This window comes from Persicirhabdus sediminis, from assembly GCF_016595495.1.
Classification (GTDB): Bacteria; Verrucomicrobiota; Verrucomicrobiia; order Verrucomicrobiales; family Akkermansiaceae; genus Persicirhabdus; species Persicirhabdus sediminis.
Map to the genome: position 1 here is coordinate 115,207 of NZ_JAENIM010000045.1, position 57,671 is coordinate 172,877.

Below are 57,671 nucleotides of genomic sequence, written 5' to 3' on the forward strand. Positions count from 1 at the left end.
CTACCTGCCCACGCTGCCAAACTTCCAGCGGTCACTGAGCCATGCCATCTGCTGAGATCTCAGGAAACCCGCCCGCGCCCAGTCCACCAGCATCGCTCAGAAATAGCAAAAATTGCCGTCAGCTGGGCCACAAACCCGTCAGCTGGTCCATTCCTCACAGCTCGCGGAAACTTTTTTCACCTTCGCAAAGAAAATCCATCATACCAGTTTATTCATTTATTTCAAATGACTGGTGTTTACCTAGACCGCCCATCAACCAAGCGATCGTATAATACATCCCACCACTTCTTTATTTATCCTCACGAAATACTCATTAGAATCTCACTCGAGGGCTTGATCATTGCGACCCCTGAACCAATTTCTACCAGCCTGCCCAGACTAGCAGGCATGGCCTTTATCATGCGCCGCAGGAAAGCGTAAGAACACCTTACCCCCTGTTTCATATTGGAAGGATGCGGTTGGCCATCTCGGTCAACCGCATTTTTCTTGCTAGAAAATATAGCCAGTTAGCGTTTGCCTAGCACATTGGCTAGCGCGCCAGCGACAATCAAAGCACCGCCAGCTAGCGTCCACCACGTTGGCAGCTCGCTAAATAACAGCCAGCCAAAGATCATTGAGAACAACACCTGCACGTACGAATACGCCGTCGCCCGACCTGCTTCCTCAGCGCGCAGCGCCTTAGTTAGAAATACCTGACCAAACTGGGTCGATAGACCAACTAGAAGTAACAGCGCCAGAGCTGGTCCATCTGGCATGACAAAACCGTCACCTAACATCATCACCGCCACCGGCAAAGTGATCAGCGGAAAATAAAAAATAATCACCGAGCTGTCTTCCGTCTGGCTCAGCTGGCGCACGATCACATAGGCCAGCGCGCTACCAAAAGCGCCCGCCAATGCCGCCGCCACACTCAGCGCGGGCAGGCTCATGCTAGCGCCAAATAGAAAGCTAGGACGCACCATGATTAACAAACCAGCTAGACTCAGCACAATACACAACAAGGTGGACCTGCGCACTTTTTCGTTAAGGAAAAGCAATGCTAACAAAGCGGTAAAAATCGGGTGCAGGTATTGTAAAATGGTGGCCTCAGCCAGCGGCAATGTGGTCACCGCATAATACACACACACCAATGCCAAAGAGCCAACCAGCCCGCGCGTGGCTAACAACTTTTTGTGATGCCCCCACGGCGAGATCTTTTTACGTCTGACGTCCGCGTAGCTGATGATCAACGAGACCAGGGCACGCGCGGCGACAATTTCCAAAATGGGAATACCCCGCAAGCCGACTAACTTCACGCAGGCAGTCATTGTAGCAAATCCCAGCGCCGAGAGTATCATGCAGCGCGCACCCGTTGGCACACTGGCCAACCAGCTAAAAATCGCTAGAGATGCCAGCTGTCTAGCAGGCGACTCAGACATAGGAAAAATGAATCATGAAGCTACGCTCGGCGCGGCTGGACGATGCCAGCTGGCGAGCCATTTCTACTAGCACTCGTCTTCGTCGAGCGCTTCTTCGATGTTATGCCGCCAGCGTTTTGACAGCCACGGGCGGATCAGCCCGTAGATCAGATAGAGTGAGAAAATCACCACTGGTGTGTACCAGCGAGTTTGCTCGTTAAACAAAAGCAAGATCACGCAGGCGCCAGCTACAATGCCCCACAGGCTCCCTTTGGAAGTCATACCAACTTTCTTAAAACTTGGGTATTCCACATTGCTGATCATCAGCGCCGACAGCCCTAACATTGCCGCACCGAGCACGTAATTCCACGCGCCCAGGTCTTGGTCGGTCTTGCTCAGGTGGATCAGCAAAAAGGTCACCGAAGCAATAAATCCAGCTGCCATCGGGATAGGGATGCCGCGGAAGTCCATCGACGCTCCTTCTTTTTTCGGCATCATGGCTAGACAGTTGAAGCGCGCTAGTCGCATCGCTCCGCAGAGCAGATAGATAAAGGCAATCGCCCAGCCCACTTTGGCTTCGAGATTAAACAATACCGCCTTGGAAACTAACATCGCCGGCGCCATGCCAAAGGAAACCACATCGGCAATCGAGTCAAATTCCTGGCCGAAGGGAGATTCTTTGCCACCCATGCGCGCCAGCCTACCATCTAGCAGGTCAAACAAACAGGATCCAAAGATCAGCAAAATCGCATCTTGATAGTAGCTGTAGGCTAGCGAGAAATCATAACTCCCGCTGGCATTGGCTACTTCCATGCCCTTGAAAATGGTTAGCACCGCAAAAAATCCGCAACACAAGTTGCCCGCCGTCATCAGGTTAGGCAGCAAATAGATTTTAGGTTCACCAGTATCGTGCTTCATCGCCTCTTTTAGATACATGCTTCAGCTGGAATAAACAGCGAAAAAGCTGCCACTGCGCACATGCCTACAATCCATCGAATGAAAATAATACCACCTTGCCTGGGTGCATCGCCCGCAAGTTCGCGCGGTATTGGCGAATCGCCTCAGTGCGGCGCATGTCAGCTAGGTTGCTTTTTATCTCATCAGCCAGCTCGTCGTAACTCGCCTGACGCGCTGGATTTACCGCCACCACCTCAGCAATGTGCCAGCCCAGCGAGCTCTCAATCAGCCTCGGCTGACCAGTTTCCAGCTGGAATACAGCTTGGGCAAAATCTTCCGGCAAGCGACCTTCGTGCATCCACCCCAGCTCACCGCCGCGCGATTTATTGGCGGCATCTTCACTCACCGCTGCGGCCGCATCGGCAAAGTCAATTTGGCCAGACTCGATATTGCCCAGCACCTGCTCGAGCCGCTGTTTCACCACCGCGCTGTCTTTGTTGAGCTTGGCGATGAATATGTGCCTCACCCGCCGGCTCTCTGGCTGCGCCAGCTCAGATTTATTTTGCTCAAACCACGCGATCGCCAGCTCGTCATCGATAGCTACTGCGTCACTGATTTTCTCAGCGAGGTAAATATCCTGCTGCAGCTGGGCGGCAATGCGGTAGCGCATCTCCTCGTCGTTCTCGATGCCCTGAGCTACCAGCGCCTGCTGGTATTCCTCGTCACTAGCAAAGCGCGCTTTGAAATACGCCAGCTGTTGGTCGATTTTCTCCTCAGCCACCGGGTATTCGCCTTGGTTAAAGCGCACTTTGATACGCATCAGCTCTTCATCAATCAGCTCCTCAAGCACCACCTTGCGCCACATTTCCAGCTGCTTGGCTGGTAAATCTGCACGCTTCTGGTCCATGCGCCACAGCCGTTCGTCCAGCCGCCGGTCCACCTGCCCCAGATAGATGGGTTTGCCATACACTCTAGCCACCATGCCCTGCGCGCGCATCGCCGCCACCAGCTCATCGCTGTCTGAGCGCATGTTGTCAATTTCCCCTTTCACCGGCCCCTTAAAAACAAAAAAGTCCAGTGCTAGGTAAATAATCAGCAGCCACCAGACTACCATGCGTACCACAAATGATTTCGACATTTTCATCTTAGCGTCGGCGTCCTTGAGGTTTCAGCCGCGGGTCATTCTCCGCAGAAGTTTCGTCGTCTTTATACCCTAAAATCCCGTGTCTGCGCAGGTTGTTCAGAAATACCTTAGTATCGGTTTTCACCTCCTGATCGTAAACCAGCGTGCCAATCAAACCGTCGTCGCTCTTCAGCTGCTCCATCGTTTCCTCAGCCGCTTGCGCCGTATTTTTGATGCTGCGGATCGCTTCTGGCAGCTCATTCAGCGCCGGCTCCACATTGGCAATCTGCTGGTTCGCGCTGGCAAACATCGCCTTCGCGCCATCCACCGCATCATTTACATTGGCAATCGCCTCACGCGCCTCGCGAAATGTCGGCTGCAGTTCTTGGCTCGATGCCTTCATCTCCTCGCTCGCCTGCTCCAAATTCACCATCGTCGTGCGAAAACTATCCAAATTTTCATCCGAAAGCACACCGCCATTCACCTTCTCCATCGACACATTCAGCTGGCCAGCCACATCGCGGATGTCATCCAGCGCACCATCAATCTTCATCAATGTCGTCTTAGCATTTTCCATCAAGGTACGGGCATCTCGCGCCACACTCTCAGCATCACTCTGAATCGCATCAAATCCACCTGCCCCCACGCCCATCAGCTTCTCACCCGGCGCAAAATACTCATCCACCTCACCAGCTGGCGGAGAAATCTGAATGTACTTATCCCCCAGCAAACCCGAGGAAACAATCGTGAATGCCGATCCTCGCGGCACCTTGATCTTGTCCACAATGCGCAACTCCATACTCACCGTGCCATGGCCAGTCAGCTCAGGCTTGCTCGCCACTCGCCCCACTTTGGCACCGCGCAGCTTCACCTCACTGCCCTTAATCAAGCCCGCCGTATCAGGAAATTCTATCACCAGCGGGTACTGGCCCTTAAACCGATCACCAAACCGACCGAACTGAACGATCAAGGCACCCAGCATCAACAGACCTATCAATACAAATAGGCCTGCGCGAGTTTCGGTTTTACTATCCTGACTAGGCATAAACACATACTCCACGCGCACCGCAGAGATTCAAGTAAAACAACAATTCAAGATAAAGACAGAGAGGGAAGATTTAAGTTTTCAGACCTTTGCATGGAAACCCCCGCTACAAATCCAGCCAGCTGCAAGTGAACCCACCAGCTGGAATCACGCAAGTCGTCTAGAGTGCGCGTGCTTTAGCACCGCTTTTGGCTTCACCACCCGCGACACCACCAACAGCCAATTCTTAACCAAGCCCCATAACCACCAGCAGAAATCACTCACCAGCTAGAATCACTCACCAGCTAGAATCACCCACCAGCTAGAATCAACCGCCAGCTAGAATCAACCGCCAGCTAGACAAACCAACACCAATGGATCGGTAATTTACTTTCGCCGCACGCCAAACGTCGGCTCGCTCCGATCGTGACGCACTGCTGTCACACGCACGTAATCGGGAAAATCTCTGAACAATACATGTATGGGGAAGTCCTGAAGCTTACTCCGCCTCAGCCCCGCGCCAATAAGATCAAAATGATGCCTCTCAGGATGGCTAGCCGCGGAATCAATCGCTGCCAGCAAATCATTCCAAAAGCGGTCTCCTAATTCTTGGGAAATACCTTCGTAATAGGTCAAAATTTCGCGCACCTCAGAAGGAACACGAGGGTGGTAAACAACCTTTCTCATAGCTAGTCACGCCCGACCTGACTCAAAAAATCTTCGTGCGATAACAACTCCACGGAAGCAGAATCCATTTCCTGCTCACGTTCGAGAATCTCGCGATCCGAAACACCAGCAAAAGGCACAGGCAGCTCGTGTATCAAAAACGCCAGCAAACCTTCCTTTTCTTCAAAAGTAAGTGCCGCTGCCTGCCTTTGCACATCTACGAGATTAGCCATAAGCTGATTATAATGCGGCTTCAGAGTAAGGCAAGATCGGAGAAATGGATCGTTTTCAGACCTGTGCCATGAAACTACTGCAACTCAAACCTCCCCAGCTAGAATCACCAACCAGCTAGAATCACCAACCAGCTAGAATCACCCACCAGCTAGAATCACCCGCCAGCTAGAACCACCAACCAGCTAGAACCACCAACCAGCTAGAATCACCCGCCAGCTAGAACCACCAACCAGCTAGAATCACCCACCAGCTAGAATCACCCGCCAGCTAGAACCACTCCAGCTAGAACCACGCAAGTCGTCTAGAGTGCGCGTGCTTTAGCACCGCTTTTGGCTTCACCACCCGCGACATCACCAACAGCCAATTCTTAACCAAGCCCCATAACCACCAGCAGAAATCACTCACTAGCTAGAACCACCCCAGCTAGAACCTCTCACTAGCTGGAATCACGCAAGTCGTCTAGAGTGCGCGTGCTTTAGCACCGCTTTTGGCTTCGCCACCCGCGACACCACCAACAGCCAATTCTTAACCAAGACCCATAGCCACCAGCAGAAATCACCCACCAGCTAGAACCTCTCACTAGCTGGAATTCACACCTCTCTCATCACCACTCACTATTCGATGCTCGCAGCTTGGCCATCGATCTCTGGCTCGCTCTCCACCTGTTCTTGGATGAAATACGGCCACAGGTCTTTTTTATCAGATCCGCGATTGGCGATGCCATCTAGGCTCTCCTCTTGGTCCATGGTGCCAGTGTAGACCATGGAATACAGCGCTATGCCCTTCATCGCAACGGCTAGATTTTCCACCTGCAGGTCATGCTCGTGCAGTTGCTTGTTAGCTGCCAGCCACGCCAGTTCAGCCAGCGAGTCTTTGGCTTCATCTGTGAATTTTCTCAGCTTTGGCGCGTGTACTACAAAACAAGCTGAGTCTTCTGATAGAGAACAATAGGTAATGAAGTTTCCTTTGCTAGAGCTGATCCCCTTTTTCTTTGCTTCAGTAAATAACAACTCACGCATCGATTTCATGTCAGAGCCAAATCCATTAGCTAGAGTCACCGCTTGCTCGGTATTGCCGTAGCCGACTTGGTCTTTGAATACCGCAATTGCTGACTCGGCTCGCTCTAATTCGGCCTGCCCCGGCTGCATCTCGCGCGGCTCAGAGTCGCCAAAGATAAGCCCGACCACAATGAGCCCAACAAAAGCAATAATGGCTGCAACAACTATAAATAGACATCCTTTTTTCATGACCACCAGAGATGGCAAACAGCTAGATCTGAGTAAATGTTATATCCTCCCCGCGGCCCATTTATTAGAAAAATCAGCCAGAATATCAAAAATCAAGTCACACATAAACTGGCGGCCTAACGATTCATCTGACATCCCAGCTGATGAGATGATAACTACCAGCCGGAGGCGACAGTAAATCATCACTGAGCTAGCTGAAAAAAAATCCCTGCACACGTCTTGCCGCCGGTGGGAGTCTGCGCTAAAACTACCACTCGCACATGATTGGACTCGCAGAAAATGGCCCTGGGGCCGCTGGCAGTAATGATCTCGCCATGGAAATGCAGGAGGCATTTTCCACCAGCGGGTTATTGTCAAAATCCCCCGACTTCGAATACCGCCAGCAGCAGCAGCAACTCGCCGTCAAGGTGGCTGAGTGCCTGGAGGGACGCCAAGTGCTCTGCGCGGAAGCAGGCACTGGGGTGGGCAAATCGCTCGCCTACCTGCTGCCTGCCATTCGTTTTGCCATAGAAAAGAACCGCAAGGCGATCATTTCTACCCATACCATCAACCTGCAAGAACAGCTCATCGGCAAAGACATCCCGATGGTGAAAAAGCTGCTCGGCATCGATTTCAAAGCCGCCATTCTCAAAGGCCGCGGCAACTACGTCTGCCCAGCTAGATTGCGCCGCGCGATGGAGCAGAAAGGTGATCTCTTCACTGATAGCGAGGTCAAAGAGCTCAAACAAATCTGGGATTGGGCCGAAGGCACACGCGACGGCACACTCAGTGATCTGGACTTCCAGCCGAGCCCAAAAGTTTGGAGTTTGGTCTGCAGTGACGGTGCCGTGTGTACCGTGCGCAAGTGTGGCCGACGCGGTAATTGTTTCTATCAGGAAGCTAGAAAAGTGGCTGAGGAAGCCAACATCGTGGTGCTCAACCATACGCTTTTCTTCTCGCTGCTAGACATCGCCGAGCTCGACGATAAAGACGATGGTTACATCTTTCCTAACGACTTTGTTATTTTTGACGAGGCTCATACCATGGAGCACGTCGCTGCCGTCCAGTTAGGGCTGCGGTTATCGCAGTCGAGCCTGAAATTTGACATCAACCGGCTGTACAACCCTCGCAGCAAAAAGGGCGTGCTGAAAACGCTGCGCCACGCTGGTGCCATCACCGCCGCCAAAGACCTGATAGAAGAGGTGGATGACTTTTTCTATGCCGTGGGCGAGCAAGTCGAGTTTGGTAAATTTGGCAAAGAATGCCGTATCCGCCAGCCAGAACTGTGTGAAAATACGCTGGCTGAACCGCTGCGGAAATTTTGGCTGCAGATAGAAGACGCTGCTGAGAAGTTAGAAAAAGAAGCCACCACACGAGCTGAGCTATTGGATGCCGCCCGGCGCATGCGTGAGGCGCATTCTAGCGTGCGCATGTTTCTCGATCAAGAAGACGAAGACTCGGTCTACTGGGTGGAAAAAGGTGGCCGTGACGGCGACGTGCTCAACTTACGAGCAGCGCCTATCAACGTGGCTGATCGCCTCCGCCAGCTGATGTTTAGGCCGGGCAAAACTTGTGTGCTCACCAGCGCCACGCTAGGCACTGGCGACCAAGACCTGAGCTACTTCCGCACCCGCGTGGGAGCCGAAGACTCAACCGCGGTAAAGATTGGCAGCCCATTTAACTACAAAGAGCAGATGGAAGTCTACGTCATCAAATCGATGCCAGACCCAGCTGATAGTGAGCGCTACGAAAAGGCCATGGTGCACTGGCTGCAGCGTGTGATCAAATATTCTAACGGCAAAGCCTTTGTATTATTCACCAGCTACCGGCTGATGCGCAACGTCGCCGATGCGATGAAATCATTCTTCCGCGATAACGACTGGCAGCTGCTGGTTCAAGGTGACGGCACGCCGCGCCATCGCATGGTGGAAATCTTCCGCGAGGACATTAGCTCGGTGCTGTTTGGCACTGATAGTTTTTGGGCGGGTGTTGATGTGCCGGGTGAGGCGCTTTCTAACGTCATCATCACCCGGCTACCATTTGCGGTGCCAGACCACCCGCTGGTGGCATCCAAGTTAGAAGCGATCGAAGAAGAAGGTGGCAATCCATTTATGGACTACTCCGTGCCCGAGGCGATCATCAAGCTACGCCAAGGAGTCGGCCGATTAATCCGCTCAGAAAAAGACAAAGGCATGGTGGTGATTCTCGACAACCGCGTGGTCACCAAACGCTACGGGAAAAAATTCCTCAACGCGCTACCAGATGCGCCAGTCAAAATAGTCAACCAAGAGATGGAGTGAGACGCATGCGCACCATCTATCTATCCTTGCTAGCTCTATTAGCGATCACTGTCAGTGGCTGCAAAAAAAGCGAGCAAAGCACCGATGACAAGGAAATCACCATTGCCGTGGCTAGCAACTTCGCTTCAGCCGCCAAGGTCCTTGTCGAGGCCTTCAAAGCAGACCACGACATTAACGTTACTGTTTCGCTAGGTTCTAGCGGCAAACATTTCTCTCAAATATCCAATGGTGCCCCATACGATATATTTCTATCAGCTGACAGTCAACGGCCACTAAAGCTGCAACAATCTGGACTCACAAAGTCAGCTCCAAAAACCTACGCCATTGGCCAACTGTGCCTGTGGAGCCCTGACCCAAAGCTTGTCGACCCTCAAGGCTACATCCTCAAGTCCCCAAACAGTTTTAAGCATCTAGCCATCGCCAACCCAAAGCTAGCGCCCTACGGCAAAGCCAGCTCAGAGACACTTAAACACCTCGAGCTCTATCAATCGTTACGCTCTAAAATCGTCACCGGAGAAAATATCAATCAGACCTATCAATTCATCACCAGTGGCAACGCGGAGCTAGGGTTCATCGCCTACTCACAAGTCCTCAATTCAGCTAACCATAAGACCTCCGGATCACACTGGCTCGCCCCCCAGACACACCATCCCCCCATAGCGCAACAAGCTGTACTACTCTCAAACTCCCCTAGTGCAGAGATTTTCTATCAATTTCTATTTTCCCCACAAGCACAGGAAATCATTAAGATGTCTGGGTATCTTGTGCCATAGAGTCACAACCGCTCGCCCCCCCAACATAACAGCAACAATCTAACTCCCCTGATTCTTGTTTGCATAGTTGAATAAAATAAGCACTCTGTTATCAGGCTTCCGTGAAAGGGCGAAATTTCAAACTCATTAGTTACGGAAGCATTGCTTTTGCCATAGGTGCATACTCCTCAGCTCGCATGGCTGAACGATTCCAGCCTAATCATTCTGAACCTGCGGAATCTCATGTAGAAGCTAAGAGTGTTAAAATAAAGAAGCCAGAGCAAGCGATCGCTAATAAACAAGCTTTAGAGCAAATCTCATCTTTTCTTGAATCTAATGAAAATTATTCCTTAGGGTATCTTGAACGCAGTAAACTACGATCTATCATTTCAGATTTCAATGAGCATGAATTAGGTTTCGTACTCAAAGAAATGCTGCCTGATATCAAATATACTCATAGGAGCCGCTTCGGTACTGCTGAAGAATTATTATCTGCATTAGTCAAAATAAACCCAAGAAGCGCAGAAGAAGTCATCCTATCAGAGTATAGAACGCCGGTAGAAGTCCTAAATCGCCTAATGAGATCCTTCATGATCACTTGGTTAACCATTGATCATGAATCAGCAAGTGAAAGGTACTTAGACCCGAATGGTGTAATTTACGTATCTAGACTCGGTAACAATGATTTCTATATATTGAGCGCGCTAGATTATGCCTCCTTCACTCATGATCGAGAGGCCTTTCTTTCCTCTCTTGATAGCCTCGGAACGAATAAATTCAAGACAGTCACTCCTCACGAAATATTAGGGGCAAGCCCTCGAATGGCCTTTATTTTACATCAACTTAATACGCAAGGCGAGGATTTGAATAGCATATTAAAAATAATACCTAACCTAACGCTGAGACTTGATACTCTTCAGGACATGGTCGAAAATTATAGCGATGCTCATCTAGATACTTATCTTGAAACTATAGAATCTGCCGACTGGATTAAGAACGCTGATAAGTCTAGACTATTATCCGCATTATTCAAAAAAGCCTCAAAATGCGATCCTAACTTCTTCATTCAAAAAGCAGTTATCGAAGGTTTTTCAGAACACTACAAAATCGAAGACGAATGGTTTGTAGATGCATTTATTGCGTGGGAAATAGCTCCTGCTAACCCTAAAACTGATGAAGTTTTAAAGCTACTTTCAAACCGATTGGAAATAGATAAGCTTATTTACCTAAAAATACAAAACTCGTCCTTAACTGATGGTTCTGAAGAGCAAAGCATGAATCTAAATATGAAATGGGCCATGAAGATTCAAGAGGAGATATATAGAAAACATTACCTTAATGAGCTTTATATAAAGTATAGTCGCTGGCTAAAATATAATACGAATAATGAGCTTAAGCCAGAGCAGTGGCTAAATTCCCAGCCAGCAGATATTCAAAATTGCATCACCAAATAAGAGGACCCAAAAACAATCATGAAAAAATGCATAGCAACCCTCTTGTTATTAGGATGTATCTTTGGTGTCTTAATAACAGTAGCCTCAAAATCAAACTCCGACGGTAATCAAAACCTAAATCAGAACGAAGTTAGCAGTGCCAGCTCAGGGAACTTCGATAAGGTAAAGTTCATAGACGATACCCAATCCCTAATCGCTCAGTCCAACTATCTTGCCCTCGGATTATTTTATCAAGACCTTGATACCCAACATAATATTTGGCTGAGAGTAAAAAGTCTAGATATCAGTGAAGTCGAAGAATTATTGCCTTATGTAGAAGCTATCGAGAAAGAGCAGCCATCTACTACATCAACATATTTAGCCGACATGCTTATAGAGTGGTACACGGCATTGAGTAAGGAAAAATCCTATGCATATGCCACAGCTACAGGAAACACACAGATGTCAGCCAGAGTACTCGCGCAGTGGGAGCAGCATGACTCAGAGGACCTAAAAGCCTTCTATACAAAACTTGTCAATGAGCCCAATACTTCGGGCTCTCAGCCAGCCTTATCTTCTGGCAGACTTCACGAAAGATTATTCCCTACACTACTATCAAACAATATTCCCTTAGGCATCGAGGCCGCAGTAAATGAATGGAATTACAATCTCAATGACATCTTATCTGAGGCCATCTTTGCTAATAGAGATAATGATGAATTCATAACATCTATTCTGGATTATTTGAAAACCTATCAGAACAATGACATAAGAAGGATTGTTTATGAAAATATTCCCCACGAAAAATTTGATAGCCAAAGTGCGACAGCATACTTGTCTACTGTCGAAGGTTTATCGGAAAGAGCTCGGATTGCACTGCTGTTAGCAAGTGGCCATATTACTGAGTTCGAAACAAGCTCAGCACTAGATCAGCTATGCAATCTAATCAATGACGTAGATCTATTATCAACTGTGGCAATTTGGCATATGAATCATCTGGCTAGAGTAAATCCAGAGCAATTAAAAGCTTGGCTATCTCAAGATGAAAGAGCGGAAATAAAAGATACATTCATTGCTGCACTATTACGTAATTCACACGCGCCGTGGTACAGTGGCAAAGGAGCTCTCTATTGGATAGATCTCATGAACGACAGAGAGCTACATTCCAGATCCATCACTACAGCATGTAACCGTGGTTTTCGACTAGGTGAAAAGGGCCTCAAAGAATGGATAATTAATTATTCCACCGATGAGATTCGATACAATTTTGCTTTAGATCATATTTGGGAGAACCCTAAAGCAGCTCTTGATGTAGCGCTGAGTATAAAGGATGAGCCTAAAAAAACGAAAGTAGCTAGATATATCTATCAACAATTCTCCCGCGATAAGGCCAATGATTCAGAAGAATGGTTTATCGAGCAAAATGACGCAGTCAAAGCCTTATTACACGGGCCCTTAAACTAAAAGAGTTCGAGTTCTCCTCTCTTGCTTCTGCGAGAACTCTCAGCTAAACTAGAGGCAACAAGAACCGCAAACGACCTTGTTCACCTTTCCCGAAAATTCAGTCACCGCACTGACTCTGACCTTTGAACTCGCCCTGATCACCACGGTGATCTTGCTAGTGATAGGCACGCCGCTGGCGTGGTGGCTGGCAAATACGCGCTCGCGTTTTCGTGGATTGATAGAAGCCTGTGTAGCGCTGCCGCTGGTGCTGCCGCCCACGGTGTTAGGATTTTACTTACTGGTAGCGCTCGGCCCGCGTGGCCCCATTGGCCAGCTCACCGACCAGCTAGCTTTGCCCTCACTAGCATTTTCATTTTCAGGTTTGGTGATTGGCTCGGTGATCTACTCGTTGCCATTTGTCGTGCAGCCGCTGCAGAATACCTTCCGCAGCCTAGACCGCTCGCTGAGCGATGCGGCAGCAACAATGCGCGCCACTCCGCTCGACCGCTTTTTCTCTTTGGTGGTGCCGCTTTCATGGTCTGGCTTCATCACCGCCAGCGTCTTAGGGTTTGCCCATACCTTGGGTGAGTTTGGGGTGGTTTTGATGATTGGTGGCAATATCCCCGGCAAAACTCAGGTCGTTTCCATCGCCATTTACGAGCAGGTTGAGTCGATGAATTATCCCGCCGCCCACGCGCTTTCCGCCATTTTGTTAGTCATCTCATTTGTTATCCTCAGCGCTTTATTCACGCTCAACAAATCACGGAGAGGAGGGCTGTATTGAGCTTAGAAATTGACCTTTTCTGCGAGCGTGATGGATTTTTGCTAGAAGCAAAACATCACTTTCCTGCCAGCGGCATCAGCGGTGTATTTGGGCCATCTGGCTGTGGTAAAACCACGCTGCTGCGGGCAATTGCTGGCCTCATCCCGAGCCGCGGTGACCTGCATTTCAAGGCGACCAGCTGGCAGCGCGATGGCCGCCAGTTAGTGCCCGTCCACCAGCGCAACCTCGCGTACTTGGCGCAGCAGCCAGCGCTTTTCCCTCACCTCGATGTGGCGGGAAATTTGGCTTACGCCTACAAACGCGTGCCCAAGCTGCAGCGGCAAATCACCCCGCAGCTGGCGAGCGACATCATGGGCATTGGCGACTACCAACACCGCGGTCCAGCCAGCCTATCAGGAGGAGAAAAACAACGTGTGGCAATTGCTAGAGCACTGTGCTCAAACCCGCAGCTTTTGCTGATGGATGAGCCTCTATCAGCACTTGATAGTGAGGCCAAATCCCAGCTGCTACCGTACCTGAAATCTATCCACCACGAGCTCGATTGCCCGATTATCTACGTCTCTCACAGCCAGACTGAAATGGCTCAGCTGGCCGACCAGCTAGTGATCATGCACGAAGGTGGCATCGTGCGCCACGGCCCAGCTGACCAGCTGCTCAGCCAGCTAGATTCTCCGCTGGCGCTGACTAACAACGCGGTTTCTATCGTTCACGCGCGAGTCCTCGAGCACGATGCCGAATTCCACCTGAGCGAGCTGGATAGCGACATCGGCAAGCTAGTGGTCCCGCTTGTCGATCTACCAGCTGGAAGCCAGCTGCGATTGTGTCTGGCGGCCAAAGACATCAGCCTGTGTTTGGAAAAACCGACATCGTCAAGCATTCAAAACATCCTGCCGGCCACCGTCTCGGCTATTTCTGAGGCGCAGCAAGGAGCCGTCACCGTGCAGCTGGAATGCCACGGTCATCACCTGCTCGCCAAGCTCACCGCCAAGTCGGCCAGCGAGTTAGACCTACAAGCGGGCAAATCTGTCTTCGCGCAGATCAAGAGCGTTAGTGTGTCTAGTTAAAGGAATCCAGCCAGCTGGCATTTCCTGACCAGCTGGATGGCTAGAGACAAAAAACCCGCATGAGCTAGCTCACGCGGGTTTGATAGATTTTCTAGCTGGATTTTCTGACTGAAATTACAGCTGCTCTTTTTGGCGAGCGTTAGCCTTGAGGCGCAGTGCGTTCAGGGCGATGAAGCCAGTGGCGTCATTCTGGTTGTACGCTTCTTCTTTGCCTTCGCCAGCACCTTCCATGGAAGCTACGTCTTCATCGTAGAGAGAAAGTGGTGAACGACGACCGGCTTGGATGCAGTTGCCTTTGTAGAGTTTGAGGCGAACTTCACCAGTCACGGTACGCTGAGTGGATGTGATGAGGTCTTGCAGCGCTTCACGCTCAGGAGCAAACCAGAATCCGTTGTAGATGAGCTGGGCGTATTTAGGAATGAGGCTGTCGCGCAGTGCTTGAGCTTCGCGGTCGACAGTGAGTGTCTCGAGGTCTTGGTGAGCAGCGAGCAGGATGGTACCACCTGGAGTTTCATAAACGCCACGTGACTTCATGCCGACAAAGCGGTTTTCTACCAGATCAACACGACCGATGCCGTGTTTGCCACCGAGGGCATTGAGCACACGCATCACGCCGTATGGGCTGAGCAGTGTGTAACCGTCTTTTTCACCTTCTACTTTGAAGTCAGCCAGCTCAGTGATGAGGGCATCGAGACCGTCGTATTTGAGGCCAACTACATTGCCTTTTTCAAACAGGAACTGAACGTACTCAGGTGTGTCTGGTGCGTCTTCTGGAGAAACAGAAAGCACGTACATGTCTTTGTCTTCATCAGTAGTGGCATCGTGCCAAGTGTCTTCCATAGCGCCAGCTTCGAAAGAAATGTGAAGCAGGTTGCGGTCCATAGAGTATGGCTTTTTCATGGATGCTTTCACTGGGATGTCGTTAGCCTCAGCGTAGGCGATCATTTCGGCACGGCCTGGGAACTGAGCGCGGAACTCGTCATCACGCCATGGGGCGATCATTTCGATGTGCGGCGCGAGGGCAGCTACGGAGAGCTCAAAACGAACTTGGTCGTTACCTTTACCAGTAGCACCGTGGGCGATGGCGTCTGCACCTTCAGCGATGGCGACGTCTACCATGCCTTTAGAAATACATGGGCGAGCGATGGATGTACCGAGCAGGTAGCGGCCTTCGTAGAGGGCATTACCTTGGAACATTGGGTAAATGAAATCGCTAGCGAATTCTTCTTTAAGGTCGCCGATGTAGCACTTAGAGGCGCCGGTAGCGAGAGCTTTGGCTTCTAGGCCATCCAGCTCTTCAGCTTGGCCCACATCTGCGCAGTAGGCGATGATTTCTGCGTTGTACTTGTCCTTGAGCCACTTCAGCAGAACTGATGTGTCCAAGCCACCTGAGTATGCGACGACGATTTTCATGATTTGTAAAAAAGAGGATTTCACCCACTACAGTGTAGGCGAACTGGCGCAAGTAAACACGCTTGCCGCTGGGAATCAAGCATTACCCATGCCAGCTGACGCGGATGTGCCTAGCAGTGGAAATTTGCCCCCGCTGGAGCCATTGATGCCCATGCTCAGCCAGCTGGATATTGTGCGCATTCCGGCTGTTATTTGCGAGCTAGCTGAGTGGCTGGCAAGCAAGTGAATCAGGCTCAGCTGGCTAGGGCAAAAACAGCATTTAAAAACCCTGCTGAAATGAGTTAATCGATAAAAACGCGCGTTCCAATAATTGGCAGATAGACACGCAAAGCTCTTGATAAATGGATGTAGTTGTCGATGATACGCCCGATTACAACTCCTGTCTCACCCTCTCACCCCCTGCTTCTAAGCTGTTTACTACATTCTCATGATGACGGATCAATCGAATTCAACCACGCTCGCTGAACCAGCAGTATTCACCACCACTGCGGAGACACGTTTTCCCTGTCTATGCTGCGGCGGCGAGCTCAGCTCAGGCGACTTTCCAGCGCTACAGCAAATCGTCTGCCCGCTGTGTGAATCACCACTGATTATTCCGGGGAACTTTGCTCACTTTCGCGTCTACGCGCTGGTGCGTCTTGGCCGCATGGGCCGTGTGTACTGGGCCACTAACCAGAAAGATAATCGTGAGATTTGTTTGAAAGTCATCAACCAAGACCAGCTGGAACCGTATTCGGTTGAGCACATTTTGCACGAACACGAACAAGCAGTGCAGCTGAGCCACCCGAACATCACGCGTTATTATTCCACCGGCATCGTCGACGGTCATCCGTACGTCGAGCTGGAAAGGCAGTCGCAGGACAGCATGCAGGACTTGATTGACGAAGACCCAACGCTGAGCGAAATCTGGGTGAGCAAAACCGCGCTGGCCATCTGTCAGGCGCTGTCATCCGCGCGCAGCAAAGACCTCGTGCACGGTGATATTCGTCCCGCCAACATTCGCCACGACAAAAATGGCGGCACTCGCTTAAACAACTTTGGCCTCGGCATGCTGGCTGATGCATCGCGACCTGCCCTGTGGGGAAACCCTCAATTTTTCTCACCTGAGAAGTTGATGAAAAATGAGACCAGTCCGCTGAGCGATCAATACAGCTTGGGCGTCACGCTGTGGTATGCGATGACTAAAAAACTTCCCTATGGCGACATCGCGCCAGAGGATGCGATCGCCAGGATTCAATCGGGCACACCTATCCCAGACATCCGCTCCACCAACCCCCGCATCCACCCAGAGCTGGCAGACGTGATCACCAAGATGACTCAATTTGACCCAGCCAAGCGCTTCAGCCGCTACATGCAGATTATCCCACGCCTGCAGATTTCCATTCACATGCAGGAAAATATCAAAAAGGGATACACCAGCAAACCGCGACCGGTGCAAATCAACCCAAGCGCGTAAATCCAGCTGGCTCGTGCGCCAGCTGGAAATCATTCCTTCACCATCTAGGCTACTGCTTCATCTCTGGGCGCGGCCAGTCGACACATTCGTAGCTCTGATCTTTCTCCGGTTTATTCACCGTGATCACCTTGGCTTCTGGGTCGTATAATGGCCAATCGTCAGTGCGGAATGGTGAGGCGGGGATGCCCTCGCGGTTGTAAAGCAGGTTGCGCTTCGATGGATTCATCGCCCAAGCGTAACGCACAGCTGCTGGCTGGCTGACCTGCGGTGAAGAAACCACCACCGTATCGCCAACGATTTTGGCTTGTGCCCAGTGCCACACCTTATCTTCCCCCGCAATGGCAAAGCTATCTAGCGGCTCATCGCGCGCCGCCATCATGCCACTGCCTACTGAGTCAAACTTCAGCGTCACCTTGCCGTCATTGATTTCTGCAGAAACATATCGCGGCCCCATATCGACGATGTCTTTCTGGTAAACTCGCTTGAGCGCCAAATAAGCGTGGCGCAAGCCAATCGGCTTTTTATTTTTCGGATGCAGCGCCAGCTCATCGCCGGTATCAATGGCCACTGACATGCCGGTATTTGGGCATTCCTCAGCGACCAAGCGCATCGCTTCACGGTTAATTGCCCACGTTGCTTCAGGCCCTTCCACTGGCGTCGTCTGCGCTGGATTCCAGCTAGGCAGCTGGGTGAAATACACTGGGAAATCTTTATCATTATGGCCACCTGAAAGCTCGTGCCAGCTGGAGCGATAATAGTCGATCATGCGGGGCAGCTGGACGCGGTAATGGACCGCTTGCGCGGCGTCTTTGGAGTTGCGCTCACCTTGGTACCAAAGCATGCCGCGGATGCCGTATGGACGCACCGGATTGATCATCGCATTAAATACATTGCTTGGATATTGGTGACCCCAGTCAGCTGGCCGCGTGATCGTTGGTGGCGCCAGCTGCTTGACTTTGTTTTTCATCAAATTACCGCTGTCGATGGACGCCGTGTAGTCGGCAAATTGCTTATCATAAACAGCCTTCGCTTTCTCACGGGTATCGCCAGAGTCTATCTGACGTTGCGCAGCCGCGTCGTAGTTCGCTCGGTGAGCCTGCGCGCGTGGATCATTTTCCTGCACCTGCCACGGCATCCACGCCTCGATTGGCGTGCCCGCGTACGCCTGCACGATGATGCCCACGGGCACATCCAGCTCTTGGTGGAGTTTTTTACCAAACCAATAAGAAACTGCAGAAGTAAACCCAGCCACCTCTGGGGTGCATGGTTTCCACATCGCGAGGCGATCACGCGACTGGTCTAGCGGCTCGTGCCAGTGCTCGCGCTGAGATTTAAAAATGCGTAAATTGGGATGATTTGCCAGCGGCATCTCAGTCTCGCCGGCAAAGGTACTGCGCAGCGACCACCCCATATTCGACTGACCAGAACACAGCCAGACCTCACCAATAGCCACATCACTGAGCTCAATGAGATTGTTCCCCTGCACCTTCAAGCTGTGGCCAGTGCCATGCTCGGGAGTTGGCAAAAATACCTTCCACTTGCCATCATCTCCAGCGGTTGCGCGCGCGCTTTCTCCCCAGCTAGCGGTCACCTCCACCTTCTCGCCAGCATCGGCAAATCCCCAAATCGTATTGGTGCTCTGCTGCTGCAGGATCATGTGGTCAGTGAATATCTGTGGTAGGGAAACATCAGCGGCAGCGGTGCCAGCTGCCAGCGAGCTCAGCAGCATCACGCCGGCTATCTTGTGTGGGAATCGTTCATTCATAGATTTATTAGATTTGCTTATTATGCTCCGAACCACCCCTTACTCGTCAAGCAGAAGCAATTAAAAGCACAGTAAAGCGTTTTAACCTCATCAGTTCACGAGAGTTGCGCGGTTTAGTAAATTAATACCCACCACCCCACTCTACCAGATCATTTTTCACAGCTAGCAACAAAAAAGCTGGGCCCTCCTGCACGATGCAAAAGGACCCAGCTAGCTGGAAATTTTCAGTCAATGAATGCTCTGAGCTAGGTCTACTAACGCAGACCTTTAGTCTTCAGCTGTTCGAGTTTTTCCTGCATTTGCTTCACCCGCTCAGGATGCTGCTCAGCGAGGTTCTTCTCTTCACCGATGTCGTCGGCTAGGTTGTACAGCTCACCGCTACCCTGCTTCTTTTTCTTTTTAGCAGGGATGTACTTCCAATTTTTGTGGCGCAGCGCCCAGCCATATGCTTGCGCTTCTTCGACGATGTACTCATTACCAGTTTCGCTCTGGCCGAGCCACGCCGCGATGTTTGCCTGGCTGTCCATGGCGTCACCAGCTGGAATTTCGAAGTCGAGCATCTGCGCAAATGAAGCCAGTAAGTCGACCTGAGAAAGCAATGCTGCGCTCTCTGAGCCAGCCTTAATCTTAGCTGGCCAGCTAACGATAGTAGGTACACGTGTGCCACCTTCATACAGCTGGTATTTGCCACCGCGCAGTGGTCCCGCACCAAAATGCCCGCCATCGCTAGCCTTGGTAGAGGTTCTTACCGTCGTGCCATCATCGTAGCCATCGTCGTAAACCGGTCCATTATCACTAGAGAAAATGATGATGGTATTGTCGCGCAGACCATTTTGCTCCAGCGCCTTCATGATTTCACCTGTCGTCCAGTCAAACTGCACCATCGCATCTCCACGGTAGCCCAGCTCAGTTTTCCCCTGGAATCGCTTATGCGGCGTGCGCGGCACGTGGATGTCCTGTGAGGCAAAATAGATGAAAAATGGATCGTCCTTATTTTCCGCGATGTACTTGGTCACCTCGCCGATGAGCACATCAGAAATGTCTTCATCATTCCACAGCGCAGACTTGCCACCCTTCATATAACCAATGCGGCCAATGCCGTTGATCACACTATTATTGTGGCCGTGCGTGCTCTGATAGTATGTCATCGCCTCGCGGTCCACTTTGCCATCTGGGTACTCGGTGCCCGGTACGTCATCTGGAATTGGTCCCGAGTAAGATACTGTGATCGGGTCGTTAGGATCTAGATTCACCACGTGGTGGTTTTTTAAATACACACTCGGCACGCGGTCGTTAGTAGATGGGCACAGGAAAGAATAATCAAAACCAATCTCTAGCGGGCCAGGCTTAACGGCTTCATTCCAGTTAATAGCAGCTTCGCCATCACCCAGACCGAGGTGCCATTTGCCAAATACCGCAGTTTTATAGCCATTCGCTTGGAACAATTTAGGAAGTGTTAGCACGTCTGTTGGAATCGTCATCTTGGCGTCACCACGCAGCACACCTACACGATCGCGCTCACCTAACTTACCTGTGAGCATTGCGTAGCGTGATGGCGTACAAGTAGCTGCCGAGCAATGCGCATCAGTTAGCTTCAAACCGCTGTGTGCTAGAGCATCGATGTTAGGAGTAGGAATCATCGTCGAGCCATAAACACCAACATCACCGTAACCAACGTCATCACCGTAAATGATAACCACGTTAGGTTTATCAGCTGCTTCTGCGCCAAGCGTAAGCGCAGCTGCCGCGCACATGCCTAAACTGGCTATCCATAAGTTCTGTTTTTTCATCATGTTTTCTAAATTGGTATCAAGCCGAAATCTAGCTGGCGCATATGCACAGCAAGATCGTTTTCACTGATACGAGACTTACTAGCTATTCTCTCTCAGCTAAAGCAAGGATTACAAAAAGTGCTAATTTCCCCTACCTCTATAAACAAAACTAGCGGGTACACGAAGCACCCGCTAATACTAAATTTGCTAGTAATTACACTATATATTCTAAAACGTCTAACTTTCAGCTAGAACTTCACGTCTAGCGATCACAGCAGCTGAAAACTCAGCTAGAAGTTTCTCTGTATCATCCCAGCCAATGCACTGGTCAGTAACAGATTGACCGTAAGTCATATCTTCCAGCTTCTCTTGTAATGCTTGCGCGCCTTCTACCAAGTTGCTCTCAATCATCACTGAAGCAATCGCAGTGGATCCGTCAGCAATCTGCTCACACAGTGCCTCAGCTACCTTCGGCTGGTTGCGGTAATCTTTCAGTGAGTTGCCGTGCGAGCAATCAATCATCACATACTCAGGCAGGCCAGATGCAGCCAGCTTGTCAGTCACCTGCTTGATGCTTTCGGCATCGTAGTTAGGACCGTATGATGAACCGCGCAGAATGATGTGGCAGCTGTCATTTCCTGCTGTAGAAACAATCGCTGAAACCCCCTGCTTAGTCACAGAGAGGAAATGGTGAGATCCTTTGGCCGCCTGAATCGCGTCAAAAGCAATCTGGCATGATCCGCCAGTACCATTCTTAAATCCTACCGGCATCGACAGGCCTGAAGCCAGCTCGCGGTGGATCTGTGATTCGGTAGTACGTGCGCCAATTGCCCCCCAGGCAATCAGATCAGCGTAGTACTGCGGAGAAATCGTATCGAGAAACTCTGTGCCAGCTGGCACGCCAATGTGGGCAATTTCCAACAACAGCTCACGCGCAATGCGCACGCCACGGTTGATGTCAAATGAACCATCCAAATGTGGATCATTGATCAATCCCTTCCAACCCACTGTGGTACGTGGTTTTTCAAAATAAACACGCATCACAATCTGCAGCTCACCTGCATACTGGTCAATCAGTGGCTTCAGCTTCTTAGCATACTCCACCGCGGCTTGAGGATCATGAATAGAACATGGTCCAACCACCACCTGCAGACGATCATCCTGCCCGTGCAAAATGGCCTCTGCCTCACTACGCGCCTTCGCTACCACTGCAGATGCCTCATTGGTCATCGGCAGATAATACGACAGCACTGCTGGTGAAATAAGAGGAGCAATGTTGGCTATGCGTAAATCGTCAGTTTGAAAATCAGTCACGCCATGTATGTAACCCCAAATTCCAGAAATCCAAATATAAAGGGATCAAACAGGCTGCAAATCTTCTCAATTCCAACGCTCATTCCAGCTAGCAGGAAAAATCAGTTTTCAGTTTTCAGTTTTCAGTTTTCAGTTTTCAGTTTCCAGTTTTCAGTTTCCAGTTTCCAGTTTTCAGTTTTCAGTTTCCAGTTTTCCAGTTTTCAGTTTCCCAGTTTCCCCACAACTCCCAGATAGATGTCGAGCGGCGTAAAAGTTTCATCGTGCAGGAAATTCACTCTTCTCTCTTCAAAATTCACTCTTCAACCCCGCAGGGGTTCCAGTTTCCAGATAGATGTCGAGCGGCGCAAAAGTTTCATCGTGCAGGAAATTCACTCTTCTCTCTTCAAAATTCACTCTTCAACCCCGCAGGGGTTCCAGCAGCTGCTTGATAAACTTCTGCTCGTGACCGGCAAATTTTCTCCCCGCCTTACTCACCAGATAAAGTGATCTACGAAAATCAGCATCGCGCAAAGTAAGGAAGTCGATGTCCCGATGGCGGTAATATTGTTTAGCCATATCTGGGATAAAGCTGATGCCTAAATCCGCCTCTACCAGCCCAATCAATGTTTCCAAGCTCGCGCAGCGCAGGCCATTATTAGGTTTGAAATCATGCGCCTTACACAGCTTCACCGTGTGGTCTTTCAGACAATGGCCATCTTGCAGCACCAATAAATCCATGCCCGAAAGCTTGGCTAACAAAGTGCTGCGCTGGCCAGCGAGACTCGATTTCTTACTCACCGCCAGCCAGAGTTTCTCACTACCTATCATCCTCTCCTCCAGCCCGCTAGGAGCCTTCGCTGTAGCATCAGAATCACTATAAACAGCAAAAGGAATCTCATCATTCATCAAATGAGATCTTAATACGTCTGTCTTTTCTTCCACCAAATCAATCCCCACATCTGGCAGTGACGAACGAAGTTTTTCAATTTTCCCCGGCAGCCAATACGGCGCAATCGTTGGAATCACACCTAACTTCAAGCGACCATGAAACCTCCCTTTGCGCGCTAGAAACTCATCCTCCAGCTGACGCGTCTGCTGCAGAATCGATGACGCACTGCGCCAAAAATCGTGCCCTGACTGAGTCAGTTTTACCCCGCTACGAGCGCGGCTCACCAGCTGACACCCTAGCTCATCTTCTAGTTTTTTTATCTGCTGACTCAGTGACGGCTGCGCCACACCACAGCGTTCCGCCGCTAACGAAAAACTTCCATTTTCTATCAATGACTGTAAATAAACCAGTTGCCGAATCTCCATTCACCTACAATAGAATGATTCCAACTATAGGTAAAACCTATAATAACTATTAAAGAATCAATCTTCTTTTTTAAAGAAATATTCGTATGCTCTTAGCAATGGACACCCTAAATCTATCCACAGCACACGGCGCACCAGTAGGCGATAATCAAAACTCACAAACAGCTGGCCGTTACGGTCCAGTATTGATGCAAGACGTGCATCTGATGGAAAAACTCGCACACTTCAACCGCGAGCGCGTGCCTGAACGTGTTGTTCACGCCAAAGGAGCCGGCGCCTACGGCTACCTGCAAATCGATGAAGATCTATCTGAGCTAACAAAAGCACTACCATTCACCAAGCCAGGTGAAAAATCCCCCTGCTTCTTGCGTTTCTCCACCGTTGGCGGTGAAGCTGGTAGTGGCGACGCCGAGCGCGATCCACGCGGATTTGCCCTCAAAGTCTACACCGAGCAAGGCAACTGGGATCTGGTAGGTAACAATACACCGATCTTCTTCATCCGCGATGCGATCAAGTTCCCAGACTTCATCCATACGCAGAAGCGCAATCCAGCCACTCACTGTAAAGATGCCAACATGGCGTGGGACTTCTGGGGTCTCACACCAGAATCTACTCACCAAGTGACCGTGCTCTTCTCTGATAGAGGAACACCAAAAACCTACCGTCACATGAATGGCTACGGCAGCCACACCTACGCATTTGTTAATGCCGACGGCAAACGTACTTGGGTAAAATTTCACTTCAAAACCAGAGCTGGCATTGAAAACTTCACTAACGAAGAATCCAGAGCCATGGTTGGCAACGACCCTGACCACGCCACTCGCGACCTGTTTGATACCATCGCCAAGGGCGGCACCGCCGAGTGGGATGTGCAAATCCAAACCATGACCGAAGAGGAAGCAGCCACCTACCGATTCGACCCGTTTGACGTCACCAAAGTTTGGCCACACTCAGAGTTCCCATGCCGTACCGTCGGCTCGCTCGTTCTGGATAGAAACCCGAAAAACTACTTTGCCGAAGTCGAGCAAGCCGCATTTGCCCCTAGCAACTTCATCCCAGGCATCGAAGCCAGCCCAGACAAACTCCTCCAAGGTCGCCTGTTCGCCTATCAAGATGCCCACCGCTACCGCATTGGCGCTAACTACACCCAGCTGCCAGTCAACTGCCCGTACATGGCGCGCAGCGCTAGCAACCACCAACGCGACGGCTTCATGTATGACGGCGCCGCTGGCGATGCCCCTAACTACGAGCCAAATAGCTTCGACAATGTCAACGAGCAGCCAGAGCACAAACCAACACCAATGGCAGTTTCTGGTGATGCCGCGGCACAAGCTAGAGACTACCAACAAGACGACTTCATCCAAGCCGGCGATCTCTACCGCCTGATGGACGATGGCGAAAAACAACGCCTGATAGAAAACCTAGCTGGATCACTCAGCCAGGTGACTAACAAAGACATCCAACTGCGCGCACTGTGCAACTTCTTCCGCGCGGACGCCGAATACGGTGGCCGCCTTGCACAAGCACTCGGCATCGAGATCCCATCTCACCACGGCTAGGCAACTGATCTATCAATTTATCAATGAGCCGAGCTACTAACCAGTGGCTCGGCTCGTTTTTTTCCAACAATCCACATTCTCAAAAAATCATGAAACCAGAACCAACATCAATTTCTCACCCTAAAGACCACTTCTTTTCGCTAGATGCCCTCATCCGCATCATCTGCGGAGATTGAGTAGGGATAGTTTTTCAAGTTTTCAGTTTTCAGTTTTCAGACCTTTGCATTGAAACCTCCAGCTAGCTAAATCTACAAACTCAATTAGGCAACCTCATCCACAGCTAACAATCTAGCCCGGAGGGCTTACAGACTTTAGCCGCGGGTAAGCGAGCCCAGCTAGAACAAACCAGCTAGAACCTGCGAAAATGCCGAAGGCATACAACAGCCTAGCCTATGGTAAGGCAGCACCGAAGGTGCAACGCAACCATTGGTCACAGCACCACACAAAATCACAGCTCTGAAAGAGCGCAACACAGCATAGCTGACAGACAATAAATCCACCCTAATCATCTAGCCCGGAGGGCTTACAGACTTTAGCCGCGGGTAAGCGAGCCCAGCGAGCGCCACCCGTGGTCACCTAGCCAGCTAGATCATTCCCCGTAGGGGAAATGGAATGACCCCAGCTAGAACCATCCGCTCAGCTAGAACCATCCGCTCAGCTAGAACCATCCGCTCAGCTAGAACCATCCGCTCAGCTAGAACCATCCGCTCAGCTAGAACCATCCGCTCAGCTAGAACCATCCGCTCAGCTAGAACCACCCGCTCAGCTAGAACCATCCGCTCAGCTAGAACCACCCAGCTAGAACCTGCGAAAATGCCGAAGGCATACAACAGCCTAGCCTATGGTAAGGCAGCACCGAAGGTGCAACGCAACCATAGGTCACCAGCACCACACAAAATCCCAGCTCTGAAAGAGCGCAACACAGCCATCGGCATCCCCGCTCCATAGCCAGACAGACAATCTGAGAGGGATCAATCTGAGAGGGATCATTTTCAGGTGACGCTGCAGGCGGCAAAGAACAAAGCTCATGGCTTCAGCCCTGAGAGCAAATCATCAAAACGCACGTGCCCTGAATGGGCGCCAAAAAATGTCATTTTCCCCACATCCTAGCTAGAACATTCCCCGCAGGCGAAATGAACTGGCCACAACCAGCTGGAATCGCCAGCCAACATGCCATTTCCCCCAACAAAAAAACTGGGCACCCAATGAAGGATGCCCAGCTCGTATAAATTTAGCTTCGCGTGTGAGGAATTAGAAACTCCAGCTCACACCAACTTGGCCCCAGAACTCGTCGCCGTCTGGGTTTACAGTATCTTCAAATGTCCACTGGTAGTTCAGACCAGCATTCCATGAAAGACTATCTGTGATTGGTGCGCTTGTACCAATGTGTGCAGTTGCGTGGCTCCAGCCAGACTCAACACCAAATACACCAGTGTTGTAGTTTACGCTACCACCCAGAGTGAAGTGATCAGGCACGTACTTGCATGAAGAAATGTTCATCGGGATAGATGTGCTGAGGAAGAGCTCGTGCACAAATCCATCGTCAAACTGGTCACCAGTAGTAGGCATCCAGTAGTAGATATTGTAGCTAGGTACCAAGAAGATACCGTCAGCTAGAGAAATTCGCTTAGGCAGGCTAGCACCGATGTGCATCTTCAGGCCCTGGTAATTTGAAATCGAGTTGCTTGGTGCACCATTGCGGTCAACATCAACCTTCTGGTGTGGGTACAGCCAGTAGTTCACCAATCCGTGAACGTTCACTGCCCAGTCACTGTCTTCGTTCAGTGTCTTCTGGTAAGTGAGCATGAAGTCCATTTCATCAGCATCATTCAGCGCACGCTCATCTGTGAACGCTGCCCAATATGTGAATTGAAGACCTTCAATAGCAGTATCAAGCGTCAGGCTTGGCTGGTGTGACCAGTTGTCACCACCTACTTTGAAACCGTGGGTCATGTACTTGCTTGCAAGTGTGTAGTCCACCTTCACCCCCCACTGCTGAGCGGCGTCTTCTTGTACATAGTTAGCCAATGATTCTTCGCCGGCACTCAATGCTACCGTGCCCAATGCCAATGCGGCTGCTACGCCGTGTATCGCTTGATTTTTCATGATTAATTTGTCTATCGATCTGACACGTATATAACGTCAGCCACGCGCTGATTTTTCAATCTCTGTAACCGTTTGCTTAAACAGCTTATTAAAAGTCAAAATAAGCGGCAAAGATAACAATATCAGCCACTAATGAGAGCCCCACATGTCACTTGCTACATGGCTGGGGCAAAAGCCACAATACCAGCCAGACCTAGCTCGCCAGCCCACCAACGAGACATCACTCCGCCAGCAAATATCACAGCACTTTTCAATAAGCTGCCCAGCTTGCTGAGCCCGTCGGTTTTGTTAGCGCTAATCAAAACCACGCGAACTAATCCCCAGAGAGAATGGCATAAGTTCACCAGCTGAAAATGCGGCCAAACTCAGCATCACTCAAACACACACCCAGCTGGAAATCACAAACCGCTGCAGGCGCGGACACCTATACCCCAATCAGCCATTCCGCCCAGCTAGAAAAATCTAGCCCGTAAAACCCAGCCAGCTCGCCAAATTAAAAACAACAAAAAGGGCAGACCTCATCATGAGATCTGCCCTAATAAATCAATGTCTCACCGGCTCTCGCCAGTGAATAATTAGATCATTACTTGCGACGACGGATGATAAATCCAATCGCACCAAGACCAATCAGCGCCAAGCTTGATGGCTCTGGGACTGCAACGTTATTAGAAGCCCAAAAGTCTGATTCAGATACACCTCCACCTAAACTTGTATCGTAGTATAAGATGTTAACAGCTGAACCGTCATTTGGTACAGTCATGTTCCAATCACCAAAAACTCCGACATCACTGCTAGTGAAAGATCCATAGCTTTCTCCACCTGTAAGTGTATCGCCTGATGACACACCATCAAGAAACCAATAAATGCCAATATCAGCACCTGATGCAATGTTACCATCCAGTGTGTATGTACGTGTCTCCTCTACACCACCTGGGTCAACTGCATCAGACGTAGCAAAAATGTCTAAGATTTCCGACCCTCCCACAGTCTGGCCAGTAGTCAAAACTGCCCCTGAAAGATCATCTGCAGAAGGTAAGCCTCCACCAGTGTCAACAAACATGACTACAGTGGCGCCCTCTGGCACAACGTTGCCCGAACTGTCTCGCAGCGAGCCAAAACCCCATGTAATAGTTATTGAAGCCTGAGCTACAATAGCAGTCAAAAGGAGTGCTAAAATATTAAGTCCTATAATTTTCATTACCGTTCTATTTTGTTAGTGTGTTTGTGTTTTAGTATGTTGGAGTGTTATTCCAAAAAACTGTTGCCCCATCAACAGTCTCAGCCTTGCGGATGATAAAACCTTGAGATGCTTCCAACTCAACATCATCAGAGACTGAACCATCTCCAGCATCTACCCAATTTCCAGGAGACCCACTCACATAATAATAAATTTTACTAGGTGCCTTATTCAGTCCTGGATTATTATTATCATATACTAAAATTGTATCTTTCCTATTCCGAGCACTCGTTGATGAGCTTGAAACAAATGCCTCAGTTTCATGCAAACCAAGATCTTTCAGTTTCACTCCAACAGGTCGTGGAATAGCAATGAAATTATCTTGTTTGCTGTCAGTATTAGTGAAAAGGGGAATTTTGATTGAAGGATTCATGTCAACACCCCCGCTAATTGTGTAAGTAGTAGCCTCAGTTACACTTGATGGATGACGTACGATGAAATATGAATCAGGCCAAATAATAGTAGATCCAGCCTCTACGTTAGAGTTTGTAGCCTCTAACCAAGCACCACCGCTCAAGTACATGACGCGATTTGGAGCTAAGTTAATTCCTTTTGAAACCGAATCTGGCAACAAAATCTGAGTGCGCCTATTACGTGCTGATGTTGAGCTAGACTCAACTACAGTCACTTGGTCGGCTGGCGGGAATAAGGTATCTAGAGTCCAAAACTTCGCAACGACCAGCGAATCACCACTTTGTACCGCATTACCTGAAGCAAGCAAAGTATCACCATTAAGAGCTACGGTGATCGAATTGTCAGTATTAGACAAAACTTGATAATAGTTGCCAACTTTATTTCCTGAAGTGAAGGTCACGTAGTACAAAGATGCAAAGGCATCAGTATCGAAACTAGTATCGCTGAACGTCAGAACCGCTTGATCTGCATTCTCTGTAGGGGCCGCTGATATCGCGCCTTGATGAGCTTTTTCTGCCGTAAGTGGTGCCGACAAAACCGTATCTGAATCTGGCAAACAGGTGACAGTATTATAACCTACAGGTTCTGAAGTAGCGGACTGGGCTTGGGCGCCCGTAGTAAGAAGGCCACAAGTAGCGAGGGCGACAGCCGCTTGACCTAGTATCAATGTGTTTTTAATCATTTTCGTATTGATTTGTGTTGTTGATTTTCCGGGCTTTTTCGTGAGCTTCCTTAGACGCTATGGCCATAAGTTGGCATCTGGGTGATATGCAGATGAATCGTTTGCTGTAAATGTGCATCCGAAATCCACGTGTAGGTTAGACCTAAATATACCCACCCGTAAAGCAATGATATCGATCCCTCATTTCGGATCAAGCATTCATTTCAAAACGTAAATCGTTCAAATAGAGGAAATCGCAAATCATTTGTTTAAATTAACCGATTAAGCCTTGCGCTAAAAAAATTTGAGTTTTTGCAAATTTTTACGCCCATCTGGGGCAAAAATGCGTCATTTTACTTAAGTTAGCCTAACTATCACCCCACGTCACACCCCTTATTCTATCAACGCTGTCAGACACACTCTGTTATTGAAATTAAAATATACCCTAGCAGAACTAAATCTATTAAGCATTTAATTTTCAATCACTCCTCAGAACAAATTGATACAAAAAATCAGCCTTCGATGATAAAATGCTCTGACGATTCAGGCAAAAAACCAGCCATCTCAGCTGGCTTTTGAGTCGCCAAAACCCCCAAGGCAAACCTGTATGACTTATTGATATTTAGAACCTTTTAAACTCCCCCTAAAAACCTAAAATTGTCAAGAAATGGGCCAACAAATCCGCCAGCAACTATCATTTCTGCTGAGAAATGCCACTCGACCCACACACCAGGCAGCCAACACATCACACAAATCAAAACTTCACACGGCATATATCTCCAGATTTCCACACTATTTTAAAAACTTTCTCCGGTAGATCTGACCATCATCATCCATCAGCTGGCAATTTGGGTTGAAATTCTCGCTCAGCTGACTTTGATTGCCGCACATGGACGCCTTTCTCAATCGCTTAGAAAACCGCTTCGGTCGGCTAGCCACTCCTGGGCTAGTTCGCTACTTGGCACTCTTTTTCCTCGGAGTCTACCTGCTGGGAGCATTTCAGCCAGATCTAGAAAAAGCTCTGCAGTTTGATTTGGTAAAAATCATGCAAGGAGAAGTCTGGCGGGTGATCACCTTTATCTTTGCCGCCAAAGCGAGCTCTGGGTTCTCGCCAATGGGCCTATTGTTTATGGTTTTTGCCACCATGCTTCTCTTTACCTACGGCGATGCGCTCGAGCAAGAATGGGGCGTTTTCCGCTGCAACCTCTACGTCTTCTGGGGATACATCTCAGCGCTGCTCGCCAGCCTCGGCTTCCAGCTGCTCACTGGCTACCCGCCACCGGGCGCTGCTCTGCTTTTAGGCTTCTCCATTTTCTTTGCCTTTGCCACCATTCACCCCAAGTTCACCATCCTGCTGTTTTTTATCCTGCCGGTGCAGATTTGGATCCTAGCCGCCATCCTCGGTGGATTGGTGCTCATGCAGAGCCTCACCCACCCGCTGATCTTTGCGTTCAACGCCCTGTGTTTATCCAACTTCTTTTTTGCCGTCGTGCCACGCGCGATCATGGGAGCAAAAAACCGCCAGTACTCAGCTAGCCGTCGTCGCAAGTACATGAAATCATCCGTCAGTACGGATGACGCCTTCCACCGCTGCAGCGTCTGTGGCGCCACAGAAATCTCCCACCCTGACCACCACTTCCGCAGCAAAGACGGTAAGGAATACTGCCAAGATCACCTTGATAAAGTGGAATAGGATAGTTTTCAGAGGAAAGTTTTCAGTTTTCAGACCTTTGCAATGAAACCTCCGGCTAGCTAAACCGGCGCCAATGCCAAAGGTCTGAACATGCTTGTCCTCGACTCGCAAAAAATGCCAAAGGCATAAAACAGCCCAGCCTAGGATCAAGCAGCACCGAAGGCGCAACGCAACCATAGGACCGCGCCACAACAAAGATATCAGCTCTGCAAGAGCGCGAAATAGCCAGACAGACAATCTGAGCTTTAATTGCACAACTTGATCCACCGCTATTAATCTAGCCCGGAGGGCTTACAGACTTTAGCCGCGGGTAAGCGAGCTCAGCGAGTGCCACCCGTGGTCATCCAGCCAGCTAGATCATTCCCCGGAGGGGAAATGGAGTGCCATTAGCTAGAACCATCCATCTAGCTAGCTAAACCTGCGCAAATACCGAAGGCCTGACCATGCTTGTCCTCAAAAAAAATGCACGGCATTTTTCACCCTGACCAAACTCAATCATCGTAGCTACAATGATCAGCGGGATTTCCAGCCAGCTAAACTCGGGTTTTTTCTGGGGATTTCTGACCAACTTGCCCATCCATTTTCCCTTCGGGAAATGACTACTGTGAACACGAGATCCACGGGTGGCACTCGCTGGGCTCGCTGCCCCGCGGCTAAAATCCATAAGCCCTGCGGGCTAGCTAGCCAGTAAAAAAAATGCACGGCATTTTTCACCCTGACCAAACTCAATCATCGTAGCTACAATGATCAGCGGGATTTCCAGCCAGCTAAACTCGGTTTTTTCTGGGGATTTCTGACCAACTTGCCCATCCATTTTCCCTTCGGGAAATGACTACTGTGGACACGAGATCCACGGGTGGCACTCGCTAGGCTCGCTGACCCGCGGCTAAAATCCATAAGCCCTGCGGACTAGCTAGCCAGTTGCGATAAAAACCAGCTGAAATCAAAACTATCTACGAAATAGCCAGAAAAAAAATGCACGGCATTTTTCACCCTGACCAAACTCAATCATCGTAGCTACAATGATCAGCGGGATTTCCAGCCAGCTAAACTCGGGTTTTTTCTGGGGATTTCTGACCAACTTGCCCATCCATTTTCCCTTCGGGAAATGACTACTGTGGACACGAGATCCACGGGTGGCACTCGCTGGGCTCGCTGACCCGCGGCTAAAATCCATAAGCCCTGCGGGCTAGCTAGCCAGTTGCAATAAAAGCCAACTGAAATCAAAACTATCTACGAAATAGCCAGACAGACAATCTGAGCTCTAGGCAGCACCGAAGGCGCAACGCAAGCATAGGACCGCGCCACGCACAAAGATATCAGCTCTGCAAGAGCGAGAAATACCCAGACAGACAATCTGAGCTGGGTGATTTCCAGCTGGCGCTGAAAGCGGCAAAGAACAAAGCTCAGGGCTTCAGCCCTGAGGGAAAAATCACCAATGATCACGAGCCCTGAAAGGGCACCAGAAAACGTCATTTGGCCATTACACAAACGGAAAACTAAGATGCGGAGGATCTATTCAAAAGGGGCCAAAAAAATTTCCCACAACATCGAGCATGGCTGCTCCATCTTGCGGGAATTCGTTTTTGCCTACTTCATCTCGTAGGCTGAGTACATCTGTAAGCTATAGCTGAGAAGGATCTCAGCACTCCAAAGCCTGCGGCCGAACTACTGAGCGATCAGGGTTTCATCAGAGAGGAATTCGTTTTTGCCTACTTCATCTCCTAGGCTGAGTACATCTGTGAGCTATAGCTGAGAAGGATCTCAGCACTCCAAAACCTGCGGCCGAACTACTGAGCTCTCAGTGTTTCATCAGAGAGGAATTCACTCCTCTCTCTTCACCCTTCTCTCTTCAATCCTGCAGGGATTAAAGCGCTTCGATGCGGAACACCACTGGCGCTGAGTTGATGCAGTCGAGTTTTTCAACTTCGCTGAGTGTCGCCTGCAATTTACCCCATGGGCAAGTGTGCAGCATGAACACCATGTCTACAAACTCCGCATCCGGGTCGTCTGAGTTTACTGGAGAATGAGTGCCTGAAATACCAATGCCATGCTGCGCGAGCACTTGGGCAATATCAGCTACCACGCCTGGGCGATCGCTGACATCAAAACGCACATAATAAGGTGTTTCGGTCTCTTCAATCGGCAGCAAGCCACCGTCTGGTTTGTATGGCAAGAATCCAGCTGGCTGGCTTCCTTGGCCCATTGCTTGAGCGAGCTCGATGATATCACCCACTACTGAAGAAGCAGTCGGTCCTTTACCGGCACCGCGACCGTAGAATAATGATTCACCAGCAGCATCACCAGTCACCGCCACGGCATTAAAGACACCATTGACGCTTGAGAGGATGTGTTTCTGAGAAATAAATGACGCCTGCGTGCGCAGCTCCACCGCACCATCTGGGCGGGTATGCATGACGCAAAGCAGCTTCACCACATAACCGAGGTTTTTGGCGAAAGCGATGTCAGTGCCGCGCACTTGCTCGATGCCGTCAACGTAAACATCAGCTGGATCGATGACAAATCCATGAGCCAGAGAAGTCAGCAGAATCGCCTTGTGAGCGGCGTCCCAGCCATTAACGTCGAGCGTTGGGTCTGCTTCCGCGTAACCGAGCTCCTGAGCTTCAGCCAGCGCTACTTTGTAGTCCAGCCCAGCATCAGTCATGCGCTCGAGGATGTAGTTAGAAGTACCATTAATGATACCTGCCATGGATTCAATGCGGTTACCGGCAAATGAATCCTTGATCGCCTTGACGATAGGAATCGCTCCAGCAATCGCCGCTTCAAATAAAATCGGTGCATTGTGCTGGCGTGAGAGCTCAAATAGCTCGGCACCACGCTCAGCTAGCAGCGCTTTGTTGCCAGTCACCACTGGCTTACCCAGCTTCAATGCGCTGGATACGATGTCAAATGCGGTAGTCGTGCCACCAATCAGCTCCACTACCATCTGCACGCTGTCGTCATTGACAACTTCCTGCCAGTCGGTGGTGAAGAGCTCAGCTGCCGCTCCTTCACGAGCCTTGGTCAGGTCTCTCACCGCAATGCGATTGATCGATACCTGCACGCCAGTTCGTGCCTGGATAAGCTCAGAATTTTTCTCCAAGGTTTCCCAAACACCGCTTCCCACGGTGCCAAATCCTGCAAGTCCTATGCCGAGTGCTTTCTTCATTTTTCATCTACCCTGAATGGGCGCGGCCAATCTGCTACAAATTCAGCCAATGAAAAAGGGGAAAGTGGTGATATTTACAATCCAGCCTAAGAAATTGGCAGGAAATACCCCACAATCACACCTCTGCATTGACAAATCTAGCTGGCAAATTATTTCATTGGAGCATGTCCGCCAGCCTACAAACACGCATTCCCACCTCACCACTTACTGTTGGCTCCGTGGCCTCGCTCAACCAGCTAGCCTGCCTGCAGCCCAGTGAGCTGGCCAAACAATGCGACCTGCTCGAAATCCGGCTGGAAACCATGCTCGGCCACCAAGACCTGCTGCAAGTAGAGCTCGAGCGCTTCCGCGACATCCCACTTCTCATCACCGCCCGCTGCGCCGCAGAAGGTGGCGAGGCAGACCTCACACCAGATGAACGCGCCTCACTACTCAGCGCCGCCGCCCCATTTGCCAGCTGGGCAGACATCGAGCTCGCCTCCTACGGCGACATGCAAGACATCGCCAAAGACCTGCGCAACCAGGGCATCGGCCTCGTGCTCTCATACCACAATTTCGAAAAAACTCCCTACCTCTCCGAGCTCCAGCGCATCGTCGACTTCGGTGAAGACGCCGACATCGTCAAAATCGCCGTGCGCCACCATGAAGTCGAAGACCTCACCATCGGCACACAGATATTGCAAAAAAATCGCCGTCCCATGGCATTCATGGGCATGGGCGCTCTCGCCCCCGTCTCACGCCTGCTCTACGCCCAGCACGGCTCATTGCTCAACTACGGATACCTCGGCGATGAACCAACCGCGCCTGGCCAATGGCCAGCTGAACTACTCAAAAATGGTATCGCCGCATCTGAAAAAATCGGTGCCTAACTAAACCAGCTAGATCCCCCACAGCTAACAAAACCACTTTCTATCACCTCGTAGCCACCCAGCTGCGAGGTGATTTTTTTGTGCCTACTAGCTCGCCCACCAAATCTTCAAATCAAACATTCTATCGAAATAGCAGAAAATAATCACCCGCCAGTGCCGCAGCCGCCGTGATAAAAAGAAAAATCACCCGCGAACTAACCATCTATCACCCACTAAATAGCCGCCATTTCATTTGTCCATTTTCATCAAATAATTGCTCCATAGCTCTAAAGCATTGGTTTTGGGAAATCATACGCCTAGGGTAACAAATCTCATCATGCCAAATAGGCCCATACTTATGAACGCAAAAATAGAATCTCAACCAGAGCCACATAACAAATTCATCATTTACCTCATCAGTAGCGTCGCTGCCATTGGCGGCTTCCTTTTTGGTTTTGATAGTGGCGTCATTAACGGCACCGTGAGTGCGCTCCAAGAAACATTTGGCAGCGACTCAGTTGGCTCAGGTTTCAACGTCTCCTCCATGCTGCTAGGCTGTGCTGCTGGCGCCTTCATTGCTGGCAACCTAGCAGATAAATTTGGTCGCCGCTCTATCATGTTTGCCACCGCCCTGCTCTTCATGCTCAGCGCATGGGGATCTGGCATCTCCAGCTCATCGGCGGAATTTGTCGTCTATCGTGTCATCGGCGGGCTCGCCGTAGGTGCTGCCAGCGTGCTCTGCCCAGCCTACATCAGCGAGATCGCCCCCGCCCAGATCCGTGGCAAACTCGCCTCGCTCCAACAAGTCGCCATCGTCCTCGGCCTGTTCTTCTCATTCTTCAGCAACTACCTCATCGCTAACAGCGCCGGCGGCGCCAAATCCACATTCGCCTTCGGCTTCGAAGCTTGGCAGTGGATGTTCTGGATCGAGCTCATCCCAGCTGGCCTATTTCTCATCTCACTATTCTTCATCCCCGAGTCACCGCGCTACCTCGTCGCCGCTGGCAAAATTAACAAAGCCAAATCCGTACTCGCCAAACTCAGCCACGCCGATGATTCCCAAGAAAAACTCGAAGAAATTGAAAGCACTCTAGCAGCTGGCCACAAACCTAGCATGGCAGACCTCTTCGACAAAATCAAAGGCCGCATTCACCCCGTGCTCTGGATCGGCATCGGCCTATCTATATTCCAACAGCTCGTCGGCATCAACGTCATCTTCTACTACGGCAGCGTGCTCTGGCAGGCAGCTGGATTTACCGAAAGCAAAGCGCTGCTCATCAACGTCATCGGCGGTGCCGTTAATGTTGGCTCCACACTCGTAGCCACCTTCTACGTAGATAAATGGGGCCGCAAACCACTACTCATCGCCGGCTCCACCATCATGGCCATCTTCCTCGGCGTCATGGCCTTCATCTTCAACTCAGCCGACGTCGCCGCTAATGGCGATCTCGTGCTAGGCAACACAGAAGGCACCATCGCACTCATCGCCGCCAACCTCTTCCTCGTCGGCTTTGGCATCTCATGGGGGCCAGTCATGTGGATTATGTTAGGAGAAATGTTCCCCAATAAATTCCGCGGCGCAGCACTCGCTGTCACCGGCTTCACCCAGTGGGTAGCCAACTTCACCGTCACCATGACCTTCCCTATCCTGCTGGCTAACATCGGCCTCAGCGGTGCCTACAGCCTCTACAGTATCTTCTCATTCATCTCTATCATCTTCGTATGGAAATGGGTGTCTGAAACAAAAGGCATGACCCTAGAAGAAATGTAATATATCTCTATATAAACTCAGACTTATAATATGAAAAACACACAAATCGCCCCCTCTCGAGTACCCCGTCGCATCCGCAAGCCCATGCTTCAAGCAGCATCTATCATCTGCTTTAGCATCACCCAAACAGTTACAGCGCAAAATGACTATCTAGATACCTCCTTAAGCTTTGAACAACGCGTCGACGACCTTGTTCAAAAAATGACATTAGAGGAGAAAATACTCACTGTTAGTCACAGCAGAAAAAGATTAGACCGACTCGATATAGGCTATCAGATCTGCGGCGAAGCCTTACACGGCTACGTTGGCCCAGTGCGCCAGCCAGCTACTGTATTTCCCCAATGCATTGGTCTGGGAGCCACTTGGAATCCACCCTTAGTCAAACAAATTGGCAACGTCATCAGTGATGAAATTCGCGCCATGTACCACCACGGCACTGCGGAAAACTGGGGAAAAAAAGCCCCCCTTTTCCTCATGGCGCCAGACATCAACATCGCACGTGACCCGCGCTGGGGACGCACCCAAGAAACCTACAGTGAAGATCCATTCATGCTCAGCCAATTTGCCGCCGCCTACGTCCAAGGCATGCAAGGTGAACACGAAAAATACCTCAAAGTCGTTTGTGCTCCAAAACATTTTGTTGCCAATAACGAAGAACACAACCGCTTCAGCGCTGACCCACAGATCTCAGAAAAAGACCTGCGAGAATATTATTTGCCTGCCTTTAAAGCTGCTGTAACCGAAGGAAAATCACGCAGTATCATGACGGCCTACAATGCCCTCAATGGTGTGCCCTGCGTAGCTAACAGCTGGCTGCAAAATGATGTATTGAAAGGTGACTGGGGATTCACTGGTTTTACTCTACCAGATTTTGGTTCCCCACTCTGGATGATTGAAGGTGAAAGCTGGGCTGCCCATAAAGGCCACGGATACGCCAAAAATAAAGTGGAATCAGCATGGCTGTGCATGAATGCTGGCCTCGATTATGACGTCTTCTCACCAGTCTATGAAAACCACCTCAAAGAAGCTATCGAGCTAGAAAAAGTCTCCATGGAACGCGTCGACGATGCCGTCCGCCGCTGCCTGTTAGCCCGCTTCGAGCTAGGTGAGTTCGACCCCGACGAAATGGTCCCATTCACCAAAATCCCATTTTCCGTCGTCGCCTCAGAGCCTCACAAAGAGCTCAGCATGGAAGCCGCTAGACAAAGCATGGTCCTGCTACAAAACCGAGCTAACAAAGAGGGCAAAAAACTACTTCCCCTAGATGCCAGCCAGCTGAAAAAAGTAGCCATCATTGGACCTAACGCAGACAAGGTAAACTATGGCAACTACTCTGGCTTCAGCAAAACTCCCGTCACCGCGCTCAATGGATTGCGCAACTACCTGCAAAAGCATGATGTCTCCGTTGACTTCGTCAAATGGGATAAAAAGGTTACAGCTGAACCCATTCTACAGGAATTCATTAGTCTGCTAGGACCTGACGGTGTGCCTAGCTGGAGATCCCAAGTTTTTGCTAACGAAAACTACAGCGGCAAACCGCAGCTAGAATACTGGGAAAAAAGTATGGATATCAGCTGGAACAAAGATTTTGGCCCACGCACCGAGATCAAATCTCCACAATACTCAGCCATCTGGACAACCACTTTGATGCCACCAAAAGCTGGCCAGTACCTCATTGAACTCACCTACACCGGCGGCCTAACGGTCGACCTCGACGGCCAGCGTGTCATGAGTGATTGGTACCTCAATGCTAAGGAAAGAAAACAAATCGTTCCCGTTGCTCTAGAGGCTAACAAAGCTACCGAAATTGTCGTCAAATTCAAATCAGATCAAATCAATGATCGTGTCAAAATCGCTTGGGTCTTACCTGGTGAGCAAAGCTCTGATGCTGGATCTGAATTGGAAGCCGCCCAATCAGCCGATGCCGTTATCGCCATCATGGGCATGACCACAGCCTTTGAGGGCGAAGGCAAAGACCGTTCCGCTCCAGGGCTTCCGGATGACCAAATCAATGTGCTCAAAGAAGTTCTAGCAGCCAACCCCAACACCATCGTTGTGCTAGAAAATGGCAGCTCGGTAGAAAGCCAATGGTTAGCTGATAATGCTCCCGCAATTCTCGAAGCTTGGTATCCAGGTGAGCGCGGTGGCGATGCCATTGCCGAAACTATTTTTGGCGATAACAATCCAGCTGGCTGCCTACCTATCACCTTCGCCAAAAGCTGGAATGACCTTCCTGCATTCGATGATTACAAAGTATCTAACGGCCGCACTTACATGCACTTCAAGCACGAACCGCTTTTTGCGTTTGGTCACGGTCTCAGCTACACCGAGTTTAAATTAGATAATTTCGATTTAGCGAAAGACCTGTACGACAAAAACAGTAATATCCTGGTAAGCTTCGATGTTACCAATACAGGCAACCGAATCGGTGACAAAGTAGTTCAACTATACGTTAGAGATAACCTTTCTGAGAATAATCCAAAGCGCAGGCTCAAAGCTTTCTCCCGAGTGGCTAAAATCAAACCAGGTGAAACACGCCCAGTCACTCTAGAATTCAACTCCTCAGAGCTAGCCTACTGGAATGATTCGGCAAAACAATTCGAAGTCTCTAGCGGAGAATACTTGCTAGAACTGGCTGAGTCATCAGCCAAAATCGTCAATACCAAACCAATCAAGATAAAATAACACCATCCATGAGATCAGCTGCCATTTGCACATGTCTTCTCACCATCTCTCAGCCATTCCTATGCCTAGCGGCAGACACTGGAGTCAAGCCAAGGTCTGAGATGAAAACCTTCTGTAACCCCATCGATATCAACTATCGATTCGACAATAACAGATGGCGGCAGGCAGCTGATCCCGTAGTCACATTCTTCGAGGGAAACTACTACCTCTTCGCCTCCAAATGCGGTGGATATTATGTTTCCCCTGACATGAAAGATTGGCAGCTGATAGAACCTAAAGGCATGCCTGAGCTAGCCATCGAAGAATATGCTCCAGCCAGCATGGTCTACAATGGCGAGCTCTATTACATGGTGTGCCGTGAGGAAAACCTCTACCGCGCTAAAGACGCCAAAGCTGGCATCTGGGAAAGAGTCGGTCCCATGCGCAAAGTCGTCGATCCTGCCTTTCTGGTAGACGACGATAACCGCGTCTATATGTACTGGGGATGTTGGAAAATTTGGGGTGTAGAACTTGATCCTAACAACAACTTTGCGGAAATTGGCGAGCCGAAATTTCTCTTCACCCACGATGTAGCTAACCGTGGTTGGGAAGGCTCCGGCGACGATCATACACTTGGCCGCAGCGACGACAGCCCAGGCAAAACACCGTGGACTGAAGGTGTGTGGATGACCAAACACAATGACAAGTACTACATGCAAGTCAGCGCTCCAGGCACTGGCTGGGTTAGCTATGCTGACGGCGGAGCTGTTAGCGATAGCCCGCTAGGAAATTTCCAACACCTTGACTACAACCCAATTTCCATGAAAGCCACAGGCCACGCGCCTGGAGCTGGCCACGGCGCCGAGTTCATCTACAAAGATGGCATGCAGTGGCGGGTAGACACCACCGTCATTTCTAACCTCGCCTTGTTTGAGCGCCGCATCAACATGTTCCGCGCGGGCTTCGATAAGGACGACGTCATGTTCACCGATACCTACCTTTCCTGCCTACCGCAGTATTTACCCGGCGAAGACAATGGTGACGCCTCCACTAACAACCTCAAAGGATGGATGCTACTCAGCTATGGCAAACCAGCTACAGCCTCATCTAGCCACCCAAATACTCCAGTCGAGTTAGCCTTCGACGAAGACATGAAAACCATCTGGTCCACTGCCGAATCAGCTAACCAAGCTGGCACAATCATCACCGGCAAAGACCTCGTAGAAGGCAGCTGGAAAGGTGAATACTTCACTAACATGAAGCTCGAAGGCAAGCCAGCACTACAACGCCAAGACGCCGAAATCAATTTCCACTGGGATGCTAGCCCTGCCCCAGAATTACCAGCTGATGGATTCTCATGCCGCTGGACGGGAACCTACACCGCCACCTGCGATGGCTCACACGACTTCCTGCTCACTGGCGACGACGGCATCCGCTTGTTTGTTGATGACAAGCTCGTCGCTAACGACTGGTCTAACCACGGGCCTAGACTCACCGTGGGATCCATAGATCTCATAGCTGGCCAACAATACAAACTACGCCTCGAACACTATGAACATGTAGGTGGCGCCACTGCCAAACTTGCCATCCAGCTACCCGCCAGCGCCAATCAAAATAGCTTTACCGGCAACTGGCTGCAAGTTGACCTCGAGGCGCCTGCTGAAGTGCACGCTATTCAGGTAAACCATGGAGAATACAAAGCTGACTCCGTAAAACATGATAGATCGGGCAACTTCCGCTATACCATCGAGCACTCTAATGATGGCAAAACATGGCACACCACAGTAGATCGCTCAGCTGGCATTGGTGACCATCCACACGATTACATGGAGCTCAGCAAGCCAGTCACCGCTAGGTATTTCAAAATCCGTGAAATCGAAACTCCCTACCGCGCCAACTTCTCTATCAGAGATTTTCGCATCTTCGGATTCGGCCCTGGCGAAGCACCTGCGCTACCAGCTAACATCAAGGCAATCCGCGATGTCAACGACGCGCGAAATGTTACCATCACTTGGGATAGCACAGCCGAAAACGCTGAAGGATACGTCGTACGCTACGGCATCGCCCCAGATAAACTTTATAACAGCTACATCATCCGCGGTGAGCAAAAATGCCAAATCAATGCACTCACCGTAGGAGTCGACTACTTCTTTGCTGTAGACGCATTCAACTCAGCTGGTATCAACCAAGCAAAAACGACCACACCTATCACCAACCCAGCAGAATAATCAGCTTATTTCAGCGGCTACAGCTGAAAAAAAACGCTCCCAGCCAGGCTCACCATCGTGTGAGCCTGGCATTTTTTTCGCCCAAAACTAACAACCCGGATCAACTAAAACGAAACATCTATGCCATTTATAACCAGAGAGATCGCTAATGTCTGACAAACGAATTTTTCTCTTCATTTTTCTTCAAATCCCTGCAAACTCATTTGAATAGAAATCTATACGACCCATATAGATTTTTACATCATCACACACTTCTAACGACCAATGAAAACTTCACTCATGGCGCTGGGCCTACTCCACTGCGGCCTCATAGCTAGCCAGATCTGCATGGCCGCCAGCCGCCCTAACATTCTAATTTTCTTCGCCGATGATATGGGCGTGGGCGACATCCGCACCTACAACAACCACACCAACAATCCAGGCGCAGCACTTCCGCCAGAGCTGCCAAACCTTGAGAAACTGGCCGATCAGGGCATGGTCTTTACCAATGCCAGCACGCCAGCTGGACTCTGCGCACCTAACCGTTACTGCATTCTAGCTGGAAACTACCCGTGGCGAGGAAGCGCAGAAGGCGGCAGCTGGCACTTCAATAAAGGGTCACAATTCCTCAGCGGTCAGAAATCTATCGCCGTTGTGCTCAATGAAGTCGGCTACCACACCGCCATGTTTGGCAAAGTGCACCTCGGCGGGCGTGTGTGGCCCAAAGAACCAAATGCTAACGACCCAGCTGAGATCACTAACTGGGACAAAGCAAACCCACACTACAACCCAAATAAACCAGCCGATATATTCGACTTCTTTGCCGCCGACTTCACCCGCCAGCTTTACACTGGCCTCAGCCAGCAGGGATTTGACTACAGCTACCTCACCTACGGCGGCATCCAAGGTGGCCCGTACATGTTCTTTGAAAACGACTTTGTGGTCCCTGAAGAAAACCCAACAGATCCTAATGACCCCACCAAAGACTTCATCTACTGGGAGGGCGACAATTACGCCAACGACAATGGCTCATCGCAGATCTTCGGCTCAGTGGAAAGCTATGGGATGCCATCGTGGAAAACTAACGAAGTCGGACCGATTCTTACGCAAAAAACCATCGACTTCATCGACCGCCACCACAGTGACAACCTCACTAACAATACCGACACCCCATTCTTCATCCACTACTGCGCGCAGGCAGTACACGTTCCCCACACGCCTCCTATTGATTTCCTCGGCACAAAAGTAGCTGGAGAAACTGGCGATGGCGACCACGCTGACATGCTACTTGAAATCGATGTTGCCTACGGGAAAATTGAACAAGCCCTAGCTGATAGAGGATTGCTAGAAGACACCCTCATCATCTTCACCAGCGACAACGGCGGCCTCAAACCTGCAGTTCAAAAAAGCACACACGATTCTAACGAAGGACTGCGCGGCTACAAAGCCACCATCTATGAAGGCGGTCACCGTGTGCCATTCATCGTCAAATGGGGCGATGGATCCACCGCTAACTCACCTATCAAACCCGCCACCACAGCGCCTCAGTTAACCAGCATCCTCGACATCTACCAAACACTCTCCGAGTTGGTAGATAACGTGCAAGGCGAAGACCAAGGGCTCGACTCAGTCAGCTTCCTCAGCGTGCTTAACTCAGCCTCACCAGCTAACCAGCCAGAATTCCGTGAGTCAGTCAGCTACCTCGGAACCCGTTTTATTGATGATAGCCTTGACCCAGAAAGCGCCCACCGCGCCATCATCATTGACGGCTGGAAACTCGTCGCCGAAAAAGCATCTCCGCATACGCCTAAAGACCTCTATCAGCTTAACGTGGATCCAACAGAGGCCAACAACCTCATCAATGATGCCAGCCAAGCTGACCGCATTGCTGCCATGCACCTAGCGCTAACAAACATGCTCAACTCCAGCCGCTCAACCGCCGCACCAACGCCAAGTGATACATCTAACGATTCCACACCACCAAGCACCAACCCCATGGCATTTACCGGCAAGCCGCAGTGGCTTGGCGATGACAGCATCTGGATGCAAGCAACCATTGCCTACGATCAAAGTGGCCCAGTAGAATACAAATTCCGCGAACTCTCAGGTAACGGCACGTCTAGCGACTGGCAAACTAGCCCTTATTACACCGATACTAACATCGACCCAACACTCGACTACAGCTACCGCGTCAGAGCTAGAGATCTGCACAATAACAAAACCTCATGGTCAGAAATTTACTATCTCTACGGCAATGATCACGGCAATAACCAGCTAGGCGACCTGTGGGAAATCCAATACTATGGCAGCGCCGGTAGCATCCTGCCAGACGAGCCAGTAAGCGGCTGGGCTGGCAATGCCTTTGGTGCCTACGCCTTTGCCTCTGATCCAGCTGACCCCATTGGCCCAGCCATCCAAAGCGGCCTAGCAGATGACACTAACTTGCCCACGTTTTCACTCGTGCGCAGTGACGACCAACGCATCATCTGGCAGGTCAGCACATCCACTGATCTAACCAACTGGCAAATCATCACCGAAGGCACGGACTACTCAGTCAGCACCAGCCAGCTAGCCAATAACCAAGAGCAAGCCACCATCACACTAACAAACACAAGCGAAGACAAAGTCTTCCTCAGAATCACCGCCAAATCAGCTGAGTAACATCCTGAAAATCAATCAAATCCCCCAGATGCGCGCATGACTCTCCATGCGCGCATTTTTTTTACCCCCAACAAAAATGAACCTCGCCCCATAAATGTCCCACCCTGTCTGATAAAGTCATTCACATACAACTATCAAATCTACACTTTTCGATTTAATTATTCACAAATCTAATCTATCAACTAAAACATCTTTTCATGCTAGAAACCTCCACATTCTACGCCCATACAGCCAAGCTAGCCAACGGAGATACATCTCCTCAGGAGCATTGGGAACCGCTATTCACCCCATTTGGCCCCCCTACAGCGAATGACCCTACTACCGCTTGCTCAAGCGTCAACGAGCTAGACTCAGAGAGACAACATGCTTGCCCGCATTGTAATTCTCTAACCCCAAAGCACGGTCACTTGAACAAAGTAGCATACCTTTCCAGTCAGTTCTCTAGCAACATGTTTCCAGCTGGAGCAGACCGAGAAACGATCCAAAAATGGGGCTACCTCGCTGGCATCTTGCACGACATTGGGAAGTTCTCCGAAGAATTTCAACAATACCTCAAACTGGCATCAGATCCACACCACGATGAAATTCTTGAAAAAATTGACCACACCACAGCAGGAGCCAAACAAGCTATTGCAGATTCACCTCTAGGGCACTTTATAGCCACTGCGATTGCTGGGCACCACGCTGGATTATTAGACGCTCGCCACGAATCACACGCCTGCTTTGAAAAACGTCTTAATAAATCATTTGGAGATCAGCTCCCCTGCATCCAGCTGCCAGATGAAATCGCCAAACTAACCATTCCAGCCCTGCCCAAATTTCTCACTCAGTTAGCTGACAGAGAGTCCGTCAATTTCGCATTCGCATTCTATCAACGAATGTTATTTTCCTGCCTCGTCGACGCTGATTTCCTAGCTACTGAAAGCTTCATGAACCCACAGCAATCGGCCCTTCGCCCAACAAATCAGGCGCATGTCTTTTCTATAGCACTAGAGCTATTAGAGCGCAAGATTCAAGCATTTGGCACACCACCTCATGGTGATAAAGTCGCAGCAGCCCGGGCCACGGTGGTAGCCGATTGCACCCAAGCTTCCAGCTTACCTTCCGGCATCTTCACTCTCACCGTGCCTACGGGCGGAGGGAAAACCCTGTCTTCCTTGAACTTTGCCCTTCGGCACGCTCTCGCACATAACAAACAGCGCATTATCTACGTCATCCCCTTCACCTCTATCATCGAGCAAAACGCCCATGTTTTCCGCAAACTACTTTCCTCACTTGGTAGTGACGTCGTCCTTGAGCACCACTCTAACTTAGCACCAGAAATTGAAAGTAAACAATCTGAAACATCTCGCCTAGCCGCTGAAAACTGGGACGCTCCCATTATTGTCACCACCGCCGTTCAATTCTATGAATCACTATACGCAGCAAAGACTTCCCGTTGCCGAAAACTACATAACATTGCCAACTCGGTGGTCATTCTAGACGAAGCTCAATGCCTTCCAATCAACTACCTAACACCATGCATCCGAGCTCTACGAGAGCTCACCGAGCATTACAATACCACAGCTGTACTCTGTACTGCCACCCAGCCAACGGTTGCCAGTTCGCCCGACTTCCCTATCGGTTTTGCAAATTCTACTGAAATCATTAATGAGCCAGAAAAGCTGTTCAAAGAACTCAGCCGCGTCGACGTACGCTACCGCGGGCAGCTAGATGACCACACCATCGCAGCTGAAATTAACGCCGCTAAACAAGCGCTCTGCATCGTCAATACCCGCAAGCATGCTAGAGCCATATTTGAGCTCCTAACTGATACCGATGAAAACTTTCACCTCTCTACTTTGATGTGCCCACAGCATCGGCTGCAAATCCTCAACACCGTTCGCCAGCGCCTCACAGATGGACTCCCTGTGCGTCTCATTTCCACCCAGCTCATCGAAGCTGGCGTCGATGTAGATTTCCCACTCGTCTACCGCTCAATGGCAGGGCTCGACTCTATCGCCCAAGCAGCTGGTCGTTGTAACCGTGAAGGCAAACTCACTAACAAAGGGCAAACCCATGTCTTCCATTCCGAACACAGCGCAGCGGAGCGCTACTTTTCACAAACCGCCAATGTAGGCCATGAAATCCTCGATTTGCACAAAGGCGACCCACTTTCCACAGCTGCCGTGCAGGCCTACTTCCATAAGTACTTCTATCAACAAAAAGACCAATGGGACGCCAAAAACATCCTGTCTGATTTTCAATACACAGAAGACAAAAAACTACCTCTACTGACCCAGTACCGCACAGCAGCGGACAAGTTCCACCTCATCGAGAACCAACAAATATCGATCATTATTCCCGTCGATAATGATGCCCTAAAATTGATCGAGCAACTGCGCAACGAAGCGATCCCGCTACACCGCCAGCTCATGCGCGGACTCCAGCGCTACACTGTGCAAATCTACGAAAACCAATTTCGCCAAAACCACCATCAATTCGAGTCCATCAGAGACGGGCAATTCTCCATTCTGATCTGCCCAGAATCCCATTATTCCAGTGATTTCGGTCTCAACCTCACCGATGAATCCGCAAACTCAAAATTTCTAAATGCATAATCCATGAACTCATCCATCATCCTAGAAGTCTCGGGCGACTACGCCCTATTCTCACGACCTGAAATGAAGGTCGAGCGCGTCAGCTACGACGTCATCACCCCTTCAGCGGCACGCGGCCTCCTTGAGGCGATTTATTGGAAACCACAAATCCGCTGGCTCATTGACCAAATCACTGTGATCAACCCCATCCAGTTCACCAACATCAGGCGCAATGAAATCAGTAAAAAAGCCAGCGCGCCAAAGGCTGCCCTAGTCAATGCTGGAGGTTCAGATTCGCTGGGCATCTATGTCGATCAAGACCGCCAACAACGCGCTTCACTGCTACTCCGTGATGTCCGATACCTGATTCACGCCAGCATTCATATCATTGATAGGCGCATGGATAAAGGCGGTGAAAAGCTGCCAGCCAACGCAGCCGCTGGCAAACACCTCGCCATGTTCAAACGCCGCGCCAGCCGAGGCCAAGCCTTCCACCAGCCCTACTTTGGCTGTCGTGAATTTCCCGCATCATTCCAGCTCCACGAGGACGAATCTAGCTGGCCCACTCCCCACCAGTCCCTAGCTGGGGAAAAAGACCTCGGCTTCATGCTCCACGACATTGAGTTCGAGCAAAACAAAAAAACCAAAGCGGTCAAATCCACCACCCCTCACTTCTTCCGCGCTCAGATGATAGACGGCAATATCACCGTGCCTCCGCTGCCATTCAAAATCTAACCCGCCACCATCATGATTCTCAATGCACTCAATGACCTCTACTCGCGGCTAGCTGATGATTCCAGCTATGAGATTGCCAAACCCGGGTACTCGCCCCAGAACATCTCATTTCGCGTCGTACTGAGGCCTGATGGCAGTTTATTTGCTATCCAAGACGCTCGCATCCGTGATGATAAAGGGAAACTACGGGCTGACAAACAACTCGTTCTTGGCGAAGCCAAACCTTCAGGATCAGGCATCAACCCTGGCTTCTTGTGGGATAATTTCGCCTACATGCTCAGCTATAAAAAGGATGACCCAAAACCTGAGCGCACAGAAAAATCATTTCATGCATTCCGTGACGCCCACCTCAAAGTCGAGCAGACCATCAATCACAAGCAGTTCTCCACCGTCTGCCGGTTTCTAGAAAACTGGTCAGCGGAGCTAGCCGCCCAATACATCGCCGAGCACCCTGAATTGGACGAACTCACAACAGGGTTTGGAATCTTTTCCATCCAAGGAGAAACCAAGTCCGTCAATGAGCAATATGAGATTCTCAGCTGGTGGGACAATCGAGAGCCAGCATCCGATGCCACCACTGGCCAATGCCTCATCACCGGAGCTGAGTCTGTACCCATTGCCCGCCTCCACCCCAAGATCAAATCCGTAGCTGGAGCCCAGTCATCTGGCGCCTCCCTCGTCTCATTCAATGCCAAAGCCTATGAATCCTACGGCAAAGACCAATCATTCAACGCACCCGTATCTGAAAAAGCAGCCTTCCAATACGGCACTGCGCTAAACTCACTGCTCAATGGCCCCAAATCAACCAAACACCGTATCCGCATTGGCGATACCACCTGCGTCTTCTGGACAGACAAACCATCCGTCATCGAAGACGTTTTTGGCATCTTTGCCTCTGAGGGGTCCAATGCTCAAGTTCAGGACGAAAACCTCAGATCCAAGGTTGAAATCTTACTCAAACAAATCCAGCTCGGGGCTAAGGCCAGTTCTCAGCTGGATGAAGATCCAGAGCAAACCAGATTCTTTTTGCTTGGCTTAGCGCCTAATGCAGCACGCTTGTCCGTGCGCTTTTTCCATCAATCTACTGTGGCTGAATTGCTCGCCAAATTACGTGCCCACCACCAAGACATCAACATCGTTCGTGAGTGGGATACCCCAAAAGGCAAACGCCTCGCTGATCCAGAATTCCCAGCCTACTGGCAGCTCCTCAGCCAGACCGCACGTGTGGCTGACGAAATCCCCCCTCTCCTTGGCGGAGCTCTGATGCGCGCCATCCTTGAAAATACTCACTACCCAGAGGCCCTATACGCCGCTGTCCTGCGCCGCATCCGAGCCGACCGCACCATCAACTACTACCGTGCCGCCATCATCAAAGGCGTGCTCACCCGCAATCACAAACAAACCATATCCGTTATGCTAGATACCGAAAACAAAGAACCAGCCTACCTGCTAGGCCGCTTATTTGCCACCCTAGAAAAAACCCAAACCGACGCACTCGGCGAGCTCAACGCTGGTCTTAGAGAAAAATTCTACTCCAGTGCATCCGCCACCCCAGCCAGCGTTTTCCCCCGCATCCTCCGCACCTACCAGCATCATCTAGCCAAACTCTCAGGCGGCCAGAAAGTGAACCGTGAGCGACTCGTGCAAGACATCCTCGCCGACATTCCAGCCAGCGGATTCCCCACTAACCTCAATCTCAAATCTCAAGGGATCTTCGCCCTAGGCTACTACCACCAGCGCAAAGACTTCTTCACCAAAAAAGACACCTCTAACTAAGTCATCCATTTTAAATTCAAACCAATCCCAAAATCATGAATAATCGCTACGACATTCTCTACCTATTCGATGCCAAAGACGCCAACCCAAACGGCGACCCTGACGCCGGCAACCTACCACGCCTGGATGCTGAAACCGGCCAAGGGCTGACCACCGACGTCATGCTCAAACGAAAAATCCGCAACTTCATCGAGCAAACCACCGAGCACAACATCTACTTCAAAGAATTTGCCGTGCACAACCAGCAACACGAAGAGGCCTACAAAGCTCTCGATCTTGGCGACCCCAAAAAAGCCAAACGAGCTGAATTTGACAAAGCTCGCGAATGGATGTGCCAGAACTTCTATGACGTGCGCACCTTTGGAGCCGTCATGTCTACCAAAGTCAACTGTGGTCAAGTTCGCGGCCCCGTGCAGCTGTCCTTTGCCCGCTCCATCGATCCCATCATCACCTCTGAGCATGCCATCACTCGCACTTCAGTCACCGATGTCAAAGACATCGAAAAAGCACGCACCATGGGGCGCAAATTCACCGTCCCATATGGCCTCTACAAAGCCAGCGGCTTCATCAATCCATTCCTTGCCCAGCAAACTGGCTTCTCCGAAGACGATCTAGAGCTCCTCTTCACCGCGCTGGAAAATGCCTTCCAGTTCGACCAATCAGCCGCCCGTCCAGCTGGCAGCATGAATGTGCGCAAACTCGTCATCTTCAAACACGAAAATGCCCTCGGCAAAGCGCCCTCCGCCAAGCTCCTCGAAGGAGTCAGCGTGAAGAAAAAAGACGGCATTGAAGTCGCTCGCAGCTTCGATGACTACAAAGTCACCATCCCAACCGAACTCCGCTCATTCTGTGCCGACAACGGCATCGAAATCATCGAGCGCGTCTAAGCATCAGGCCACCTCACACTGACCTGTGGCAAGTTGACAAAATGTTTGTCACGGGTCAGCAAGGTCGCCTGATTGATCAGGCAAGACGCCGCAATCCAAATATCATTCTCAGGTAGCGGCGTGCCATTCTTCCGCAAAAACGCTTTCAAAAGCCCATACTGCTCGGCAGTCGGCGCATCCGTCTCACAAAACCGCACCGCAGGATGATTGAGAAATTCATGCAAATCCTTCACATTAGAAGCCTCACGGCTGCCACAGGCAAAACCATACCTGAGCTCCCCATACATCGTTGCTGAGATGAGCACCTCGCTAGCCTCAGCCACCACCTGCCCCCAATGAGAGCCACGCATCAAATCAGCATAAGCATTCGTATCAAGCGCCACTCTCATTTCCAGCCATCCTCGTCAATGCGCCCACAATCTTCCATCGCCTCATCAAACTCACCGCCAAAACCATCTGGCCGGCTACCCACAAACTTCTCTAAACCATTCGTCTTTGCCTTCGCCACATCACCAAATTTCTCCGCCAACGCTTCCACCAGCACCGTATTCATCGACACCCCCCGCTCGGCAGCCAAAGCCTTCGCCTTCGCCACCCATGCTTCTTCCACGCGCCTGACAGTCAACTGAGTCATGCATGCACATTATCACCCAGAATGCATGCAGTCAACCAAGCACAAAACCACCCACCCAGCTCAAAGACAAACTCACCACCACCATGAACCTATCCCAAGACTCACTCCGTATCTATAACCTTGGCAACCAATGGCAAAACCGCGTAGAACATCACGGACAAAAAGAAAGCTACGACCCCGACGGCTTCCTCGGCATCTAGCTCCACCATAAAACCCAGCGCGAACCCCAAGTAATCACCCCCCGCCTAGCCCACTCGCGCGACCTCTCATCCCCTTCCCCCACTCGCTCTTTGACATCCATTTAATTCTCACTGTTAGAAACAAAGACTCTAACATTACGCCTTCGCGCACAAATCTATTCTTGTCCTTATCCCCCCTACCCTCCTAGCCTAGGCCATCGCTCCCCACGCGGGAGCGCGGATTGAAACATGATGCGGAAGGCGAGAACGCCACCCACTACAAGATCGCTCCCCACGCGGAAGCGCGGATTGAAACCATGTCGTAGGCGGCTGAATGCGGATTTTAAATTATCGCTCCCCACACGGGAGCGCGGATTGAAACTTAATCATCTTTGCAGCATGATCCTCAGCCCTGATCGCTCCCCACACAGGAGCGCGGATTGAAACTATGGCGTTTGGCCCATCCTCACAGCGCCCCACAAATCGCTCCCCACGCGGGAGCGCGGATTGAAACAGCGGTGGTTTCTGCCATCGCCTCACTAGCTGCGATCGCTCCCCACGCGGGAGCGCGGATTGAAACTTCGCCAGCTCACGCCAAGTTGGCAGCACGTGATATCGCTCCCCACGCGGGAGCGCGGATTGAAACTATTTGCGTCGTGCATATTCCTGACCTTGTTTGAATCGCTCCCCACGAGGGAGCGCGGATTGAAACCACGGCGGCATCACCGCTACAGACCTGCAGCGCATCGCTCCCCTCGCGGGAGCGAGGATTTGCGCCCATTCGCGAGATGGATGACGTACACCTTCGTTCTTGCCATGGGTTGCTTTCGGCAGATAGCTTTCATCTAACCCTGATGAATGAAGATGCAGAATCATAACAAACGCGTGAGGAACTGGCTGGCCATGTTGATGGTGGCACTGGTGGGCCAGCTGGCAGCCGAGGATGCTCCAGCTCGTTCAGCTAGCGATGAGCTGGCGCAAAAACCGCTGCATATTTACTTGCTGATAGGTCAGTCAAACATGGCTGGGCGAGCGCCGATTGGCGATCAACAAAGCGCTCCGCTAGAGAGCGTCTATCTACTGGATGACAAAGCCAGCTGGGAGCCAGCACAAAACCCGCTGAATCGTTATTCAACGATTAGAAAAAAACTCAACATGCAGAACTTAGGCCCTGGCTACAGCTTTGCTAAAAAGATGCTAGAAGCCAATCCAGATCAGCCAATTGGGCTGGTGGTGAATGCTCGTGGTGGCAGCAAGATTGAACAATGGGCAAAAGGTGGCCAGTACTACAAGGATGCGCTGCAACGGGCCAAAGCAGCTCAAGCATCTGGAACCTTGATGGGGATTTTATGGCATCAAGGTGAGTCTAACGAATCTAATCCAGCTGGGTATTTGGCCAAGCTCGAACAACTTGTGAGCGATTTACGCGGCGACCTAGGTGAGGAAAATTTACCTTTCATCGCTGGTCAGGTAAATGATCTGCCCGAGATCAATCAACAAATTGCCCAGCTACCAGCTAAGCTAAAGGCAACTGACTTTGTTAGCTCAGCTGGCTTAAAAACATTCGACCGCTGGCATTTCGACACCGCCAGCGCCATCGAGCTAGGCCACCGTTATGCGGAAAAAATGCTCGAGTTAGAACTTCCATCAAAACAAAACGCACCATGATCAAACTAACTATTTGCCTCTGCCTGAGCATGCTCTTGCATGGGCTGAGCACAGCCTCCGACACACCAGAACTGCTCTTTCTGCTAGGTGGCCAGTCCAACATGGAAGGCCATGGCTACCCGGCTGATTTGCCAGCTGACGCTAAGAGCTACCGCAGCGCACCTAAAAATGTTTCTATCTGGAATGACAAAGAACAAAAGTGGCAAGCACTCGAGTTAGGGCGCAAGTTTGGTCCCGAGATTGGCTTTGCCCACACACTGGCCAAAGCGTGGCCAGACCAGCACATTGGGCTCGTGAAATATGCCGCAGGCGGCACCTCAATGGACCAATGGAAACCAGCTGGCAAACTCTACCAACGGCTGCTAGGCAGTTATCAAAAAGCTCAAGCATCAGCACCTAACGCCCAGCTGGCGGCGGTGATTTGGCACCAAGGCGAGAGCGATTCGGATTCATTAGAAGTAGCTAATGCCTATCAAGCTAAGCTGATCAAGCACATCAACTCGCTACGCAAAGATACTAATCAGCCAGATTTATTATTCATCTACGGTCAGATCAACCCAGCCAAGAGCTTCCGTGGCCAGCCGCGGTTTTTGTATGCCGAGGTCGTACGCCAGGCGCAAGCCGACTTGCAGCTAGAAAATGCCCACATGATTCAGACTGACGACTGCGAAAAAAACCTCTACCTAGCAGGTAAGGCGGGTACCACGGAGAAAAAGAAAATCGAAAAAAACGAAGACGACATTCATTACAGCGCCAATGGCCAGATCCTCATGGGCCAGCGTTTTGCCGAGACTTTTCTGCAAAAATACACTGCTGAGCAGAAATGATTTACATCTATCACCAGCTGATAGGTTGAAAGAAAGTTTGACCAGCTGCGATCTCGGAACTTGCCAAAGCACAGTAATCATTGTTGCTTAATGGGGTGAGTAATCCTGTGATCGATGTTTCCTGCGTTAACAAACGCTACCGTGGCAAAATCCATGCCCTGCGCGACCTCTCCCTCACCGTGCCCAGCGGCCGTATCTTTGGCCTCCTTGGACCTAACGGCGCTGGCAAAAGCACCTTGGTAAAAATTCTCCTTTCTATCGTAAAAGCTCGCGGCGTGCGCGGCGTGATGCTCGGCCACCCGATCGGTCACCGCGCTACTTTGGGAAAAGTAGGCTATCTACCAGAACATGCTAGATTCCCCAGCTACCTCAGCGGTCGCGACGTTTTGCGCTACACCGCGGGGCTGGCCAATGTACCTAGCAAACATGCCAAACAGCGCAGCGACGAGCTGCTCGAACTAGTAGGCATGAGTGAGCGCGCTAATACCAAGCTGCGTACTTATTCCAAGGGCATGAAACAGCGCATCGGCATCGCTCAGGCGCTGATCAATAACCCAGAAGTGGTTTTTCTCGATGAGCCGACTGATGGAGTGGACCCACAAGGACGCCGCGAAATGCGCGACATCATGATCAAAATGCGTGATCAAGGGCGCACGGTTTTCATTAACAGCCACCTGCTAGGCGAGCTGGAAATGGTCTGCGATAACGTGGCTATCCTCAACCAAGGGCAAGTGGTCAAACATGGTGAACTCGCCGAACTCACTGCCGCTAGCCGCCGATTTGAAATTCACTATCAGGGAGATCTACCAGCTGAGCTGCAGCAGCAATTTACCGCTGACGGCTTCGAGCTCACCAACCAGCTGATCTCCATGCCAATGACCGACGCGCTGGGCGCCCAGCCAGTCATCGATGCTCTGCGCGCCAAACAGCTTGTCATCAGCGAGCTCAAACAATCACGCCAGTCATTAGAAGATCTCTTTATCGAGTCTATCGAGACAGCCAAACAAAATGGTCCACCGCCCGAGGTTCCCAAAAAATCACCGCCACCACTAGCTGGATTTGCACCAGCTGACGAATCTAACGAAGACAAGAAAGGAGACCGCGCATGAGAGCGATTTGTACATTAATTTGGGATTCCTTCCGCATGCTCAGCGCGCGCAAGCTCTTTTGGTTTGCCATGGCGATCACCCTGCTCATCAGCGTGGGTTTTGCATCTGTTGGATTTAATGACTCTGGCTACTCACTCGGCTTTGGTCTCTATCAGGTCGACGACCAGCTGATCAACAGCGGCTCACCACTCGCTGAGGTGATGCTGCTCAAGCTACTCACCGACGTCGTGGTGCCTTGGTGGTTCGGTCTAGCAGCTCTAGTGCTCGCCTTGATTTCCACCTGTTCAATTTTCCCAGAGTTCATGACTAGCGGATCGATTGACATAGCGCTGTCGAAACCGGTGCGCCGCACGACGATCTTTTTCACCAAATACCTCTGCGGTCTGCTCTTTGTGGCGGTTCAGGTAGCCTGCTTCTGTTTGGTGATCTTCCTCGCTCTCGGGCTGAGGTTAGAAAATTGGAACTATACGATTTTCTGGGCGGTTCCGCTGATTGTATTTGTCTACAGCCTGATCTACAGCGTGGCTGTGCTTGTTGGCGTATGGTCGCGCTCCACCATTTTTGCCTTACTCATGGCGATTGGTTTCTGGGGGTTTTCATGGCTCATCCAAGTCAGCGAAGGCATGAGCTACAAGTTTGCCTACACGATGCCGGAACAAGGTATCAGCATCAACTATCAGTCGGGGGAAACTGTCATCAATGAAGGGGCTACTGAACCTAACAAAACCGCAGTCAACATTCATTCAGCGATTGAGAAAATAGCCCTGCCATTGCCAAAAACTCGCGACGCTACCTACCTGATTAGACGAAAAATTACCGTCGACAGCAACAACCTAACAAGCGCCGCTATCCTCGGTCAATTGGCTAACACAGCCGAAGACGATAAGATGTTCAAATCCGAGGAGAAATACCAGAACCGGCACAGCGAACGCTACATTATCCTCAGCTCACTGGCTTTTGAAGCCCTCGTGCTGCTGCTCGCCAGCTGGCTGTTCTGTCGTCGCGATTATTAATCGCCTGCTAGATAGCTTTGTCTCGCCGTGACCTAGAAGAAAAATCTAGTTCGCCATTCCGACGAATTAACAGCCAGAAGCATATTATCGATTTAGTTTGTTTGTTGTGCAATTTGCGGGCTAGCAGCTCAACAATTGAATAGACAAATGGTAAATTAATCCATTATCTGTCAGGTGTCCCCGACAGCATCCTCCAGCTGGAAATACCCCCCAGCAAACAAATGGAAGATAATGAGACGGGTAATTAAAAGTAAGATCACGCTTGGAAAATCATTAAGCATCGCAACTGTCGCGGGCTGTTTGGCATTAAGTAATCATCAGGCTCTGGCACAATCTGACAGCGGAGCCAGCCATACCACCGCCAACCACCAGAAACAAATCATTGGCTACCTGCCGCAGTGGGATGCGTGGAAAGGTGACTCCTATCAGCTATCAGCTGCTGGTATCTATAACCAACTCAACATCGACTACAGCCAGTATACGATGCTCAATTTTTCGTTTTTTGGTGTCGCCAAAGACGGCTCATTGCACAGCGCTGATTTGAGAAACAAAGACATCTATCAGGATGGAGCGGTGCAAGAACCGGGAGAACTGCTGATGACAGATATCTACTCTAGCTGGGATTACTGGATCTTGTATGGTGAGCAAAAACCCATCTGGTACCTTGACGAGGCGCTGCGCGCCGAAGGTTACGACGATGACGGTACTGGTGGCTGGGTCAACGAAACGCTCGGCACCAGTGGCAGTTTCCCGCTGCAAGGCACAGATCCTAACGGGCCCAAGGGTCTGCTAGAGTTATGCCAGGAAAAGGGAGTAAAATGTATGGCCTCTATCGGTGGCTGGTCGATGAGTAAACATTTCCCTGAGATGGCGGCAGATGAAACCATGCGCGCTAAATTTATTGCCGACTGTGTGGAGCTGATAGACATGGGATTTGATGGTATCGACATCGACTGGGAATACCCCGGTGAGTTTTCTGGCATGAACTTCATTGGCTCTAACGCCGACTACGAAAACTTTGCTATCTTGATGGAAGAGATCCGTGCCGCGATTGGTCCAGACAAGCTGATCACCGCCGCCTTTGCCGCGCAGGGCAATAAGCTAGCTGGCTTCGACTGGCCAAGGCTGAGCCAATCGATGGACTACTTCAACATGATGACCTACGACTTTCACGGCGGTTGGGATGATACGGCGGGCCACAACTCCCCGCTGTTTAGCTACCCGAATCAAGCGTGGGGGCCAATGTCATGGAATGATACCGTCACCGCTCTAGCGGAAGCGGGAGCGCCGCTAGAAAAAGTAACTATGGGAGCCGCCTTTTATGGTCGCGGGGTAACCACCGTAGGCCAGGCAGCGGTGCACGCGCCAACGGTGAAAGTTTCTAAATTCATCCAGCCAGATGGCAACATCATGACCGCGGCTGATTACACTAACTGGGCAGTCGCTGACGGCACACCTAACTACTCATTAATCGTCAAGAGCACAAGTAGCTGGGCAACTGGCTGGGACGAGGACGCCAAGGTGCCCTACAAAACTAACAATAATGCCTTTCTCAGCTATGACGATGAAAGATCCATCGGTCTGAAAGCCAAACTTGTGGCAGACAACGAGCTGGGCGGCGTGATCATCTGGACGGCATTTGGCGATATCTTTGAAGGCCCAATCAACGGCGGTTCAGACAAGCTCCCATATTGCCCAACCAGCGATGCGCCATTGGTCAATACCATCAACTCGGTACTTGCAGGGCAAGCTGTACCAGGGGAGTTGGCTGATAACGCTTTTATTTCCGTGGCAGCTAACAATGTTGGGATTTCTAGTTCTGAGAGCACTCAGTTGGTCTTCAATGTTAGCCTATCGGCACCGCTGGCTGGCCAGGCGAGCATTGACTTCACTACCCAGAATGGCACCGCCATCGCAG

At 50.5% G+C, this 57,671-nt stretch carries 50 protein-coding genes (2 of these 50 only partly in view); 28 read left to right on the plus strand and 22 right to left on the minus strand.

Translation table 11 applies throughout. From position 1 onward, the window contains the following. On the plus strand, nucleotides 1-420 hold the 3' portion of the coding sequence (locus tag JIN82_RS14885; protein WP_200312458.1) for a hypothetical protein. 6 nt of this gene lie to the left of the window's left edge; only the last 420 of its 426 coding nucleotides appear in the window; the start codon falls outside the window, past its left edge; the stop codon is at nucleotides 418-420. A gap of 86 nt (nucleotides 421-506) precedes the next feature. On the opposite strand, the gene JIN82_RS14890 is transcribed toward JIN82_RS14885, so the two are convergent. After that, on the minus strand, nucleotides 507-1,337 hold the full coding sequence (locus tag JIN82_RS14890) for a DMT family transporter (protein ID WP_234042074.1): 831 nt from the start codon (nucleotides 1,335-1,337) through the stop codon (nucleotides 507-509). On the opposite strand from JIN82_RS14890, the gene JIN82_RS17370 reads away from it, so the two are divergent. Next, nucleotides 1,336-1,488 (plus strand): hypothetical protein, encoded by a 153-nt coding sequence (locus JIN82_RS17370; protein WP_234042075.1) that lies wholly within the window; start codon nucleotides 1,336-1,338, stop codon nucleotides 1,486-1,488. The two genes, JIN82_RS14890 and JIN82_RS17370, sit on opposite strands and share 2 nt — an antisense overlap. Here the strand turns inward: JIN82_RS17370 and pssA are convergent. The 6 genes from pssA to JIN82_RS14920 form a co-directional block, all read right to left on the minus strand. Further along, a complete protein-coding gene (pssA, locus tag JIN82_RS14895; protein ID WP_200312538.1) occupies nucleotides 1,485-2,315 on the minus strand; it encodes a CDP-diacylglycerol--serine O-phosphatidyltransferase in 831 nt (276 codons plus the stop codon). The genes JIN82_RS17370 and pssA overlap by 4 nt on opposite strands. 64 nt (nucleotides 2,316-2,379) lie before the next feature. After that, on the minus strand, nucleotides 2,380-3,432 hold the full coding sequence (locus JIN82_RS14900; RefSeq protein ID WP_200312460.1) for a peptidylprolyl isomerase: 1,053 nt from the start codon (nucleotides 3,430-3,432) through the stop codon (nucleotides 2,380-2,382). Nucleotides 3,433-3,439: 7 nt separating this feature from the next. Beyond that, nucleotides 3,440-4,462 (minus strand): MlaD family protein, encoded by a 1,023-nt coding sequence (locus JIN82_RS14905; protein ID WP_200312461.1) that lies wholly within the window; start codon nucleotides 4,460-4,462, stop codon nucleotides 3,440-3,442. 366 nt (nucleotides 4,463-4,828) lie between these two features. Beyond that, nucleotides 4,829-5,128 (minus strand): type II toxin-antitoxin system RelE/ParE family toxin, encoded by a 300-nt coding sequence (locus JIN82_RS14910; protein WP_200312462.1) that lies wholly within the window; start codon nucleotides 5,126-5,128, stop codon nucleotides 4,829-4,831. Nucleotides 5,129-5,130: 2 nt separating this feature from the next. Further along, a complete protein-coding gene (locus JIN82_RS14915; RefSeq protein ID WP_200312463.1) occupies nucleotides 5,131-5,340 on the minus strand; it encodes a hypothetical protein in 210 nt (69 codons plus the stop codon). 615 nt (nucleotides 5,341-5,955) lie between these two features. Continuing rightward, a complete protein-coding gene (locus JIN82_RS14920) occupies nucleotides 5,956-6,588 on the minus strand; it encodes a hypothetical protein (RefSeq protein WP_200312464.1) in 633 nt (210 codons plus the stop codon). A gap of 260 nt (nucleotides 6,589-6,848) precedes the next feature. On the opposite strand from JIN82_RS14920, the gene JIN82_RS14925 reads away from it, so the two are divergent. The 6 genes from JIN82_RS14925 (at nucleotide 6,849) to modC (ending at nucleotide 14,343) form a co-directional block, all read left to right on the plus strand. Continuing rightward, nucleotides 6,849-8,867, plus strand: a complete 2,019-nt coding sequence (locus JIN82_RS14925; protein ID WP_200312465.1) for an ATP-dependent DNA helicase — start codon at nucleotides 6,849-6,851, stop codon at nucleotides 8,865-8,867. Between the two features lie 5 nt (nucleotides 8,868-8,872). Then, on the plus strand, nucleotides 8,873-9,640 hold the full coding sequence (gene modA / locus JIN82_RS14930; RefSeq protein WP_200312466.1) for a molybdate ABC transporter substrate-binding protein: 768 nt from the start codon (nucleotides 8,873-8,875) through the stop codon (nucleotides 9,638-9,640). Nucleotides 9,641-9,741: 101 nt separating this feature from the next. Then, nucleotides 9,742-11,073 carry a hypothetical protein gene (locus JIN82_RS14935; RefSeq protein WP_234042076.1) on the plus strand — a complete coding sequence of 444 codons (1,332 nt, stop codon included), beginning with the start codon at nucleotides 9,742-9,744 and terminating at the stop codon, nucleotides 11,071-11,073. Nucleotides 11,074-11,091: 18 nt separating this feature from the next. Next, nucleotides 11,092-12,516, plus strand: a complete 1,425-nt coding sequence (locus tag JIN82_RS14940) for a hypothetical protein (RefSeq protein WP_200312468.1) — start codon at nucleotides 11,092-11,094, stop codon at nucleotides 12,514-12,516. Between the two features lie 76 nt (nucleotides 12,517-12,592). Beyond that, nucleotides 12,593-13,279 carry a molybdate ABC transporter permease subunit gene (gene modB / locus JIN82_RS14945; protein WP_200312469.1) on the plus strand — a complete coding sequence of 229 codons (687 nt, stop codon included), beginning with the start codon at nucleotides 12,593-12,595 and terminating at the stop codon, nucleotides 13,277-13,279. Next, nucleotides 13,276-14,343: a molybdenum ABC transporter ATP-binding protein gene (gene modC, locus JIN82_RS14950; RefSeq protein ID WP_200312470.1), complete on the plus strand. Its 1,068-nt coding sequence runs from the start codon at nucleotides 13,276-13,278 to the stop codon at nucleotides 14,341-14,343. The genes modB and modC overlap by 4 nt, the downstream gene beginning before the upstream one ends. 114 nt (nucleotides 14,344-14,457) lie before the next feature. Here the strand turns inward: modC and JIN82_RS14955 are convergent, their stop codons facing one another. After that, entirely contained in the window at nucleotides 14,458-15,756 is a 1,299-nt protein-coding gene (locus tag JIN82_RS14955; RefSeq protein ID WP_200312471.1) for an argininosuccinate synthase, read from the minus strand. On the opposite strand from JIN82_RS14955, the gene JIN82_RS14960 reads away from it, so the two are divergent. Both JIN82_RS14960 and JIN82_RS14965 read left to right on the plus strand, forming a co-directional pair. Next, complete coding sequence (locus JIN82_RS14960) at nucleotides 15,755-15,982, plus strand: hypothetical protein (RefSeq protein WP_200312472.1); 228 nt, start codon at nucleotides 15,755-15,757, stop codon at nucleotides 15,980-15,982. The genes JIN82_RS14955 and JIN82_RS14960 overlap by 2 nt on opposite strands. A 201-nt stretch (nucleotides 15,983-16,183) precedes the next feature. Continuing rightward, entirely contained in the window at nucleotides 16,184-17,212 is a 1,029-nt protein-coding gene (locus JIN82_RS14965) for a serine/threonine protein kinase (protein WP_200312473.1), read from the plus strand. Nucleotides 17,213-17,261: 49 nt separating this feature from the next. Here the strand turns inward: JIN82_RS14965 and JIN82_RS14970 are convergent, their stop codons facing one another. The 4 genes from JIN82_RS14970 to JIN82_RS14985 form a co-directional block, all read right to left on the minus strand. After that, a complete protein-coding gene (locus JIN82_RS14970) occupies nucleotides 17,262-18,977 on the minus strand; it encodes a sialate O-acetylesterase (protein WP_200312474.1) in 1,716 nt (571 codons plus the stop codon). A 254-nt stretch (nucleotides 18,978-19,231) separates the two neighbouring features. Beyond that, nucleotides 19,232-20,770, minus strand: coding sequence for a sulfatase family protein (locus JIN82_RS14975; protein ID WP_234042077.1), 1,539 nt, complete (start codon nucleotides 20,768-20,770; stop codon nucleotides 19,232-19,234). 216 nt (nucleotides 20,771-20,986) lie between these two features. Next, the gene (locus JIN82_RS14980) at nucleotides 20,987-22,063 is read right to left on the minus strand and encodes a 3-deoxy-7-phosphoheptulonate synthase (RefSeq protein WP_200312475.1); all 1,077 of its coding nucleotides are present in this window, start codon (nucleotides 22,061-22,063) and stop codon (nucleotides 20,987-20,989) included. Between the two features lie 396 nt (nucleotides 22,064-22,459). Next, nucleotides 22,460-23,356, minus strand: a complete 897-nt coding sequence (locus JIN82_RS14985; protein ID WP_200312476.1) for a LysR family transcriptional regulator — start codon at nucleotides 23,354-23,356, stop codon at nucleotides 22,460-22,462. Between the two features lie 98 nt (nucleotides 23,357-23,454). Between JIN82_RS14985 and JIN82_RS14990 the strand changes: the two genes are divergently transcribed. Further along, the gene (locus tag JIN82_RS14990; protein ID WP_200312477.1) at nucleotides 23,455-24,915 is read left to right on the plus strand and encodes a catalase; all 1,461 of its coding nucleotides are present in this window, start codon (nucleotides 23,455-23,457) and stop codon (nucleotides 24,913-24,915) included. 612 nt (nucleotides 24,916-25,527) lie between these two features. Continuing rightward, the gene (locus JIN82_RS14995; protein ID WP_200312478.1) at nucleotides 25,528-25,863 is read left to right on the plus strand and encodes a hypothetical protein; all 336 of its coding nucleotides are present in this window, start codon (nucleotides 25,528-25,530) and stop codon (nucleotides 25,861-25,863) included. Between the two features lie 303 nt (nucleotides 25,864-26,166). Here JIN82_RS14995 and JIN82_RS15000 read toward each other — a convergent pair whose 3' ends face one another. The 3 genes from JIN82_RS15000 to JIN82_RS15010 form a co-directional block, all read right to left on the minus strand. Then, the gene (locus JIN82_RS15000) at nucleotides 26,167-27,021 is read right to left on the minus strand and encodes a hypothetical protein (RefSeq protein ID WP_200312479.1); all 855 of its coding nucleotides are present in this window, start codon (nucleotides 27,019-27,021) and stop codon (nucleotides 26,167-26,169) included. Between the two features lie 583 nt (nucleotides 27,022-27,604). Then, a complete protein-coding gene (locus tag JIN82_RS15005) occupies nucleotides 27,605-28,219 on the minus strand; it encodes a PEP-CTERM sorting domain-containing protein (protein ID WP_200312480.1) in 615 nt (204 codons plus the stop codon). 31 nt (nucleotides 28,220-28,250) lie between these two features. Beyond that, a complete protein-coding gene (locus JIN82_RS15010; RefSeq protein WP_200312481.1) occupies nucleotides 28,251-29,354 on the minus strand; it encodes a TIGR02597 family protein in 1,104 nt (367 codons plus the stop codon). Nucleotides 29,355-30,222: 868 nt separating this feature from the next. On the opposite strand from JIN82_RS15010, the gene JIN82_RS15015 reads away from it, so the two are divergent. Then, nucleotides 30,223-31,026, plus strand: coding sequence for a rhomboid family intramembrane serine protease (locus tag JIN82_RS15015; RefSeq protein ID WP_200312482.1), 804 nt, complete (start codon nucleotides 30,223-30,225; stop codon nucleotides 31,024-31,026). 412 nt (nucleotides 31,027-31,438) lie between these two features. Here JIN82_RS15015 and JIN82_RS17375 read toward each other — a convergent pair whose 3' ends face one another. From JIN82_RS17375 to JIN82_RS15020, 4 genes are all read right to left on the minus strand, one after another. Continuing rightward, on the minus strand, nucleotides 31,439-31,690 hold the full coding sequence (locus JIN82_RS17375; RefSeq protein ID WP_234042078.1) for a hypothetical protein: 252 nt from the start codon (nucleotides 31,688-31,690) through the stop codon (nucleotides 31,439-31,441). A gap of 12 nt (nucleotides 31,691-31,702) precedes the next feature. Beyond that, on the minus strand, nucleotides 31,703-31,840 hold the full coding sequence (locus JIN82_RS17380) for a hypothetical protein (protein ID WP_234042079.1): 138 nt from the start codon (nucleotides 31,838-31,840) through the stop codon (nucleotides 31,703-31,705). A gap of 135 nt (nucleotides 31,841-31,975) precedes the next feature. Then, nucleotides 31,976-32,203 (minus strand): hypothetical protein, encoded by a 228-nt coding sequence (locus JIN82_RS17385; RefSeq protein ID WP_234042080.1) that lies wholly within the window; start codon nucleotides 32,201-32,203, stop codon nucleotides 31,976-31,978. Nucleotides 32,204-32,893: 690 nt separating this feature from the next. Continuing rightward, entirely contained in the window at nucleotides 32,894-34,195 is a 1,302-nt protein-coding gene (locus tag JIN82_RS15020) for a homoserine dehydrogenase (protein WP_200312483.1), read from the minus strand. A gap of 164 nt (nucleotides 34,196-34,359) precedes the next feature. Between JIN82_RS15020 and JIN82_RS15025 the strand changes: the two genes are divergently transcribed. The 9 genes from JIN82_RS15025 to cas7c all read left to right on the plus strand — a co-directional run bounded on the left by JIN82_RS15025 (nucleotide 34,360) and on the right by cas7c (nucleotide 50,323). Further along, nucleotides 34,360-35,064, plus strand: a complete 705-nt coding sequence (locus JIN82_RS15025) for a type I 3-dehydroquinate dehydratase (RefSeq protein ID WP_200312484.1) — start codon at nucleotides 34,360-34,362, stop codon at nucleotides 35,062-35,064. Between the two features lie 337 nt (nucleotides 35,065-35,401). After that, nucleotides 35,402-36,814 (plus strand): sugar porter family MFS transporter, encoded by a 1,413-nt coding sequence (locus tag JIN82_RS15030; protein WP_200312485.1) that lies wholly within the window; start codon nucleotides 35,402-35,404, stop codon nucleotides 36,812-36,814. 30 nt (nucleotides 36,815-36,844) lie between these two features. Next, nucleotides 36,845-39,499, plus strand: a complete 2,655-nt coding sequence (locus JIN82_RS15035) for a beta-glucosidase (protein ID WP_200312486.1) — start codon at nucleotides 36,845-36,847, stop codon at nucleotides 39,497-39,499. Nucleotides 39,500-39,600: 101 nt separating this feature from the next. Then, nucleotides 39,601-41,706 carry a PA14 domain-containing protein gene (locus JIN82_RS15040; protein WP_200312487.1) on the plus strand — a complete coding sequence of 702 codons (2,106 nt, stop codon included), beginning with the start codon at nucleotides 39,601-39,603 and terminating at the stop codon, nucleotides 41,704-41,706. 264 nt (nucleotides 41,707-41,970) lie between these two features. Next, on the plus strand, nucleotides 41,971-44,346 hold the full coding sequence (locus tag JIN82_RS15045; protein WP_200312488.1) for a sulfatase-like hydrolase/transferase: 2,376 nt from the start codon (nucleotides 41,971-41,973) through the stop codon (nucleotides 44,344-44,346). 197 nt (nucleotides 44,347-44,543) lie between these two features. After that, nucleotides 44,544-46,946 (plus strand): CRISPR-associated helicase Cas3', encoded by a 2,403-nt coding sequence (gene cas3 / locus JIN82_RS15050; RefSeq protein WP_200312489.1) that lies wholly within the window; start codon nucleotides 44,544-44,546, stop codon nucleotides 46,944-46,946. A 3-nt stretch (nucleotides 46,947-46,949) separates the two neighbouring features. Continuing rightward, nucleotides 46,950-47,660 (plus strand): type I-C CRISPR-associated protein Cas5c, encoded by a 711-nt coding sequence (gene cas5c / locus JIN82_RS15055; protein WP_200312490.1) that lies wholly within the window; start codon nucleotides 46,950-46,952, stop codon nucleotides 47,658-47,660. A 12-nt stretch (nucleotides 47,661-47,672) separates the two neighbouring features. Then, entirely contained in the window at nucleotides 47,673-49,436 is a 1,764-nt protein-coding gene (gene cas8c / locus JIN82_RS15060; RefSeq protein WP_200312491.1) for a type I-C CRISPR-associated protein Cas8c/Csd1, read from the plus strand. 35 nt (nucleotides 49,437-49,471) lie between these two features. After that, entirely contained in the window at nucleotides 49,472-50,323 is an 852-nt protein-coding gene (gene cas7c / locus JIN82_RS15065) for a type I-C CRISPR-associated protein Cas7/Csd2 (protein ID WP_200312492.1), read from the plus strand. Here cas7c and JIN82_RS15070 read toward each other — a convergent pair. Both JIN82_RS15070 and JIN82_RS15075 read right to left on the minus strand, forming a co-directional pair. Further along, the gene (locus tag JIN82_RS15070; protein WP_325099525.1) at nucleotides 50,320-50,706 is read right to left on the minus strand and encodes a type II toxin-antitoxin system VapC family toxin; all 387 of its coding nucleotides are present in this window, start codon (nucleotides 50,704-50,706) and stop codon (nucleotides 50,320-50,322) included. The two genes, cas7c and JIN82_RS15070, sit on opposite strands and share 4 nt — an antisense overlap. A gap of 2 nt (nucleotides 50,707-50,708) precedes the next feature. Beyond that, nucleotides 50,709-50,957, minus strand: coding sequence for a hypothetical protein (locus JIN82_RS15075; RefSeq protein ID WP_200312494.1), 249 nt, complete (start codon nucleotides 50,955-50,957; stop codon nucleotides 50,709-50,711). 2 nt (nucleotides 50,958-50,959) lie between these two features. On the opposite strand from JIN82_RS15075, the gene JIN82_RS15080 reads away from it, so the two are divergent. Then, the gene (locus JIN82_RS15080) at nucleotides 50,960-51,157 is read left to right on the plus strand and encodes a CRISPR-associated endonuclease Cas2 (RefSeq protein ID WP_200312495.1); all 198 of its coding nucleotides are present in this window, start codon (nucleotides 50,960-50,962) and stop codon (nucleotides 51,155-51,157) included. A gap of 624 nt (nucleotides 51,158-51,781) precedes the next feature. Here JIN82_RS15080 and JIN82_RS17745 read toward each other — a convergent pair. After that, complete coding sequence (locus JIN82_RS17745) at nucleotides 51,782-52,012, minus strand: hypothetical protein (protein WP_425511518.1); 231 nt, start codon at nucleotides 52,010-52,012, stop codon at nucleotides 51,782-51,784. Here JIN82_RS17745 and JIN82_RS15085 point away from each other — a divergent pair. The 5 genes from JIN82_RS15085 to JIN82_RS15105 all read left to right on the plus strand — a co-directional run. Further along, nucleotides 51,995-52,804, plus strand: a complete 810-nt coding sequence (locus tag JIN82_RS15085) for a sialate O-acetylesterase (RefSeq protein ID WP_200312496.1) — start codon at nucleotides 51,995-51,997, stop codon at nucleotides 52,802-52,804. The genes JIN82_RS17745 and JIN82_RS15085 overlap by 18 nt on opposite strands. Then, complete coding sequence (locus JIN82_RS15090) at nucleotides 52,801-53,631, plus strand: sialate O-acetylesterase (RefSeq protein WP_200312497.1); 831 nt, start codon at nucleotides 52,801-52,803, stop codon at nucleotides 53,629-53,631. Before JIN82_RS15085 ends, JIN82_RS15090 begins: the two co-directional genes overlap by 4 nt. Before the next feature lie 95 nt (nucleotides 53,632-53,726). Continuing rightward, complete coding sequence (locus JIN82_RS15095) at nucleotides 53,727-54,740, plus strand: ABC transporter ATP-binding protein (protein WP_200312498.1); 1,014 nt, start codon at nucleotides 53,727-53,729, stop codon at nucleotides 54,738-54,740. Next, nucleotides 54,737-55,753, plus strand: coding sequence for an ABC transporter permease (locus tag JIN82_RS15100; RefSeq protein WP_200312499.1), 1,017 nt, complete (start codon nucleotides 54,737-54,739; stop codon nucleotides 55,751-55,753). The genes JIN82_RS15095 and JIN82_RS15100 overlap by 4 nt, the downstream gene beginning before the upstream one ends. Nucleotides 55,754-55,984: 231 nt before the next feature. Further along, nucleotides 55,985-57,671 carry the 5' portion of a glycosyl hydrolase family 18 protein gene (locus tag JIN82_RS15105; protein ID WP_200312500.1) on the plus strand. It continues 656 nt past the right edge of the window, so only the first 1,687 of its 2,343 coding nucleotides appear in the window; the start codon lies at nucleotides 55,985-55,987; its stop codon lies off the right edge, out of view.

Excerpts from the sequence above, each read along its gene's own strand:
- JIN82_RS17370 (WP_234042075.1), top strand. The coding sequence starts at position 1,336 with ATGCAGCGCGCACCCGTTGGCACACTGGCCAACCAGCTAAAAATCGCT.
- JIN82_RS14890 (WP_234042074.1), bottom strand. The coding sequence starts at position 1,337 with ATGATACTCTCGGCGCTGGGATTTGCTACAATGACTGCCTGCGTGAAG.
- pssA (WP_200312538.1), bottom strand. The coding sequence starts at position 2,315 with ATGAAGCACGATACTGGTGAACCTAAAATCTATTTGCTGCCTAACCTG.
- JIN82_RS14900 (WP_200312460.1), bottom strand. The coding sequence starts at position 3,432 with ATGTCGAAATCATTTGTGGTACGCATGGTAGTCTGGTGGCTGCTGATT.
- JIN82_RS14905 (WP_200312461.1), bottom strand. The coding sequence starts at position 4,462 with ATGCCTAGTCAGGATAGTAAAACCGAAACTCGCGCAGGCCTATTTGTA.
- JIN82_RS14910 (WP_200312462.1), bottom strand. The coding sequence starts at position 5,128 with ATGAGAAAGGTTGTTTACCACCCTCGTGTTCCTTCTGAGGTGCGCGAA.
- JIN82_RS14915 (WP_200312463.1), bottom strand. The coding sequence starts at position 5,340 with ATGGCTAATCTCGTAGATGTGCAAAGGCAGGCAGCGGCACTTACTTTT.
- JIN82_RS14920 (WP_200312464.1), bottom strand. The coding sequence starts at position 6,588 with ATGAAAAAAGGATGTCTATTTATAGTTGTTGCAGCCATTATTGCTTTT.
- JIN82_RS14925 (WP_200312465.1), top strand. The coding sequence starts at position 6,849 with ATGATTGGACTCGCAGAAAATGGCCCTGGGGCCGCTGGCAGTAATGAT.
- modA (WP_200312466.1), top strand. The coding sequence starts at position 8,873 with ATGCGCACCATCTATCTATCCTTGCTAGCTCTATTAGCGATCACTGTC.
- JIN82_RS14940 (WP_200312468.1), top strand. The coding sequence starts at position 11,092 with ATGAAAAAATGCATAGCAACCCTCTTGTTATTAGGATGTATCTTTGGT.
- JIN82_RS14960 (WP_200312472.1), top strand. The coding sequence starts at position 15,755 with ATGATTTGTAAAAAAGAGGATTTCACCCACTACAGTGTAGGCGAACTG.
- JIN82_RS14955 (WP_200312471.1), bottom strand. The coding sequence starts at position 15,756 with ATGAAAATCGTCGTCGCATACTCAGGTGGCTTGGACACATCAGTTCTG.
- JIN82_RS14965 (WP_200312473.1), top strand. The coding sequence starts at position 16,184 with ATGATGACGGATCAATCGAATTCAACCACGCTCGCTGAACCAGCAGTA.
- JIN82_RS14970 (WP_200312474.1), bottom strand. The coding sequence starts at position 18,977 with ATGAATGAACGATTCCCACACAAGATAGCCGGCGTGATGCTGCTGAGC.
- JIN82_RS14975 (WP_234042077.1), bottom strand. The coding sequence starts at position 20,770 with ATGATGAAAAAACAGAACTTATGGATAGCCAGTTTAGGCATGTGCGCG.
- JIN82_RS14985 (WP_200312476.1), bottom strand. The coding sequence starts at position 23,356 with ATGGAGATTCGGCAACTGGTTTATTTACAGTCATTGATAGAAAATGGA.
- JIN82_RS14990 (WP_200312477.1), top strand. The coding sequence starts at position 23,455 with ATGGACACCCTAAATCTATCCACAGCACACGGCGCACCAGTAGGCGAT.
- JIN82_RS14995 (WP_200312478.1), top strand. The coding sequence starts at position 25,528 with ATGACCCCAGCTAGAACCATCCGCTCAGCTAGAACCATCCGCTCAGCT.
- JIN82_RS15000 (WP_200312479.1), bottom strand. The coding sequence starts at position 27,021 with ATGAAAAATCAAGCGATACACGGCGTAGCAGCCGCATTGGCATTGGGC.
- JIN82_RS15005 (WP_200312480.1), bottom strand. The coding sequence starts at position 28,219 with ATGAAAATTATAGGACTTAATATTTTAGCACTCCTTTTGACTGCTATT.
- JIN82_RS15010 (WP_200312481.1), bottom strand. The coding sequence starts at position 29,354 with ATGATTAAAAACACATTGATACTAGGTCAAGCGGCTGTCGCCCTCGCT.
- JIN82_RS15015 (WP_200312482.1), top strand. The coding sequence starts at position 30,223 with ATGGACGCCTTTCTCAATCGCTTAGAAAACCGCTTCGGTCGGCTAGCC.
- JIN82_RS17375 (WP_234042078.1), bottom strand. The coding sequence starts at position 31,690 with ATGGATTTTAGCCGCGGGGCAGCGAGCCCAGCGAGTGCCACCCGTGGA.
- JIN82_RS17380 (WP_234042079.1), bottom strand. The coding sequence starts at position 31,840 with ATGGATGGGCAAGTTGGTCAGAAATCCCCAGAAAAAACCGAGTTTAGC.
- JIN82_RS17385 (WP_234042080.1), bottom strand. The coding sequence starts at position 32,203 with ATGGATTTTAGCCGCGGGTCAGCGAGCCCAGCGAGTGCCACCCGTGGA.
- JIN82_RS15020 (WP_200312483.1), bottom strand. The coding sequence starts at position 34,195 with ATGAAGAAAGCACTCGGCATAGGACTTGCAGGATTTGGCACCGTGGGA.
- JIN82_RS15025 (WP_200312484.1), top strand. The coding sequence starts at position 34,360 with ATGTCCGCCAGCCTACAAACACGCATTCCCACCTCACCACTTACTGTT.
- JIN82_RS15030 (WP_200312485.1), top strand. The coding sequence starts at position 35,402 with ATGAACGCAAAAATAGAATCTCAACCAGAGCCACATAACAAATTCATC.
- JIN82_RS15035 (WP_200312486.1), top strand. The coding sequence starts at position 36,845 with ATGAAAAACACACAAATCGCCCCCTCTCGAGTACCCCGTCGCATCCGC.
- JIN82_RS15040 (WP_200312487.1), top strand. The coding sequence starts at position 39,601 with ATGAAAACCTTCTGTAACCCCATCGATATCAACTATCGATTCGACAAT.
- JIN82_RS15045 (WP_200312488.1), top strand. The coding sequence starts at position 41,971 with ATGAAAACTTCACTCATGGCGCTGGGCCTACTCCACTGCGGCCTCATA.
- cas3 (WP_200312489.1), top strand. The coding sequence starts at position 44,544 with ATGCTAGAAACCTCCACATTCTACGCCCATACAGCCAAGCTAGCCAAC.
- cas5c (WP_200312490.1), top strand. The coding sequence starts at position 46,950 with ATGAACTCATCCATCATCCTAGAAGTCTCGGGCGACTACGCCCTATTC.
- cas8c (WP_200312491.1), top strand. The coding sequence starts at position 47,673 with ATGATTCTCAATGCACTCAATGACCTCTACTCGCGGCTAGCTGATGAT.
- cas7c (WP_200312492.1), top strand. The coding sequence starts at position 49,472 with ATGAATAATCGCTACGACATTCTCTACCTATTCGATGCCAAAGACGCC.
- JIN82_RS15075 (WP_200312494.1), bottom strand. The coding sequence starts at position 50,957 with ATGACTCAGTTGACTGTCAGGCGCGTGGAAGAAGCATGGGTGGCGAAG.
- JIN82_RS15080 (WP_200312495.1), top strand. The coding sequence starts at position 50,960 with ATGCACATTATCACCCAGAATGCATGCAGTCAACCAAGCACAAAACCA.
- JIN82_RS15085 (WP_200312496.1), top strand. The coding sequence starts at position 51,995 with ATGAAGATGCAGAATCATAACAAACGCGTGAGGAACTGGCTGGCCATG.
- JIN82_RS17745 (WP_425511518.1), bottom strand. The coding sequence starts at position 52,012 with ATGATTCTGCATCTTCATTCATCAGGGTTAGATGAAAGCTATCTGCCG.
- JIN82_RS15090 (WP_200312497.1), top strand. The coding sequence starts at position 52,801 with ATGATCAAACTAACTATTTGCCTCTGCCTGAGCATGCTCTTGCATGGG.
- JIN82_RS15100 (WP_200312499.1), top strand. The coding sequence starts at position 54,737 with ATGAGAGCGATTTGTACATTAATTTGGGATTCCTTCCGCATGCTCAGC.